Raw genomic sequence first — 57,671 nt, 5'->3', positions numbered from 1 at the left:
CGGCACCCAGCGCTGCGGCGATCGCCCGGTACGACGGCTCTTCGCGTTTCGGGCCGGCATTGGTCGTGTCGAAGTGCCGTCCCTCGAACAACCCGGTCAGGTCGCCATCGTTGGTGCGGGAGAACGCCGCAACCTGCCCGGTCGCCGATCCCGACGAGAACACCGCGAGCCGCAGGCCCGCCTCGCGCCAGGTCCGCAGCCTCGGCGCCACGTCGTCGAACAACGTCGTGGTCAGCTCCCCGGCCGCGTAGCCGTGCTCCCAGATCAGGCCCTGCAGCGTTTTGAGCGGCGGGACCTTCTGGTCGGCGTCCATCCAGCCGTGCAGCACCGACACGATCTCCTCGGTGGTGGCAGTGTGCGCGAGTCCAGCGCGGGCGCGGATGTCCTCGACCGCGCCGGTCACCACCGGGTCGTCCGGGTGCTCGTCGATCCACGGCCCCAGCCTCGGGCGCGCGTAGTCGTAGAGCACCACGTGCACCTGGCTGGTCGCGGTGAGCGTGCCCTCGATGTCGAGGACCACCCACTCGGCGGCGATCGGCTCGCCGGGGTTCGTCACAACTCCTCCTCGTACCTGTCCAGCTCGTGCGGCCCGAACGGGCCTCGGTCGGTGACCACCGTGGTCACGAATCGCGGTGGTGTCACGTCGAAAGCCGGGTACCAGCCGTGGATTCCCGGTTCGGACACCCCAGCTGCGGCCAGCACCTCGGCGCCGTCGCGGTACTCGATCGGCACGTCCTCCGCGCTGGGCGTCGAGGTGTCCGGGGCCTGCACCATCGCGTGGAACGGCACGTCGAAGGCGTGCGCGGCCACCGCGAGCCCGAGCGTGCCGACCTTGTTGATCACATGACCGTCCGCGGTGACCCGATCAGCGGCCGTCACCAAGGCGTCCACGTCGCCGGAGGCCAGCAGTGCGGCACCCATCGAGTCGGTGATCAGCGTCGTGTCGACGCCCATCTCCGCGAGGGTCACCGCGGTGAGCCGCGCCCCCTGCGCGTAGGGGCGGGTTTCGGTGCACGCGAACCGCACCCGCTTGTCCTGCTCCTGCAACGCGCGCACCAGCTCGACCAGGTACAGGTCCGGCCAGCAGTGCGTCAGCGCGCAACCCTGATCCGGCAGCAACGCCGCGGTGTGTTCCCCGAGGACCCGGCTGCTCCTGCGGTACACCGCCTCCCCGCAACGCGCACCTTCCGTCGCCGAGGCGACCAGGTCCCGCTCGTCGACTCGGGCCAGCACGCGATCCACCGCTTTGCGGAGGTGGTTGTTGGTCGGCCGGGTCGACACCAGGCGCGCACCCGCCTCCTCCAGCCGCGTGCGGGGACGCGGATCGCTCTCGGCCTCGCGCGCTGCGAGCACCATTGCCCACAGCGCCGCGAAGTAGGGCCCGGAGGACTGCGTGACCATGTCCTCGATCGCACGCGCGACGTCCTCCAGCGTCGCGCAGCACACCCATTCACGGCGCTGCGGGAACACGCGCCGGTCGAGGATGTGCACGCCGTCGTCGGCGATCCGCACGCTGTCGGCCAACACCGGCAGCGCCATCAGCTGTATCCCGAGGGGATCGGGTGCGCGCCGGTGAGGAAGTGCTCGCCGACCTCGCTCGCCTTGTGCGACATGGGATCGTGCAGCGTCAAGGTGCGCGCGTTGCGCCAGAACCGGTCGAGCCCGACTGAATTGGACGTCGAGCGCGCACCCGTGAACTCGAAGACCCCCGAGGCGATCTCGGTCGCGAGCCGGCTCGAGACCACCTTCGCCGACGCGATCGTCACGGCGGCCTCCCCTCGCTGCTCCGCACCGAGCTCCTCGCCCGCCTCGAACGCCGACCACAGCGCAGCGGCCGCCTCGTCGGCCAGCGCGCGTGCCGCCTTGGTCCGCGCGACCCACTCGCCGTAGCCGGCCAGCGCGTACGGGTCCTCGACCGCCGCGGAGATCCCGGCCGGTGCCCACCCGCGGCCGCGCGTGCGCGTGTAGTCGGCGGCCTCGGCCAGCGCCCCCTCAGCGATCCCCACCGCGACCTGCGCCAGCATCAGCTGGAAACCCAGCGAGGCCAAGGACCGGAGCACCGCACCCGCCGTGTCGTCATCGGAGTTTCCGAGGATCTCAGCGTCGGGCACGAAGGCTCCGTCGAAAGCGATGGCACCGCTGGCGGTGAGCCGCTGCCCGAGGTTGTCCCAGCCGCCCGGGTGTGAGATCCCCGCGGCGCGCGCATCGATCGTGAAGGTCACCTTCGCATCGGTGTCGGTTCGCACGCCGCTGACCACGAGTCGATCGGCGACGCTCGTGCCGGTCGCGAACGTCTTGGTCCCGTCCACGCGCAGCCCACCCGGAACAGCGGTGAGCCGCAGTGCGGCGTCCAAGGGATTGCTCACCCCGGCCCAGAACCAGTTCTCGGTGGTGGTGGCGCGCTGCAGCCGCTCAACTTCGTCGGGCCTGGCGAACAACCCCGTTCGCCACAGCTGCAGGTAGTGGTAGCCGAGCAGGTGGCCGACCGAGGCGTCAGCGGCGGCCACGATCCGCGTCGCCTCGTTGACCGCCGACCAGCCGGCTCCCCCACCGCCGCGTTCACTCGGAACGAGCAGCCTCAGCAGACCTGACTTGCGCAGCCGGTCGACCTCGCTGGCCGGCTCGGCGCCGCCCCGCTCCCGTTCCACCGCGTCGGCCCGCAATTCCGCCGCCAACTCCTCGGCAACGGCCTTCCAGTCCTCGCTCAACGACTCTCCCCACCTCGGTCACGTCAGCGCAGCCAGCGACTTCGATGCTAGCGACGGCCACCGCTGTTGGAAATCATGCTCAAAACGATTCCGCGTGCTGAGACACTGCGGCTGTCCGCTCGGAAAACGCCCTGCGAGGCCGGATTGGAATCCGCGAGCGGGCGGGCCCGACGTCGCGACATCGCCTTCAGCGACGGACCACGCCGGGTCCTTCCTCGTCAGCTTCCGGCCTCTTGTGCTGCGGTTTCCGGGAGCGCGGCCTGCACCAGCGCGCGGGTCGCCACGTGGTGCGGCGAGTCGAGCACCTCGCTGGTGCGGCCGTGCTCGACCACCCGCCCCTCGTCGAAGACGAGCACCCGGTGCGACAGGGTCGCCACCGCGAGCAGGTCGTGCGTGATCATCAGCAATGCGCAGCCCGTGTTGGTCTGCAGCTTGGCGAGGACGCCCAGCAGGTCCTCGCGGCGCCGCGCGTCCAGGCCTGAGGTGATTTCGTCGCAGATCAGCACCTCCGGCTCCGCCAGCATCGCACGCACCAGGGCGGCCCTCTGCAACTCGCCACCGGACAACCTCGAAGGCAGCCGCGTGGCGCTGGACTCCGGCAGACCGAGAGCCGCGAGTTCGTCGCTCGCGCGAGCACGTGCCTCGGCCTGGTCGAGCCCTCGCAGCCGCTCAGCCGTGCGCGCGACCTGGTGCAGCACCGGGGTGAACTCGCTGAACGACGCCTTGGCGTCCTGGAAGACGTACTGCACCCGCGCCAGCTGCTCGCTCGACCGGCGCCGCAGGACCGGCGACAGCGGCCGGCCGTCGAGCAGGATCTCTCCGCCGCGGTAGCGGTGCAGCCCGGCGATGCAGCGCGCCAAGGTCGTCTTGCCGCTGCCGGAACGTCCCAGCACCGCCACCCGTTCCCCGGACCCGACCTCGAGGTCGATGTCGTGCAGGACGTCGCCGTGGCGGTGTCCCGCGCGAAGCCCGCGCACCTGCAGCACCGGGTCACCGGACTGGCGCTCCTGGGGCACCACCGGATCCGGCCGAACCAGCGAGTCCACATCGGACTCTCCCAGACAACCTCCTTCGATGGACAGCACCCGGTCGGCGACCTCGCGCACCAGGTCGAGGTCGTGCGTGAGCAGCAGAATCGCGATGCCCTGCTCGGCCACCGCCCGCAGCTCGGCGGCCAGCTGAGCACGGATCACCGGATCCTGACCCGTGGTCGGCTCGTCGGCGATGAGCACCCTGGGCCGCCCGATCAGTGCCTGAGCGAGCACCACCCGCTGTTGCTGCCCGCCGGAGAGCTGGTGCGGGTAGCGCCGCAGGTACCGCTGTCCATCGGGCATCTGGGCCTGCCGCAACGCCTCCAGCACCCGCTCGCGCACCTGCGCCTTCGGCACGTGCAGCCGCGCGATCTCGGCGAGCACCGAGCCCACGCGGCGCACCGGGTTCAGCGCCGCCGAGGGCTGTTGCGGAATGTAGCCGACGGTTCCTGGCGCGAACGAGGAATCCCCAGCCGATCCCGCGATCTCCACGTTGCCCGAAACCGTCATCCCGGGTGAGGTTTCACCGAGCAGCATCCGGGCCAACGTGGTCTTCCCGCTGCCGGATTCACCGACCAGCGCGGTGATCTGCCCGGCGCGCAGGGTGAACGACGCTGCCGAGAGCAGCGTCCGATCCCCTGCGGTGATGGTCACATCGTGTGCGGCGACGACGGTCACCGAGCCTCCAAGAAGTTCACGTCGCGATTGCGCAACCAGCGGTCGAACAGCAGATTCACGCCGACCGACAGCACCACGATCAGCACAGCGGGAACGACCACGGCCCACGGCTGCAAGAACAGTCCGGTGCGGTTGCGGTCGACCATCGCCGCCCAGTCGCTGGCACCCGGGGCCACACCGACGCCGAGAAAACTCGCCGAGGCGGCCAGGTAGACCGCCCCGGTCAGCCTGGTTCCCAGGTCGGCGGCGAGGATGCGGCGCATCGCCCGCGCCACGTAGCTCACCGCGATCCGCGCGCGGTGCTCGCCTTGCAAGCGCATCGCCTCGACTGCGGGCCTGGTCGACAGCGACAGAGCGGCGGCGCGGCTGATGCGCACCACGTCCGGCAGGTTGATCAGCGCCACCACGGCGACCAGCACCCACATGTTGCCCGGCGCCAGCGCGGCCAGCAGCAGCAACATCAACATCGAGGGCAACGCCAGCAGCACGTCCAGCGGCCGCATCAGCACCTCGTCGAGCAGCCGACTGCGTGTCATGCCCGCGATCAGTCCCATCGGCACGGCCAGCAGGTACGTGCAGGCGGTGGCCGTCACAGCCGTGATGACCAGAGACCGTCCACCGAGCAGCACCTCGTTGGCCACGTCGCGGCCGAGGAAGTCGGTGCCGAACAGGTGACCGCCGCCGAGCAGGAACGCCACGTCCTTGGTGGTGTCCACGGAGGCGAACAGCGGCCCGAGCAGCGCCACCACGACCGGCACCACCACCAGGACACCCGGAAGCAGATACTTGCTCATCGCCCCACCTCCGACGTCGGCGACAGGGCGCGGGCAGCGATGTCCGCGCCGAGGTTGACCAGCACCGTGGTGCAGGCGAACACCAAGGCCAGGCCCTGCACCACGGGCAGGTCCCGGGCCGAGACCGCATCCAGCAACGCGGTGCCCAGGCCCGGCACCACGAAGATCGCTTCGACCACGATCACCCCGCCCAGCAGCCAGTCGGCGGTGCGCGCCAGCTGCTGCACCGCTGGAGCAGCCGCGTTGGGCAGCACGTGGAGGAAGCGGATGCGCGCCGGCGAGAGCCCGAGCCGCCGGACGTGCTGGACGTAAGGCGAGCGCTGGGCCTCGATCGTGCCGGCCCGGATGAGCCTGCTCAGCGAGCAGATCGGCCGCAGCAGCAGCACCAGCACCGGCAACACCAGCAGCGCCGGGTTGGCGATCAGCGAGCTGCCGATGGCCGTCGGCGGGAACCAGCCCAGCTGCACCGCGAACACGGTCACCAGCAGGATCGCCATCGCGAACTCCGGTGCGGCGTAGAGCCCCAACGTCGTGCTGGTGATCGCGCGGTCGACCCGGCCGCCCTCCCAGTGCGCGGCCAACATGCCCACACCCGTCGACAGCGGCACGAGCAAGGCCAGCGCCAGCCCGGCCAGCAGCAGGCTCGGCCCGATGGCGGAGCCGATCACCTCGGCCACCGACCGCGGACCCACCAGCGACGTACCGAGATCACCCTGCACTGCGGCGGCCAGCCACCCGGCGAAGCGTTCCCACACCGGCTGGTCCAGACCGAGCTGCTCGCGCAAGCTGGCGATGATGGCCGGGTCGGGGTTGTCCCCCGCTCGGGTCACCGCCGCATCACCCGGCAGCGCCTCGGTGAGCGCGAACACCCCGACCGCGACCAGCAACACCTGCAACACACCGAGCAGCAGTCGGCGCGCCACATAACCGATCACGCCAACCACACCTTGTCGAAGCGGGCCCAGTTGAGCGTGTTGGCCGGCGACTTGTCGTCGACACCGCCCACGTTGGGGGCCGAGCCGACGATCCAGTCCGAGACACCCCACCAGATGAAGCCGCCCTCCTCGAACAGCTGGCGTTGCATCCGGGTGTAGATCTCGGCACGTTCACGGTCATCCAAAGTGGACTGCGCCGAGTTGTAGAGCGAGTCGAACTCCGGGCGCCGCCACGCGGTGTTGTTCGTGGTGGAGGTGGTCAGCAGTCGCTGCGAGAAGTGGGAGTCCAGCGGCAACCCGCCCGAGCGGTAGCTGGCCAGAACGCTGTTCTTGGCGATGTCGGACCAGTAGGTGTCCTTGTTGCCCAGCCGCACGTTGAGGTTGAGCCCGATCTTGCGCGCCTGGTCGCTGATGGCCAGCGCGGCCTCCTTGAGCCCGGTGGAGGCATCCGAGGTGTCGAAGTCGATGGTCATGCCCTCGGCGCCCGCCTTGCGCAGCAGGTCGCGCGCCAGGTTCAAGTCCTGCTTGCGCTGGGGAAAACCGGCGTAGTAGCGGTAGCCCTGACCGTAGACGTCGTTGCCGACCTGGCCGGACCCCTGCAGCACCGAACGCACCAGCTCCTCGCGGTCGATGAGGTGGTACATCGCCTGTCGCACCTCGGGCTTGTCGAACGGCGGGCGGTCCACCTTCATCGCCAACCCGTGGAAGTTGCTCAGCGGCAGGCGCAACACCCGTATCTGACCACTTGCCTCGTAGGTGCGGGCGCTGGTGAGGGTGAGGTCGTTGGCGTACTCGACCTGCTTGCCCAGCAACGCGTTGACCCGCGCCGCCTCGTCGTTGGTGACCACGATCTCCAACTCGTCGAGCAGCGGTGCGCCGTCGAAGTAGCCGGGGTTGCGCTCACCGAGGAAGGCTCGTCCCGGCTCGAAGGACTTGTACTTGAACGGCCCCGAGCCGATCGGCTTGCTGAAGTCGGTGGTGCCCTCGGGGATGATGTAGGCCCCGAGCGTCGCCAGCGCGTTGGGGAACTCGGCGTAGGGCCGCTTGAGCCGGAACTCGACGGTGCGGTCGTCGATCGCGCGGCTGTTCGCCAGGTCGATCACCGAGAGGCTGGCCTTGGCCCGTCGGCTGCTGCCGGGCTCGGTGATGCGCGCGTAGCTGTAGAGCACGTCACCGGCCCGAACCGGACGTCCGTCGTGGAAGTTCGCTTGCCGCAACGTGACCCGCCAGGTGAGCAGGTCGGCGGAGGGTTCCCAGCGTTCGGCCAGCCGCGGCTGCGGGGACATGTCGTTTCCGTAGTCGGCGAGCTTGTCGAACAGTGCCTTGGCCCGGGCGATCTCGACGTAGAGGTCGCTGTCGTGCGGGTCGAGCACCTCGGCGGAACCACCACCTGCGAAGGCGGCACGTAACCGGCCGCCGCGCTTGGGCTCCCCCACCGCGGGCGCGCCACCCGGGGCGCAGCCCGCCAGCAGAGTTCCGGTGGAGACGGCACCCGCCGCGGCCAGGCCGAGGAAGCGTCGTCTGTCGAGGTTGAACATTGCGATCTCCTACCTTGTCGGGGTCGGTCAGTCGATGCGTCGGGCGATGAGGTGGAGCCGGTCACCGGACATCCGCTCGGACAGCTCGGCGTCGGCGGACCACGGGGTGTCGGTGCGCGGGCCCGGCTCGTCGAAGAGCGCGAGAACCTCGAAACCGGCGTGCTCGGTGAAGTAGCGCAGTTCCTGCGGGAACAGCAGACGCCAGGCCGAGCGCTGCACGAGCTCGTCGTCATCGGGCAGCCGCCAGCGGCGCTCCCGCCGCAGCAACTGAGCGGCGTGGTCGATCCACAGCCGAGTCCGCGAGCTGTACTGCTGGCCGTCGTAGCTCAGCGTGCGCTCCGCGATGCCGTCGAGCAGCTCGGTGTTGCCCAGGAAGAACGCCCCGTTGCGCGCTTCAGCGATGAGCAGTCCGCCGGGCCGCAGGTGGTCGTGGCAGCGGGCCAGGAACGCCTCGAGCTCCGAGTTCTCGTGGCAGTACAGCAACGCGCTGTCCAAGCAGGTGATGACGTCGAACTCGCGCCGGAGGTCGAACGAGCGCATGTCGCCCACGACGAACTCGGCCTCCCGGCAGTGCTCGATGGCGTGCGAGATCATCGCCGGCGAGCTGTCCAGCCCTGTGACCCGGTAACCGTGTTCGCACCACCACCGCGCGTCACGCCCGGTGCCGCAGCCCACGTCCAGCAGGTCCTTGCCGCCGTCGAATCGGCGCACCACGTCGTCGGTGAACCGGGCTGCCACGTGTTCGAGGTCGGGAAACCACGCTTCGTAGACGGCAGGGTTGTCGGTCAGGAAGTTGGTGTGGGCCACGAGGTCTCCTCATCCGTGGTGGGTCGGGGGCCGATCCCGCTGCGCCGGTGGATCGCCAGCACGGCCAGGGCCGAGGACACGCCGATGGCCACGCACAGCACCGAGGGCAGCCAGGGCAGGCTGGTTCCGGCCAGGTCGATTACCCAGCCGATCAGCGCATTTCCGCCGGCGGCGGTCACACCGGAAGCCAGGTAGAACACGCCGAAGTAGGTGCCGGAGAGGTTGTCGCGCCCGAAGGTGGGGATGAGCTCGTAGACGAAGGGTTGGGTCAGCATCACGCCGACCGACAGCGCGAATGCGGTGACCAGCACCGGTACCAGCCGCAACGCTGTCTCGGCCGGGGAGCTCGACGGCTGGTCCGGCATCGCGGTCGCGGCGATCGCGGTGACCGCGAAACCGCCGCCCATCACGGCCAGGCCGGTGGAGATCGCGCGCCCCCGGCTCCAGCGCCCATCGCACCAGCGGGTGATCCGCACCTGCAGAGCGAGACTGGCCACCGTGGTCACCAGGAAGATCACCGACACCGAGACCGCAGTTCCGGTGAAAGTCTCGGCGTGCATCGGCAGCACCAGGTACAGCTGGTTCTGCAGCGCGAACATCCCGGTCAACGCAGCGGTGAACAGGGCGAACCGGCGATCGGTGAGCACCTCGCGCCAGTCGGTGAGCACCGAGTTCTGCGGCCGCGGGACTTCCCGGGCCGGCAGCACGAGCACCTGTGCGACGGTGAGCACGGTGAAGATCAGCGCGGCCCCGATCGCCGAGGCCTGGAAGTCCACCAGCAGCAGCACGCTTCCCAGCAGCGGGCCGATCAGCATGCCGGTGTTGGCGAAGACGTTGAACAGCGAGAACATCTCCGCGCGCCGCTCACCCGCCTCGTGGCTGAGATAGGAGCGCACCGCGGGGTTGAACAGCGCCCCCGCCAGTCCGGACAGCACCGAGGCGGCCAGCAGCACCGGCAGCGAGGTTCCGAAGGCGAAGAGCCCGAACCCCACCGAGCGCAACGCACAACCGGCGATGATCACGCCACGTGCGCCGAGCCGATCGGAGGCCGAGCCGCCGAGCAGGAACAAGCCCTGCTGGCTGAGGTTGCGCACGCCGAGCACGATGCCGACCACAGCGGCCGACAGCCCCAGATCCTGCCCGAGGTAACCGGCGAGGTAGGGAATCAGCAGGTAGAATGCCGTGTTCACGCCGAGCTGGTTGACCAGCAGAACCTGCACGGCCAGCGGGTAGCTGCGGAAGAGCCGTACGGTGTTCACGCGGGCCGCACCCCGAGACCGATGAGCCCGGCGATGCGCAGCAGACCGTTCTCCCCACCGAGCCCGGTCCACGGGTCCCGGGCAAGCAGCAAGTGACCGTCGAGGTCCACCCAGCGAGCCATCCCGCACAGGTGCACGGCCGGTGCGATGCCCAGCGAACTCGCGACCTGGCAGCCCAGCATCACATCGACACCGAGTTCGTCCGCGGTGTCGATGATCTCGCGAGCGGCGCGGATGCCGCCGCATTCGGGAAGCTTGATGTTGATCCCGTGCACCCGGGAGCCCAACCGGCGCACGTCCTCCGGAGTGCGTGCGTCCTCGTCGGCGACCACCGGGATCGGCGAGTTCTCGGCCACCTCCGCGAGCAGGTCCGGAGTTCCCGGCGCGATGGGCTGTTCCACCGCGTCGATGTCGAACTCCGTCGCCGCGCAGAGCATCCGCTCGGCCTCCTCTGGATCCCAAGCACCGTTGGGGTCCAGAAGGATCCTGGCGTGCGGGGCGGCTTCGCGGATGGCGGCCACGCGAGCGAGCTCGTCGGCGCCCGATCCCAGCTTGACCTTGAGCACCTGGAAGCCCTGTCCGACCAGCCCGATGGCCTCGGCCGCCGCCCGCTCGGTCGAGGTGATCCCGATCGTGCGCGCGGTCGGCACCGAACCCGGCGGTTCGGCCTCGATGAGCTCGTGGACCGCGATGCCGCGCTTGCGGGCGAGGAGGTCGTGCAGCGCCGCGTCCAGTGCCGCGCGCACACCTGGGGAGGCCTGCGGCAGGTCGGTGCGCAGCGCCTCCTCCGGAGCGAGGTCGGCCAGTTCCGCCTGCGCCTCGGCCAGTTCGGCTTCGATGCGCGGAACGTCGAGCTCGTAGTAGACGCTGGTGACGACCTCGCCGTGGCCGAGGTCGCCGTGGTCGTCGAGAGTCAGGGTCACTGCGTCGCGCTCGGCCATCACCGAGCGCGAGATCCTCAGCGGCTCGTGCAACACCAAGCCGCTCGCCCGCCAGTCGAGCTTCACGCGGGCACCTCCATGTTCTTCAGGGGGTCGATGACCGTCCGGCAGCGCGTCCACCCGGTGGCCTCGACCTCCGGGTTCGCGACCTCCACCGGGCGGGTGGCGATCGGGGTGTCCAGCAGTCCGCGGGCTTGGCAGTAGTCGTCGTCGAAGACGGTGCCCAGGTAGCGCTGCGGGCCGTCGGGGAAGACGGTCACCACGTTGGCACCGGGATCGACGCGTGCCGCCCAGGCCGCGACCAGCGCCACCGCGCCGGTGCTCCAGCCGCCGGTGACGAACGCGTTTCGGGCCAGTGCCCGGCAGGTGGCCACCGCCTCGCCCGGGCCGATCCAGTGCACTTCGTCGAACTGCGGGTAGTCGACGTTGCGCGGGTGGATGCTGCTGCCCAGTCCGCGCATCACCCGAGGTCGGGCGGGTTGGCCGAAGATCGTCGATCCCACGGTGTCCACACCGATCAAGCGCACCTTCGGCCAGCGCTTGCGCACGGTGCGGACCATCCCGGCGCTGTGCCCGCCGGAACCGACGCTGCACACCAGCACGTCCACGCGGTCGAGCTGACGGCAGATCTCCGCACCCATCTCGGCATATCCCGCGGGGTTGTCCGGGTTGTTGTACTGGTCCGGCCAGTAGGCGCCCGGCAGCGAGCGGCAGATCTCGCGCACCCGGTCCAGCCGAGCCTGTTGCCAGCCGCCTTCGGGATGCGGCTTGTCGACGATCTCCAGTCGCGCACCGTGGGCGCGCAGCAGTGCCCGCATGCCGGGTTCGAGTTCCTTGTCGACGACCAGGACGATGGGATGGCCCAGCGCGTTGCCGGCGAAGGCCAACCCGATGCCCAGCGTTCCGCTGGTGGACTCCACCACCGGGGCTCCGGGCAGCAGGTCACCGCGCCGGTGTGCTCCGCGCAGCATCGACAACGCCGCGCGGGCCTTCATCCCGCCGGCGCTGAGGCATTCCAACTTCGCCCAGAAACCGGGATGGGGTTGCGGGAGTGGTGTCGAAACTCGGGCGAGTGGGGTGTCGCGGACCAGGTCGAGCAGGTCCGGGTTCATGCAGCATCCTCTCCGGGGTAGCGGTAGAGCGAACTCGGGCCGCCGTCGAGCCAGAAGAACGGGTACGGCTCGGCCGAGACGGCCGTGACTCCGGAGCCCAGGAAGCACGGCAGGATCCCGCTGCCGGTCTGGGCGAAGAACACCAGGGGTTTGCCGGTGGCGCGGGCGTGTTCCAGCAACGGTTGAAAAGTTCCGTTGCTCAGCACCATCCCGGAAGCCAGCACCGCGTCGCAGTCGGCCAGGACGGACAGGGCGTCGGTGTGCACCACTTCGCCCCACTCGGTCTGCCCGCCCTTGTAGTCGCACGCCAGGTAGTCGGCGCCGCGTTCACGCAGGTGGTGCAGCAGCGAGTTGACCACGCCGATCACCAGAACCCGCCGCACGGGCGGCAGCAGGTCTACGACTGATTTGGCCCGGTGCAAGGACTTCTGCAGCGAGGTACCGCGGCCGACGACAACCTCCTCTGCGTGCCTGTGGTGCGGCCGCACCGATTGCAGGTAACCGTCCAGCGCGGCGATGCGCACCGCCGTCGACGGGTGCCGCAGCAGTTCGGCGACCGGTACGCCGACGCAGTCCAGCACGACGTCCTCGGTGAGCTCACCGGGTTCCACGGCGCACGAACCCACGGCATCGGCGACCCGCAGGCTCAGCACGTGGTTGCGGTAGGAGGTGTTGCGCGAGGCGTGCCGCACGCCTTGCTGGGTCAGAAACCCCACGCTCACCACGGCATCCGCGATCTCCTCGCCGTGCTGTCCGATGCGGACTTGCTCGATCAGGTCCGCCAGCGACCCTGGCGCGCTCATCCGGTCTCCTCGGCGTAGCGCACGTCCAGCCGCTCGATCAGCGACTCGGCGTGCGCACGTGCGGCGCCCTTGCGGCCGCTGGTGACCATGACGTGACCCAGGTAGTTGTTGTTGCTGGTCGCCGCACCGGCGTGGTGCCCGGCGGGCTTGAGCCGGTAGTCGACCACCGCCGGGTCGCGCAGTTCCTCGACGCCGCGGATCTCCTCGATCGCGCCAGTCCTGGGCGGCAGCAGGAAGGAGATCGCCGCGCTGGCAGCGCCGGTGTCCACCGAGGTCAGGTCGGGCTTCTCCCCCAGTGCGACCTGCGCGTAGATCGCGGCCAGATCGATACCGGTGACCCGCCGGATGAGCTCGGTGATCTGGTTGCCCGCCGGACGCGGGTTGACCTCGACGATCTTCGGGCCGTCGGCCGTCAGCTTGATCTCGGTGTGGCAGACGGTGTTGTCCAGTCCCAGCGCCTCGATCGCGGCCACCGCAGCATCGGCCACCGCGCGCTCGGTGTCGGCTTCCAGCGCGGCCGGGAACATGTGGCCGGTTTCGACGAACCACGGTGCGCCGGCGACGCTCTTGTCGGTGACACCGACGACCGTGGTCCGCCCGCCGAAGGTGACGCTCTCCACGCTCACCTCGGCTCCGGTCAACAGCTCCTCCAGCAACACCACGGGACTGCGTTGCTGGCCACGAGCGTTGACCGGAAATCCTTGCAGTGCTTCGAAAGCTTCGCGCAGCTCACTGGCGTCGTTGACCTTGCGCACGAACATCCCGGCGCACAGGTCCACCGGCTTGACCACCAGGGGATAGCCCATCGCCGCGGCACCTTCCTCGAGTCCGCGCAACGTTTCGGCCAGGGCGAACGCCGGTCCGGGCACGCCAGTCTCACCGAGTAGCCGCCGGGTGCGGTCCTTGGAGCAGGCCGTCTCGACCGCCTCCGCCGGCGGGCCGGGAAGCCCCAGCCGCTCGGCCAACCGCGCAGCCGTGGCCAGGTAGTAGTCGCACGAGGTCGCCACCCCGTCGAAACCCAGCACCGGCTGCAGCCGCTCCAGGTGCGGCAGCAGCACGTCGGGATCGTTGGTCTCCACGGTCAGCACGTTGTCCGCGCCCAACAGCGGATGCGGGCCGGAAGCCGGAGCTGAACGCAGGTAGTGCTGCAAATCCCGCGTGACGAAGCTGAACCGGTGGCCGCCTTCGCGGATCGCTCTGGGCAGCAACGTGCTCATCGCGCCAACCCAGCTCTCCACCAACAACAGGTGACCCACCACGACTCCTATCCCGATCATTGTCGAACAACAGTCGGTAATGGTAATCGTTTCCAATTAGGTGGATCAACCTGCCATCTAGTGAAGGTGGATGTGACTCAACGTGGTGAATAGAAGGACGTCCGCTGCGGCGGCTTTGGCGCTCGCCGCTCCCCTGCTCAGCGCCGTGCCCGCAAGTGCGGAACCGCTGGTCTTCGAGCCGTGCCCGTTCGAGGGCGCCGAGTGCGCCGAGCTCGCCGTACCACTGGACGAGCGTGATTCCGACGCGGAGATCATGATTTCGGTCTCACGCGTTCGGGCCACTGGCACCCCTGAGGAGTACCGCGGGGCGCTGCTGGTCAATCCGGGCGGCCCGGGCGGTTCCGGGCTCGAGTACTCGGTGAGCAAGGGCAAGAAGCTGCCCGAGCAAGTCCGCCGGTCCTACGACATCATCGGCTTCGATCCGCGCGGGGTGGGGCGCAGTGCCCCGCTGGACTGCGGTGAGCTCGGCGGCCTGTTCAACCACCCTGCGCCGGAACCGGTTCCGGCGGACCGCGCACAAGAGCGCGCCCACTTGGACCGATTAGCCCACATGGCCGAGGACTGCCTGCGGCACAACCCGGACTCGGCAGCGATGAACACGATGAACACCGCGCGGGACATGGACCGCATCCGGGAAGCCCTCGGCGAGCCGAAGCTGAACTTCCTCGGAGTCTCCTACGGCACCTACCTGGGCGCGGCCTACGCCGCCGAGTTCCCCGAGCGGGTCGGCCGCATGGTGCTCGACAGCGTGGTCAGCCCGGACCGCTGGCACGACTTCGATGTGCAGCAGGCGTACGCGATGCTGCGGCAGCGCGATGTGCTCTTCGACTGGATCGCCGCCCGCCCGGAACTGGGCCTGGGCACCACCCGCGACGAGGTCCGCGACGCCTACACCCGGGCGCGCATCGGCCTGACTGAAACGCCGGCCCGCGGTACTTTCGGCGCCGCGGAGTTCGACAACCTCGTCTACAAGACCCTCTCGCGCACCGAACGCTGGCGGCCGTTCGCCGAGGCGTTGGGCGCCTACGTCAACTCCGGCAACGCCGATGGCCTGGGACCCGCGCTTCCCGAAACCGACACCGAATCACGCAACTACGAAGCCGCGCTGCGCACCGTGAAGTGCAACGACAGCACACGGCCGAGCCGCGCGGAGATCATCAGTGACATCCGCCAGCTGCGCGAGACCGACCCGCGGCCGATCCTCACAGGCCTGGAGTCGACCACCTGCGCCTTCTGGGACCGGCCGCGACAAAGCGCCCAACTGGGCAGCCCCGATATGCCCCCGATCCTGCTCACCCAAGCCGAACTCGATCCCACCACGCCTTACCACGGCGCCAAGCGCATGCAGGCCGAACTCCCGGGCTCCCGCATGATCACCGCTCAGGACAGCTACTCCCACGGCCTGTTCGCCAGTCAGCGGATCGCCTGCGTCGACGACGCGGCGGCCGCCTACCTGGTCGACGGCCACCTCCCAGAACGCGACCTGCACTGCCCGGGGCCGGGGCTGCCCGAATAGACCACCACCGGCCCACGAGGCGGGGGATGTCGGGCGGCTCCTCAGGAACAGGCGCCGGGCTGCACTCAGCTGCGGACCGGCCCTCTCGCCGGGCCCCTGATCGAGGACTGGAGCCGCCCGGCATCGACCGCAAACCCGTCGCCCGATGCACGAGCGCCCGCGAGCCTCATCTTCCGGGAATTTCTGGTGGTCCTGGCTCGTCGGCCTTCGTGCCTGGGTCAGTGTTCGTCGTAGTGATCGTCGTGCGCGGCGTGCCGGTGTCCATCATGGACGTAGTCGACGTGGTCGCCGTGCGGCACGGCGACATGCCCGCACCCCTCGCCGTGAGTGTGCTCGTGGCCATCATGGGCGGCGTGATCAGCTGGCTCGCATTCGTCGTAGTGGTCGTCGTGAGCGCGGTGCAGGTGACCGTCGTGGGCGTAATCGACGTGATCGCCGTGCGGCACGGCGACATGCCCGCAGCCCTCGCCATGGGCGTGCTCGTGTCCGGAGTGCTGCTGGTGTGCCGTGGTCATCAGAACTCCTCCAGGCGCAAATGGGCGCTCTTCGCTACTCCGAAAAGCGTACAACGCATTGTCGATTACGCATAAGTACCAGCACATCCAGACCTGGCTCGTCCGCAACACATGAACGACCCCTCAGATGAAAACGGTTTTCGTTCTCGTTTAGACTGGCCCGCGTCCTCGTCCACCACTGACGACTGCGAGATGGGATGAATGACGCGTTGAACCAGCTCCTGGGCAGGTCGAGCAGGCCCGAACCGGACCGGGCCGCTCGTTCCGAGGAGATCGCCGACCTGGTGCGGACAACCCTGAACCTGGGAAGGCAGGTGTCCATCACCGTGCAGCAGCTCGCCTGCGCCGAACCCGGGTGCCCACCGATCGAGACCAAGATCGTCGTGCTCGGCCTGGAGTCGAAGCGGTGGACGATCCACGCCCCGGTGTCCGAAGTGGACGACGACACCGTCCGCAACACCCTGACCACCCGACCCGAAGGGGACAGCGCATGAGCGATGACACCACCGATTCCCGCGTACCGGTCACCGTGCTCACCGGGTTCCTCGGATCCGGCAAGACCACGCTGCTCAACCGGATCCTCACCGAGAACCACGGCATGCGCATCGCCGTGATCGAGAACGAGTTCGGCGAGGTAGGCATCGACGACGGGCTCGTGCTCGACGCCGAAGAAGAGGTCTTCGAGATGAACAACGGCTGCATCTGCTGCACCGTGCGCGGCGACCTCATCCGCATCCTCGGCGCCCTGCTCAAGCGCAAGGACTCCTTCGACGCCATCCTGATCGAGACCACCGGCCTGGCCGATCCCGCACCGGTCGCGCAGACCTTCTTCGTCGACGACACCCTGCGCTCGCAGCTGCGGCTGGACGCGATCGTCACCGTCGTCGACGCCAAGCACATCATCCAGCACCTCGACGACGACAAGCCCGCCGACACCGAGAACGAAGCCGTCGAACAGCTCGCCTTCGCCGACCGGGTCGTGCTTAACAAGACCGACCTGGTCGACGAGGACGAGATCGGCGACGTGCGGCGCCGGATCCACGGCATCAACGCCGGCGTGCGGATCCTGCCCGCGCAGCACGCGAACGTCGACCTCGGTGACGTGCTCGGAGGGCACGCGTTCGACCTGGACCAGGTCCTCGCCGACGAGCCGGAGTTCCTCGACGACACCGATCACCAGCACGACCTGACGGTGACCAGCGTGGGCATCGAGGCCGACGGCGTGGTCGAGGTCGAGAAGCTCAACGAATGGCTCGGTGTGCTGCTCGGCGAACGCGGCACCGACCTGTTCCGCAGCAAGGGAATCCTCAACTTGGCCGACACCGACCAGCGCTACGTGTTCCAAGGCGTGCACATGCTCCACGACGGGGAGCTCGGCGCGCCCTGGCGCGAGGACGAGTCCCGGCGCAACCGGATGGTGTTCATCGGCCGCAACCTCGATCGCGACCAGCTCGAACGCGAGTTCCGCGCCTGCCTGCAACCCGCCACCGAGGGAGTTCCGGCATGACCGCGGCCGTGGACCGGACACCCTTGCGGCCGCGCTGGCAGGCCGAACTCGACGAACCCGCGATCGCCCTGGACGTCCTGCGCGGGGCGCGCGACGCACCCGCCTGCCTCGTGGCCGGCGGCTCGGAAGGCGATGTGCGGGTCTTCGACCCCGACGGCGCGCCCCGGTGGCGGCTGACCCTCGACGACGCGCTGCTGACCGTGTCCGCCAGCCCGGACGGCACCCGGATCGTCGCGCTGGGCATGGAAAGTCGGCGGTTGTGGAGCGCCACCGACGGCGCGGTCCTGCGCACCGAGGGGGCGGGCTGGTCGGCCTCGGCGTCGTGGGACGCACGCTCGCAGTCGCTCGCCGTCGCCGACGGCAAGCGGGTCCGGGTGCTCGACCGCTCCGGCGCCGTGCGCTGGACCTCCGAACCCCTGCCGAGCACGGTCACCAACGTCGTGTGGCCGCGCGGCCGGCTGCACGTGGCGGCCTCGGCCTACCAGGGCGTGACGATCTTCGAACCCGACACCGATCGCACCACCAACACCCTCGCCGCACCCGGCGCGATCTCCGGCCTGGCCGCGGCCCCGAACGGCCGGTGGATCGTCGGCGGCAGCCAGGACGCCACTCTGCACGGCTGGAAGGTCGACGACCGATCGGACTTCGAGATGTCGGGCTTCCCCGCCACCGTCTCCCACCTGGCCTTCGAAGACGGCGGCCGCTGGATGGCCTGCGAGTCCGCCGAAGTCCTCACCTGCTGGGACTTCTCCGGCCCTGGGCCCACCGGCCGCGCGGGCGTGGTCCTGACCGGCCACCAGGCCGCCGTCTCCGCGTTCAGCTGGATGCCCGGCGAAACCCGCATGCTGATCAGCGGCGACGCCGATGGCACCGTGCTCGTGTGGCAGATCGACACCAGCACCCGCCCCGGCGACGAACTCCGCCCGATCGGCGGAGCACGCGATGACGACCCCGTCACCGCCATCACCACCAGCAAGCGAACCGCCTACATCGCCCGACGATCCGGACGCATCGACGCCCTGACCGTCTCCTGACCGCGGGCCCCAGGCGGCACCCGGGTCCGCGTCCCGCGGCGGAGAGGACGCTCCACCCCTGGGTCCTCTCCGCCGCGCACCCACTTCATCTCGAGATGATCAGAATCGCGTGTCATGACAGCGAACGCGAACTCGCCCATCAGCAACGCGATGACTTCCCGACAGCACGCCGTTCTGCGGGCGCTGTCCCAAGCCCGCGGATTCACCAGCGCGCAGTCGTTGCATGTCGAGATCCGCTCGAGCGGTGAGCGGATTGGACTGGCCACCGTGTACCGGGCGCTGCACACCTTCGTCGCCTCGGAAATCGCCCACACCATGCACGACGCCGACGGCACGCAGCTGTTCAGCATCGCGCCGGCCAACGGACTCGGCTACCACCTCATCTGCCGTGAGTGCCGACGACACGTCCCGGTTTCAGTAGGCTTCGTCGAGGACTGGGCCGTGCATGTCGCCAGCGCACACGGATACACCGACATGGAACTTGTCATCGAGGTCTCCGGCCAATGCCACACCTGCGCGGCCAGCACTCCTCGTCAGCAGCGTTCGTCAAGCTGCTGATTGCCCCGAGCTCAGCTCGGGATCCTGGGAACCGCGTCGATCAACTTGCGGGTGCAGGAGCTTCGTGGCGCGTGGAACACCTCCTCGACTGGGCCCTGTTCGACTAGGTGACCGCTCTCGAGGATCGCCACCGCGTCGCACAGCCGCCGCACGACACCGAGGTCGTGCGAGACCAGCACCAGCGTCAACCCGTTCTCCCGGACCATCCGGGACAGCAGCTCCAGCATGCGAGCGCGGGTCGAGACGTCCAGCGCGCTCACCGGTTCATCGGCCACGAGGACCTCCGGCCCCGGAGCCATCGCGCGGGCGAGCGCGACGCGCTGGCGCTGGCCGCCGGAGAGTTCCGCCGGGCGCCGTTGCGCCACAGCGGGTTCGAGTTCCACGTCCCGGAGCACCTGGGTGACCCGTTGCTGGTGGTCGCCCTCGATTCCGAGGCACACCAGCGGTTCTGCGACGATGTCGCGCACGCTCCAGCGCGGATCGAGCGAGCTCATGGGGTCCTGGAAGACCATCTGCACCTCGCGTCGGAAGCGGTGCAGCGACCGCGGACGATCGGCCCGGAGCTCCTGCCCGCGGTAGTGGATCGACCCGCTGTGCGGCTGATCCAGGGCCGTGATCAGCCGCAGCAACGTCGACTTCCCGGCACCGGATTCGCCGATGATGCCGAGGTTCTCACCGCGCCGGACGGTCAGGTCGACCTCGTGCAGCGCCGCGATGTGCGGAGCTCTCCGGAGGAAGCCGCCGCGTGGAGCAGGGTAGGAACGCTCGATGTCGCGCAGGTCGAAGAGCACCTCACCAGCCGCGCTCATGACACCTCCTGGGGCATGCCGATCGAGCGGGTCGCCTCCAGCAGCTCCCGCGTGTAGCTGTGCTTCGGCGCGGCGATGATCTCCGAGACCGGCCCCCGTTCGACGACCCGCCCGGCGCGCAGCACCACGACGTGCGTGCACAGCTGAGCCACGACCGCGAGATCGTGACTGATGAACAGCAAGGACGGCGGTTGTGCCGCCGCGGGCTGTTCAGCGGTGGTGAGCGCGCGCAGCAGCGCCAGCACCTCGGCCTGCACGGTCGGGTCGAGGGCGGTGGTCGGTTCGTCGGCGAGCAACAGGCTGGGCTGGGTAGCGAGGGCCATGGCCAGCAGCACCCGTTGTCGCTGCCCGCCGGAGAGCTGACCGGGGTAGCCGCGCAGCAGCCGCTCGGCGTCGTCGAGGCCGACCGAGGCGAGCAGGTCCCGCTGCTCGGCGGCGCACCGACGGCGAGCGACGCCTCGTCGGCGCAGCGGGATCGCGAGCTGGTCCTCGACGCGCACCAAGGGGTTCAGGGCGGTCAGCGCGTCCTGGCTCACCAGCGCGATCCCGCCGCTGCGCAGCCGGTGCCGCGCGCGGTTGTGGAGACCGACCAGCTCGCGTCCCTCGTGGCGCACGCTGCCGGTGACCTCGGCTCCGGGCGGGGTGATGTCGGCGATGGCCGCGGCGGTCAGCGACTTGCCGGAACCGGACTCCCCGATCAAACCGACCCGTGCCCCGGCGTCGATGCGCAGGTCGACGCGATCGACCACCGCCTTGTTGTCGAAGGACACGCTCAGCTGATCCACTTCGAGCAGACTCGGTGCATTGCTCACGCCACGCTCTCCCGTCCCGTCCGTGGTGCCCGCGTTGCGGACACCGCGATGGCGAACCCGCCGAGCAAGGCCAGCGCCAGCGTGGGCGACAGGACGGCCCACGGCGCCCGTTCCACGTAAGGCATCGATTCCGACAGCAGCAGACCCCATTCCGGGGTCGGCGGTTGCGCGCCCAGACCGAGGAATCCCAGTGAGGACAGGTGCAGCGCCACACCGGGCAACCGCAGCAGCGCGTGTCGCGCCACCGGCGGGATCACCGCGGGCAGCACGTGCTTGCGCATGATCCACCCGCTGCCCGCACCAGAGGTCCGGCTCGCGCGGATGTAGGTAGTGGCGAGCTCTTCGCGCACCAGCGCGGCGGTGTGGGCCGCCAGCGGTGCCCACGCGACCGCGGCCACCGCCACGGCCGCACCGAGCACTCCCGGTCCCAGCAGCGCAGCGGTGAGCAGCCCGGCGACCACGGGAGGTACGGCGTTGATCACCTCGACCGGCCCGCTGATGCCCGGCAGCAACCCGAGGACCAGCCCCACCGCGAACGACACCGCCGTGATCGCGGCGGCCACCAGCACCGTGCGCACCGCCCCGTGCCCGAGCCGGGCGAGCACGTCGCGACCGAGCGCGTCGGCGCCGAAGGGGTGCGCCCACGACGGCGCGGCCAGCCGCAGCGAGGTGTCAACAGCGGTGGGGTCGCGCAGCAACCCGGCAACGGTGACGATCAGCAGCGCCCCGCCGAGCATCACCGGCAACGCCCGGCCCCAGCGCCCCGGTTCGGTCCGCACCTCGGCGGCTGCCGGGACCGACGCACCGCGCAACGCCGGACCGAGCAGCAGCACCTGAGCGAGACCGACCGCCGTTCCGGCCAGCACGCCCAGCACCAGCAGTGCCAGCAGGGCGGCCTGCAGCGTCGGCAGGTCCTGAGAGAGGGCCGCCCCCAGCGCCAGCCGACCCACACCGGGGATCGCGAAGAGCTCCTCCACCGCGACCGCCCCGCCGAGCAGCCCCACGACCACCAGCGCCAACTGCGGCAGCAGCGCCGGCAGAGCGCGGCGCAGCACGCCCATCGCGATCGTCGCGCGGCCTCCGCCCAGCACGAGCCAGGTCCGCGTCCACGGCTCGGCTGCAGCGCTCTGCAACCCATCGTGCAGCAACCGACCGAGAAGCCCACCGGCCGGAACGCCCATCGCGACCGCTGGCAGCACCAGGTTCTCCGGACCGGCCCAGCCGTAGGGCGGTGCCCACCGCAGCCAGACCGCGAAGACGACCATCAGCCCGGAGCCCAGCACGAACTCCGGGACCGCGGTGAACATCGCCGCGCTCGCGCCACTGCGGTGACGGACCTCGCCGTGCGAGGCGTCCGCGAGCACCCGCGCCGCCAGCATCGCGGCGACCACGAGCGCGACCGCGATCGCCCCACCCATCAGCGTCAGCGACACCCCCAGGCCGCCCAGGAGACCCGGCAGCACCGGCTTGCCCGACACCCAGGACGTCCCGGCGTCTCCGCTCACCAGCCCGGCCAGCCACTGCCCGAGCAGGCCGAGCGGGCCCGCGTCGAGCCCCAGCCGCTCCCGGACCGCAGCCAGCGCTTCCGGGGACACCTCCCCCTCCGCCGATTGCGCCCGCAGCACGCTCCACGCCGGATCACGCCCGGAAAGCCACGGCAGCAGCCCGACCAAGGCGATCATGGCAGCCAGAGCACCGGCCCGGGACACCATCGGGACCGCGAGCTTCGCAGTGCTCACTCGGCGCCCTTGCGGGTGTCGCGCTGCACCAGCATCCGCTCGCGGGGGTCGAAGGCCGCGCCCTGCACACCGGGTGCGTTGCCCTGGACGACCCGCTCGTGCAGCATCGGGATCGCCGCGTCGGTGCGCAGGATTTCCCGCTCTGCCTCGAGGATCTTCGCCCTGCGGGTGCGCATGTCGCCCTCGCCCTCGGCCTCGCGCAACGCGGCGTCGACGGCCGGGTCGCACAACCCGGAGAGGTTGAACCCGCCATCGCAGGCGAAGTCGCTGCGCAGGTAGGCGGCCGGGTCACCGGAGTCGAGCACCGTCGCGCGGGAGAGGATGAACGCGTCGAAACGCCCGTCCAGAGCGTCGGTTTCGATCTGGGAGTACTCCCGCACCACCAGCTCGACCTGGAAACCTGCACGTTCCAGCTGCTGCTCCAGGATCGCGGCGACCTCGGGCAGCTCGGCGCGGTCGCTGAAGGTCGCCAGCGTGATCCGCTCGCCCCGAGCGGCAGCGGGTGGCGTTGCACCGCTTCGCGGCGGGCGCTGAGCCGACCACGGGATCGCGGGCCCGAGGAGGCCTTGCGCGATGTCGGCGCGATTCTCGTAAGGACCGGACACGATGGGGGCGACGTCGATCGCCTCGCGCACCGCCGCGCGCAGCCCCGGGTCACCGAAGACCCCTCCCGGTCGGCTGTTCAGGTAGAGCGTGTTGGTGCGCGGCATCGGAACTTCGGTGAAGGTTCCCGGTTCCAGCAGTCCCGCCTGCGAGGCCGGGATCGCCTCGACGATGTCGCCGGTGCCGGTGCGCAACGCAGCAGCGCGTGCCGCGCCGTCCGGCACGAACGAGACGTCGAGCCCCGGGGCCCGCGCCGGGCCGTTCCAGTGCTCGTTGAACCTCTCCAGGCTCGCTCCCTGGGATCCGCGCAGCTCGGTGAGCACGAACGGTCCCGTGCCCGCACCCGCCGGGTTGACGGTTCCGTCCGGCTGGTAGGCGGCTGTGGCGAGCACGCTCAGCTGCGGGCTCGAAAGACGCTGCGGGAGCATCGGGTCCGGCGTGGCCGTGCGCACGACCACGCGGTCCGGCCCCGCCTCGGTCACCGTCAGCTCGACACCGTCCAGGATCCTCGGCTTCGGCTGCGCTTGCGCCGCGCGCTGCAGCGCGTTGACCGCCACGGCCGCGTTGAGGGAAGTCCCGTCGTGGAAGCGCACGCCCGGCCGCAGGCTGAACTCCCACTCCACCGGGCCGGCCTGCCGCCACGACGCAGCCAGGCCCGGCAGCGGGTTCCCATCAGCGTCGAGGTTCACCAGCGTTTCAGCGATGCCCAACCGGGACAGCTTGAACGCATCATCGCTGAACGGACTGAGGGCGGACCGCGGCGGCTGCATCATCACCACGTTCAACCGCCCGTTCCCGGCGTCCTGCTGCGGAGCGGCGAAGCACCCCGTCACCAGCAGCAGTGCCGCCAGCACCACCGCGAATAAGGCACTCGTCCGCCGAAATACACGCATACCGCAGCAACCCTCCACAACACCCGAAACGCCAGTTAACGACAACGATAATCGATAGCAATAAGTGACAACCCTGCGCACGTTCCGTGATCACGCGGCGACATTGCATGCACGAAGCGCAATAGGGCTGCGAGCCCGCAGCGCTATTGCCGAATTCCGGCACCGAGGGGCGCAGCAGCCTCGCCAATAGGCCCGCGTTCGAGACACGCTCACCGAAGCGGGCTTGAAGCCGTCCGCCGATCGAGCCCGCCGATGCAGCCATCTACTTGATCAAATCCAGCATTAGCGTCGTGGCACGATGCTGGGCACCCGGTGGAGGCCCCGATGGACCACGACAGCCGCAGCGCCGAGCAACAGACCCGAACCGGCTACACCGCCGTTCTGTGCGACAACTGCGAGTAGGACGACGGCCTCCCGATTCTCGACGCACTGGGCAACAGCATCCGCCGCAGCCCGCATGGAGTCCTCGTCCGCTCCCCCTGCCAACTCGGGCCGCTATGGTGCCATTCCAGAAAGAACTCGGAGCGCACCAACGGGCCGATGCTCTTGGTTCAACCCTGCGATACCCGCCGCAAGCCGCTCGGCCCGGTCATCACCGTCGGACCAATCCGGAGCCCGAACGACCTCGTCGCCGTCACGCGCTGGCTGGAGTCCACACCCACCTCAGCCACGGGTCTCCCAAGCCCAGAAAACCAACCAAGCCCCTGCGTGCATTTGCCAGACCTTTGGGGACATGGACTGCGAAGTCCCGGTCCGAACCTGTTCGTGGAGAGATAGTCGGCAAGGTACGCGTCAACCTGGCCAGTGACGTCGGGCAGGTGGGCACGCAGGCAGGCTAGAAGGCGCTCCTCCCGGACACTAGGTGCTATTCAGAACGGGTTGTTCGGTGCGGGCGCTGGTGCAGCCGTGACGGCAGCTGGGGCCCGCGTGATTGCGCACCCAATGCGAATCGAACCGCCGATCACACGCCCTACACACGACAATCCCGCAAGTAGATGCGCCCGGACATCACCGCCCTCGGATGTCCTCGCTGCCCGAAATGCCCTGAACAGGGCGAAACAGCGCCTCATCAACCAACGCCGCATGCCCCGGCGTCGAGCACACACACCGCGACATGCTCTCCGTTCGACGAACCATGCATGAACCCGGTCGTGTCATCACGGGCCGACCAGCAGCAGCTCCACGCCATCCGCATGCTGCTCGAACACCAAGACGGCGAGCTTGGCGAAACCGTTCACCCCGCTGTTCCCGTTCACCGCCCCGTCCGCCCGCCATCCCGAGTGCGCGGCGGCCGATGCTCTCCGCCGTACCGGCCGCGAATGCCTCGTCAGGTCATCTTCCGCAGGGCGTCGCGGAGCGCGGCGGTCCCTGATTCCGGCTCGTCCCAGAAGACCATGTGCCCGGCTCCGGGGACGCAGACCAGGTCCGCGGTCGGATTCGCGGCTGCGGCCTCTGCTACGCCGGCCGCCACGACCACGGGACTTCCACCGCCGTAGATGAGCGTCGTGGGACCGGAGACGGCGGGCCAGTGCGTGAAGAAGTCCTCGGTTTCGAAACCCGTGTGGGTGGCCGCGACCGCGGTGCGCGAGCACGATGCCAGCCATCGGGCGCGCTTTTCGAGCTCCGGGCGTGGCCACCGGGGCCAGAAACGGCTTACCGCGTCGGCATCGGTGCCGCCGCGGGCCTCGTCCAGCTGGGCGAGGAACGCTTCCACAGAGGTCGGGTACGGGTCGCGGCCGGGGCCGCTCATCGGCGGGTCGACTAGCACGGTGCCTCGCAACCGGTGGTTCGCCGCGGCAACGGCCGCGATCCGCGCGCCCATCGAATGCCCCACCAGGATGGGCCGTCGCAGGTCCAGTTCGGCGATGACCGCGTCGACGTCGGCGGCGTAACTCGCCAGGTCGTAACCGTGCAACGGGGCGGTGTCGGTGGCGTTGTCGGAAAGACCTCGGCCGCGGACGTCGAGCACCAGCGGCCGCACCAGGTCGGTCAGGCGCCGTGCGACGAAGTCCATCGTCACGGCGGGGCTGGTGATGCCCGGCAGGATGAGCACCGGCGTTCCGTCGGAGGGGCCGTAGTCGAGCAGGTGCAGGCGAAGCGCCCCGGCCCGGACCCAGCGGCTCCGCGCCGGGACTTCGGCGAGATCGGCCAGAGCCGGTTGGCTCACGATTCTGGATTCGGCGGCTTCGATCGGGATTGACGCGGTCACATGGGTCCTTTCTGCTTCAGGTAGTCGAGGGCGTCGGGCAGGTCCACCACGTCGGCGTACTTGGCGTGCAGGTCGAAAAGGGCTGCCTCGTGCGGACCTCCGGCCCGATCACCGCAGGCTTGGCGGACGACGAGGGTGTTGAAGCCGCACTGCACGGCGTCGACCGTTGTCGCCCGCACGCAACCGGAGGTCGTGGCACCGCACACGACGGCCGTGTCCGTACCCAGCGCGCTCAGCAGTGCGGGCAGTCCGGTTCCGTGGAACGCCGAAGCGCCCTTCTTGAGGACGAGGTGATCGTTGTCGAGTCGCTCCAGCCGGGGGTCCAGGGACACCGCAGCGCTCCCCTCCCGCAAGCTGCGCATGCCCGGCGCTTTGCGCAGCCAGGCGATGGCATCGCCGTCGGCTTCGCTGGGTGTGTAGCTGATCGCCGTGTAGATCACGGGGATGCCGTTCCACCTCGCGGTTCGGACCAGTTCGGCGGTGGCGGTCACCTCCGCGGTGAGGTCGGTTCCGGAGGGGAACCCCGGTTCGGTGAATCCACGGGTGAGGTCGACGACGATCAGCGCTGGGCGGGATCCGCGCGGGACCGTGGCTCCGAAGCCGGCCCGGTCGTAGGTGGCGTCGGTTTCGGCACCGTGGAGGCCGGGGTTGAGGTCATCGGCAGGCACGCTGCAGCTCCTTGATCAGCTTGTCCTGGGTGCGGATTCGTCCGAGCAGGTAGCCCTGGAACAACCCGGCGACGGCCACCGCCGCCAGGCTCGCGTACCGCTTCGTCTCGGGGCTGAGCAGCATCGCCCACCCGTCGAGGGCTTCGTCCGCCGATGCGGGTGGCGCGGGGTTGCGGTCCGTCGGCGTGCGGCCGCGCGCGGCGGCCGACGGCTCCTGCAACTGATCGGCGAGGTTGCCGGCGAACTGGCCGAGCAGCCGATTGGCCACCGACCCGATCGCGCCTTTGCCGAACTGGGCGAGTTTGCCGCGGATCGACAGGTCGGTGCGCAGGTCGAGGGTGGATCCTCCGGGAGCCGGCTGAACGGTCAGCACCACGTCGGCCTCGGCGTCGCCGTTGCCGTGGGTGTCGGCTCCTCTGGCCACCAGTCGCAACCTGCGGTCTTCGGCGACGACCTCGGTGAAGCGCACCTTGCCGGAGTAGGCCGCGTTGATCGGGCCGACCTTCAGCTTGACGTGCCCCAGGTAGGCGTCGCCCTCCCGTCCGTCGAGCGTGGCCCCGGGCAGGCAACCCGCCACGCGCTCGACATCGTTGAGCAGTGCGAAGACTTCGTCCGGGTCGGCCGGGATGTCCAGTCGGTTTTCCAAGATCACGATGTTGCCGCCTTGTCGGGATCGGACGGGGTGTCGGTGCCGGCGCGTTCGGCGGCGGTGGCCGCGATCGCGTCGACGATCGTCTGGTAGCCGGTGCAACGGCACAGGTTTGCCGAGACCGCTTCGCGGATCTGCTCGCGATCGGCATCCGGCTGCTGCGTCAAGAAGCCTTCGGCGAGCATCAGGAACCCCGGCGTGCAGAACCCGCACTGCAGCCCGTGGTGTTCGCTGAAAGACCGCTGCAGGTCGCAGAGCTCGCCGTCGCGGCTCAGCGACTCGACCGTGCGGATGTCAGAGTTCTCGGCCTGCACGGCGAACACCAGGCAGGCGCGCACCGGCTCGCCGTCGAGGAGGATCGTGCACGCCCCGCAGACCCCGTGCTCGCACCCGAGGTGGGTACCGGTCAGCCCGAGGTCCCCGCGCAGCACGTCGGCCAGGGTCTTCCTCGGTTCCACCAACGCCTCGTGCTCGGTGCCGTTGACGTTCAACTCGATCAGGTGCCGGTCGTTCATGAGGCGTTGCTCGCTTCCTGCGCGGCCGAGTCCAGCGCGGCGAGCACGGACTGCGGGTGCACGGGGGTGCTCTCCAAGGAGACGCCGGTGTGCCGGAGGGCGTCGTTGATCGCGTTGAGCACCGCCGCCGGGGCTCCGATGGTCCCGCCCTCGCCGACCCCCTTCGCGCCGTTCTCGGTGAGGGTGCTGGGTGTTTCGAGGTGCTCGACGCTGATGTCGGGGATCTCCGCGGCCGTCGGCACCAGGTAGTCGATGAAGCTCGCGGCGGAAGGCTCTCCGTTCTCGGCGTAGGTGATCTCCTCGAACAGAGCTCCGGCGATGCCCTGCGCGATTCCGCCACGGCATTGTCCGTCGACGACCTTCGGATTGATCACGACACCGCAGTCCTCCACGCAGGCGTAGCGCAGGATCCGGATCCGGCCGGTGCCCGGATCGGCTTCGACGACCACGGCGTGCGTGGCGTTGGAGAACGTGCCGTCACCGGCCACGTCGAAGCTCGCGGTCGCCGACAAGGCAGGCTCCGAACCTTTGGGCAGGAGATGGCTGCGCAGGTAGGCGACGTCGGCGATGTCCTCGAAGGACAGACGACGCGCCGGATCGTCGACCTGCTCCACTCCACCGGCACCGTCGAGACGAACGTTGTCGGGCCGGGTTTCCAGCAGGTACGCGCCGATCGTGCGCACCACCTCAGCGAGCCGGTCGGCCGCCACGGACACCGCCGATCCACCGATGGTGGCCGAGCGGGAGGCGAAAGTGCCCCAGCCGTAGGCGATTCGCTCGGTGTCGCCCTGACGCAGCTTTACCTTGCCCGGGTCCAGGCCGAGGCGGTCGGCCACGATCTGGGCCAACGTCGTCTCGTGGGACTGCCCGTGGTTCATCGTGCCGCTGGTGACGACCACCGATCCGCTGGTGTCCATCCGGATCTCGGAGATGTCGAAACCGGGAACGACCTGCATCTTTCGCTTGGCGAACGCCTCGGATCCGTAGCCGGTTCGTTCGGAGAAGCACGAGTAGCCGATGCCGATGTGCCGTCCCTGCTCCGTGGCGCCGTCGCGCAGGTGGCACCAGCCCTCGTCGCGGAGCACTCCTTCCGCGAGGTCGAGCGTCTCCCGGTAGGTGCCGGGATCGTAGGTGACGTTGTTGATCCCGGTGTAGGGGAACTCGGTGATCAAGTTGCGCCGCCGGATCTCGACAGGGTCGAGGCCGAGTTCGCGGGCCGCTCGGTCCATGACCCGCTCCATCGCCATGACGTACTGCGGGCGGCTGACCCCGCGGTAGGGCGCGGTCGGGGCCTTGTTCGTGGTCATGGCACGGGCGCGGACCCGGTAGGCGGGTACCTTGTAGACGCCGGGCATCTCAGCCGAGGCCATCAGCGGTTCGATGCCCGCCGTGAACGGGTAGCAGGAGTAAGCGCCCATGTCGCAGACGATGTCGGCGTCCACAGCGGTGATCCTGCCCTCGGCGTCGAACGCGGCCCGGGTGCGGTACCGCTGCTCGCGGGCGAGGAAAGCCGCGGTCAGCGCCTCTCGGCGGTCTTCGATCCACTTGACCGGCCGGTCGAGACGGCGTGCCGCCGCCGCGACCGCGATCTCCTCGCGACCGACCACGCACTTCTGGCCGAATCCACCGCCCATGTCCGGAACGGTCACCCGGACGCTGCGTTCCTGCATGCCCAGCGAGCGGGCGAGCAGCGTGCGCACCTGGTGCGGAACCTGCGAGCAGGTCTGCACCAGAAGCTGGTCGTCCCGGTCGTCCCAGGAGGCGATCACGCCCCGGGTTTCCAGTGGTAGCGCGTTCTGCCGTCCGCTGCGGCTGACCAGGTCGATCACGCAGCCGTCGCCGGCGGCGGCTCGGAACGCCTCGTCGACTCCCGGAGTGTCGAACATGGACACGTCCAGAAGCACGTTGCCGGGCGCCTCCTCGTGTACGAGCGGGGCCTGCTGCGCGAACGCGGTCTCTTCCGAGACGACCGCGTCGAGCGGCTCGTAGTCGACGACGGCCGCTTCGACGCCGTCCTCGACGACGTAGGGATCACAGCCGATGACAATGGCCACCGGTTCGCCGACGAAGCGCACCTTGTCCCGGGCGAGCACCGGCATGGCCGTCGGCACGAACTCCTCGGGCGGCCGGTCGAGCAGTGCGACGATGTCGCCGAGGTCCAGGTCGTCGGCGGTGTAGGCGGCGACGACACCGCCGATCTCGCGCACGGCCGAGAGGTCGACGCCGACCAGCCTGCCGTGCGCGACGGTGGCTCGGACGAAACCGGCGTGCAGCATGCCGTGCATCCGGATGTCGTCGACGAACCGGCCGCGGCCGGTGAGCAACCGAGGGTCCTCGCGCCGCGGTACCGACGCCCCGACCCAGCGCCCGCGAGGTCCGTCGACCCGAGGTCCGGTCATCGCCTGCCTCCCTTCTCCCATGCCTGCTGCAGCGCCTCGGTGATCAGCGTCCGGGCCAGCCGACGGCGGTAGGCGGCGCTTCCGGCGGCGTCCTCGGGCGGGTCGATGGCCTCGGCCGCCGCCGCACCGCACTCGGCGAACAGCTCCGGACCGGCGGGTCCGCCGGCCAGCACCGCCTCGGCTTCGGGAACCCGGATCGGAGCAGGCGCCACCCCGCCGAGAACCACCCGGTTGCCGTCGGCGTCCAACGAGACCGCAGCGTCGACCGTCGCGAAGTCACCGTGCCGCCGCGCGAACTCGGTGAGCGCCGCTCCCGACGCCCCGCGCGTGAAGCGCACCTGCGTGACGACCTCGTCGGACTCGACGGCGGTCGCGTAGTACCCGTGGAACATCTCCCCGGCGGGGATCTGCCGGCGCCCGCCGGGTCCTTCGGCGACGATCACCGCGTCGAGCAGCAACGCCAGCAGGCACCACTCGGCGGTCGCATCACCGTGCACGATGCTGCCTGCCACGGTGCCGCGTGAGCGGATCGGCAGGTGGCCGACCCACCGCATGGCCTGGGACACCACCTCGAACTCGGGGCCGAGGCAACGGGCCAGCTCGACCTCCCGGTGCGTGGCCAGGCCACCGATCACCAGCTCCGCGCCGTCGCGCCGGATCGAACGCATCCCGGGGTCACGCCGCAGCGTCCCGAGATCGATCAGCGCCGTGGGCCTGGCCAGCCGGAAGTTCATCATCGGCACCAGGCTCTGGCCGCCGGCGATGAGTTTCGGATCCTCGCCTGCGTCGGCGAACTCGCTGAGCAGCCCGATGGCGTCGGGGACGTCGTGGGCGCGGTGATAGCTGAAGGCTGCCGGCTTCACGGGTCTGCACCTCCTGGATCAGGGCTGGGGTGTGGGAACGGTTCCCGCGGGTGCCGGTTCGGCGATCCGGTCGAGTTCCCGGCCGGTGGTCTCCGGTGCGCCCAGCATCATGAACACGACCGCTGCCAGGACCATCACTCCGAGCACGGTGAAGGTCAGCGGGAGCCCGAGCACCGGCCACAGCACGCTACCGAACAGCAGCGGGGCGAACCCGGTGACGGCGCGGCTCGCCGACGACGCCCAGCCGAAACCCGACGCGCGCAGCTCGGTGGGGTACAGCTCGGAGACGTAGGCGTACATGACCGGAATGACTACCAGTGCGAACAGCCCGAAGGCACCGATGGCCACGACCGCTGCGCTCGGTGATCCCAGCAGCAACGAGAACGCCACCAGAGCCGCTGCCGCGAGGGGACCGGCGACCGCGATGACCCGCTTCCGCCCGACCTTGTCGACCACCAGCACCGCGATCAGGACGCCGACGATGCCGACGGCGTTCATCAACGTGGTCGAAGTGAAGGCGGCGACCTCGCCGAACCCTTCGGCCTTCAGGATCGAGGGCATCCAGCTCAGCGCGGCGTAGTAGACGAGCATGACGCTGACGAACAGCGACCACGCCACCGCGGTGATCCTGGGGCTTTCGGCCCACACCCGCCGCAGCTGATCGAAGGCGGCGGTGACCGCACGGCCCCTGGCGTCCTCGGCGACCGGCTTCGGGATCTCGTAGGGCTCCGGCGTCGCACCGGTGCGCCGGACCATGTCGTCGATCACCGCGCGGGCCTCGGCTTCCCGGCCCTTCCGGACCAGGTACAGCGGCGACTCCGGGACACCGCGCCGGACCCAGAACAGCAGCACGGCGGGCAGGATCATCAGCACCAACATCCAGCGCCAGTTGCCGGGCACCGCGACCAGCAGCGTCGCCGAGAGACCTGCCAGCGTTGTGCCGATCGGCCACCAGCCGTCCATCGCCGAGAGCACCCTGCCTCGCTGCCGTCGCGGCGAGAACTCGCTGACGATCGCGTAGTCGACCGGAATGCACCCGCCGAGGCCGATCCCGGCCAGGAACCGCAGCACGAGGAAGACCCCCAGGTTCGGCGACAGCGCCCCGAGAGCTGAGAACAGCGCGAACACCAGCAACGTGATGCTGAACGCCTTCTTCCGGCCGATGCGGTCGGCGACGGTTCCCCAGGCGACCGCGCCGACCGCCATGCCGATCAGGTTCGCCGTCGCGACCAGGCCTTTCTGACCCGGCGACAACCCGAAATCGGTGCCGACCAACGGTGTGAGGAATCCGTTGAGCGCCACGTCCCAGGCGTCGAACATGTAGCCGAGGCCGCCGATGAGGAAGATCTTGCCCTGCACGTTCCATCTCCAGGGCAGGTCCTGGACGATCTGGTCTCCGGTGCGCATGAGGGGCTCCGATGCGATGTCGTCAGCGTGCGAACTGGTAGTGGATGGATTCGGTGTCCGGGTCGTTGAGCGGGCTCCCGTTCCAGAGCCAGTCGTAGGAGACGTCGGACTCACCGTCGAAGCGACGCAGCTTCGCATCGCGGTCACGCTGCTCCGGGCCATCGGGCAGGTGATAGAAGTCCATGTTCTGCAGGGACGCGTCCTGCACCATCCCGGCGTGCTTGGCCCGCCGGTCGACGTAGCGGATGAGGGCCCCGTCGATGTCGTCTCGCGTGACCCTGCCGAGTTCCTCGGCCAGCACCGCACCGTCCTCCATCGCCTGCGAGGCACCCTGGGCTTGGTAGGGCAGCATCGCGTGGCACGCGTCGCCCAGCAGCGCGACCCGGCCGTCGATCCAGACGGGATCGCGCCGCCGCCGGTACATGGCCCACAGCGACACGTCTTCGTCCTTGGCCTTCGCCAGCACGGCCGGAACCCGCTCGTCCCAGTCGGCGTACTCGGCGGCGAGCTGCTCGGCGGTGGCGGGGCCGCTCCAGTCCCGGGCGATCTGCTCCGTGGAGGGCACGATCGCGACGACGTTGAGGTACTCGCCGCCGCGGATCACGTAGTGCACCAGGTGCTTGTCCGGGCCGTACCAGATCGTGGAGTGGTAGCGGTCGAGCAAGAAGCGGGTGGCCGGGTCCGAAGCGACCAGATCCCCGGGAATCAGCGCGCGGTAGGCCATTTCCCCGGAGAACACGAGGGTGTCGTCGAACCCGGCCAGGTCGCGGACCGCAGAACGGATGCCGTCGGCACCGATCACGAGATCTCCGCCGAACCGGCGTCCGTCGGCGGTGACCACTGCCGGACGCCGTGGTTCGGTCCGGTCGAGTTCGACCACGCGCGCCGAGGTCTCCACCCGCACCACCGGACCGTGCCCGTCCTCGGCCAGGCACGCGTCCAGCAGGACGCGGTGCAGATCCGCCCGGTGGTAGTGCCAGTAGGGCGCCCCGTAGCTGTTGATGACCCGCTGCCCGAGCGGAAGCTGGGCGATGATGCTTCCGTCGGCCCACCGCCGCCGGACCTGATCCTCGGGTTGCGTTCGCACCTGCTCGAGCTGGGTGCGCAACCCAAGTCCGATGAGGATCCTGCTCGCGTTCGGCGCGGTTTGAATGCCCGCACCGATCTCCCCCAACTCCGGCGCGGCCTCGACGACCGTGACGCGCAGACCCCGCTGCCGCAGCGACAACGCGGCGCACAGCCCGCCCAAACCGGCACCGACAACAACGATTTCGAACGACTGACTCGCCGTCACCCTGACCTCCCAGTCCTGTTCCCGACCGCACGAGCCCCTTCGGCTACGCCGCGGGCTCCTCGACACCGCTCAGCAGCCGCCCCACCCCCGGTACCCGAGGCGGCAGGCCGAGCTCGGTGAGGATCCGGAACGCCGTCGCGGTCGCCGCCGACAGCACCGGAATCCCCACCTCGTCCTCGACGGGCTGGATCGCCGGCAGCGACGGCATCTGCACGCAAGCCGACAACACCAGCGCGTCGGCGCGGGCAAGATCGAGCTTGCGGTGGTGCTCGCGAAGATCTGCGGGGTCCAGCCGCGCCACGGCAAGGTTGTCCGGAACCTCCAATGACACGGCGTCGACGACCTCGATCCCCGCGTCCTCGATGTAGTCGGCCACTGCCTTGGTCAGCGGTTTCATGTAGGGCGTGAGGATCGCGACCTTGCGGGCGCTGAGCGCGGCGATGCCGGACAGCAATGCGCCGGCGCTGGAAACCACCGGCGCAGAGCAGCCTTCGGCGCGCAACGCACCGGTGATGTCGTCCTCGGCGGTGCAGTGGTAACCGGGCCCCTGAGCCATGATCGCCACGAGACATGCGGTGGCAACCACGTCCGGGCGGCCATCGGCCAATTCGGCTGCCGCACGGGTGGCCTGCTGGTTCATCGCGAGCAACTGCTCCGGGGTCACGTGCTGCATCCGTGCCCGCGCGGAGTGGAAGACGAACCGGTCCCCCGGCTCGGCCTCCTCCCGCGCCCGCAGCATTCGCGGTAGCTCGGTCTCCATCGTGAGGTTCGAGCTGGGCACGATCATCCCGATGTGGTGATCGCGGAACACGGCGCTCACCGCCGGCCGGCCGGGCGCATCTCGGGCACGGTCAGCTCACCCGCGTCGACGATCAGCTCGTCGTCGAGGTAGAGCGAGTTGCCGCGCATCGGGATGTCGAAGTGGCACGGAGTGTCGTTCGGACCGCCCAACTCGTTGTTCGGGCCGATGGAGAACATCACGTTGCCGTAGAAGCTGCGCAGCTCCATGCCCATGCCGCCGGGGAATTGCGTGAGGCCGTGCCAGTGGGCGCGCTCGTCGAGTCCCCAGCCGACGTGGCTCATGCCGTATCCACGCGGGTCGTCGAAGCTCTCGATGTAGGAGCGCAGCAGGTCGGCGTCCAGACCCGATGATCCCGCACCCCCGCGGATGTCCCGGATGAAGCCTTCCTCGATGGTGATCTCCACCGGAGTCTGCACGTAGGTGTTGAAGGGCAGCAGCACGTCGCCGGGCGAGAGCACGATCTTGCCGTCGACACCGTCATCGGAACCGCCGGTGAACACGAATGCAGCAGGCCAGTGGTCCCAGCGTCCGGGAGTGTCGGTGTAGCCGTACTCCGACATCGTCGGGTACATGCCCAGCTTGTAGGTGACATCGGTGCCCGACGGGCTGGTGATGCGCATCGTGCTCGCCTTGGCCAGCAGCTCGGCGCCTGTCTCCACGCGTTCGCGAAGTTCCTCGGTCGGCATCAGCCTGGCCAGCAGCTCCGGCGGCTCGACCGCCGTGAGAATCCGGGTGCCCGCGTCCTGGATGGCGAACTGCTCCTTGCTGAACAGCAGGAACGTGCAGTCCACGACCATGTCGACGCTCTTGAGGCTTTCCACGGCCAGCGGAATGTCGCCGAGGCCGGAATCGCCGACCGCCCACGCGCCCGACGCGCTCGCCGGGGAAGGCAGGCGCATGTGGAAGGTCGCGGCACCGAGTTGTTGGGCGGCCCACAGGAACGCGTCGGCGTACTCGGCCCGTTCGCCACCGCGCGTGAGCACGACAACGGTTTCGTCTTCGTGCACGCCGGAGAGGCGCAGTTGCTGCAGACAGATGTCGTTGAACAGGTTCTGGTCCATCGTCGACCACCTCCGGATATCATCCGAGCACGTACTATCCGAATACGCAATACCCGGGAAGTACATTCCGAGTTTCGACGACGTAACCAGGCCGCCGCCCTACGGCCACCCAACGCACCAATCATCCGGACACGTAGGATTCAGAGACGTGGGTGCCAGGCGTGGAGCGACCGAGAGGAACGACATGGGCGAGTCAGCGCAGACGGATCGACGTGTTGGAGACACGCCGCCCGGCACCGCGTTGCCGCCCTCGGACCTGCTGGCCGCCCCAGGCTACGGCGCCCGCCGCCTCTACCAGGCCTACCTCGCCGCTTGGAACCGCCACGTCGACCCGGTGCTGACCGGCCCGCAGTTCGCGGTGCTCTCCGCGATACGCGCCTACCCCGACAGCGATCAGAGCTCGCTTGCCGGAGCAGCCGCCCTGGACACCTCGACGATGGCCGACCTGTGCCGCAGGCTCGAACGCCGCGGCCTGATCCGGCGCGTCGAATCCCCCCGCGACGGGAGGCGAAAGCTCCTCTCGCTCACCGACGAAGGCGATAAGGAGCTGGCTCGGGTCAACCGCAATGCGCGCCGCTTGGACAAGGCATTGCTGGACGGCGCGGAAATCACCCGCGACGATGACATCGCCACCCTGCTCAACACTCTCGGAACCCACTGGGAGTCCGTCGCGGAGATCGACGAGCTGAGCTGAATCGGGGTGTACCAGGAATCTTGGACAGGGCCTCTCGTTCGAGAGGATGTGCATGCCCGAGCAGCGCCGGAGGGTCAGTGCCCAGTTCGAGGTGAGGCCGTGCAGATGGCAATTGGGACCGGGGCGACCGGTCGCCGAGGTCGCCGGCGATCTCGGGATCAACGCGGGCACGCTGGCCAACTGGGTCAACGCCTGGCGGCGCGGAGTCTGAACAGCGACCGACTCTTGAGCCTCGGCTCAGATGGGCGTCATGGGGAGTGGTGACGGCGAGCGTCAGCGCGAATACGGTGACCAGCCACGGCGCTGGCCTGATGAGTGCTCCGGCAGGAACGTGCCCAAGAACCGAACCGTCCCGAGCTGCACAGCCATACCCAGCATGTGGTGCTCGCCGATTGCCCACCACGGTGCGGTCGGCGTCACAAGGAAGAAGCGCCGCTCCCACTCGGCACGGGTCGGATCACCCACGAACCGACCCGTGCCCGGCCGCACGATCATCGCTGAGGAACTCGACAGGCACGTCACGATCCAACCGGAAGATCAACCCAACGCCGCACCTGGGCAGCTACCGCCACATCCTGTTCCGGTCTTCCCCAAGCCCCGGATCCCGGTCACGCTGACGCATGGCCCTCATTCGTCCGCCATGCCAGCCGTCCTGAACCGGACGAGGGCATCCCGTTCGACCTCGTCCAGGCACGCTGCTTGCGGCCGCGCATCCAACACGGGGGCCTGCTCCAGGTTTCAGCAGCTCAGAAGGCTCACGTCATTGACTTTTGCCCTCAACGGGCGTGTACTAAGGGTGCGGTGAATCGATTGAGAGGGTCGGTGAACCGAAGGGGCGATGGCGCGACAGCCCCGAAGGAACGCATGGTCCAACTCAAGGACGTTCGTAGTCCTGAGCCCTGCCGGAAGTTCTGGAGCAGGCGGAGTTCAGCAGTGCGAAAGACGCTCGTCAAACCCGAGCTAGCGTTCCGGCAAGGGCCTCCGCAGCTGCGGAGGCCCTTATTCGTGACCAGCGCACCAGCGAGGCCAACCAGCACGTCCGGCTCCCAGCTCTGACGCACGCACGGACGCTCACGCGACCACCGGCAACATGATCGGGCGATCACCCTCTACTTCGCGGCTGGCGGGAGCCTCGGGAGAACTGGGCCTTCACCGAGGTAAGGAAGTGCCGACAGTGAACACGCAAGCGCCCCGCGTCACCAGAGTAAGGCGACGCGGGCGCTTCGTTGTCCGATCGACCATGACGCCTTCAGCCGGCTCCACGTTGCCCAGCGGTACGCGTCTGCCGGCTTGGTCGAGACTGACCCGCAGTGCCTCTTCGAGGTCCGCGGCTTCGGTCATCACGACCATCCGGCCATCCGGCAACTCGTAGCCCTTGGCGATCTCCTCCCACGACACCCGGCGGTCCTCCGCGGTGCAGACCCGCTCGTGCCGCACCCGGACCCCGTGTCTCTGAAGAAAGCGCCACAACGCCTGCGGTCTCGCTGGCATGCGCGGGGTCGCCTAACGACACGTCCTGGGGCACAGCGGTGTAACCGGATTCGACGTCGGTTTGCGCCACCCTCGGACACCAGAACCCGCATCTCGGGCCGCGGTGCACCGGCATCCGATACCGTCTCCGCTGCCACTGCTTCAAGACAGTCGTCGGCACTCAGGCCTCTCGATAAACAGCCTGCCCTTCGACCAGGGTCAACAACGGGCGTGCGGCGCTCACTCGTTCGCCGGACAGGATTGGTCTGTCCAGGAGCACCAGGTCGGCGAACATGCCCGGCGCGATTCGCCCGATCTCACTCTCGGCGTGGTTTGCGTAGGCTGATCCTGCGGTGTATGCCTCGAGTGCGACCCGCTGGTCGATCGCCTGTGTTTCTTCCAGCGGTACCGTCAAGGCCTCCGCGCCGGTTGCGTGTGGGTCCTCCGGTGGGCCGAGCCGGTTCGCGGCGGTGTAGATCGCCCACAGTGGGTTGGGGTCAGTGACGGGCCAGTCGCTGCCCATTGCCAGACGGGCGCCCTTCCGGTGGAGGTCCCCGAAGGGAAAGTGGTGCGGTTCCCGCTCGGGCCCAAGAAGTGGCAACTTGCGTTCCACGATCTCGCTGTCCCGACGTGCCCAGAGAGCCTGGATGTTGGCGATGACGCCGAGTTCGGCGAACCGCGGGACGTCGTCGGGCGACACCACGTCGAGGTGCGCGATCTGGTGCCGGTTGTCGTGGCCAGAATGGACTTTGCTCGCGGCCTCGAGCGCGTCGAGGCACTCGCGCACCGCGCGATCCCCCACGGCGTGCAGGTGAATCTGGAACCGGCGGCGGTCGAGCTCTTGGCAGATCAGCTGCAGCTGCTCGGGATCGATGAATGACAGGCCGCAAACCGCGCCGCGGTGGAAGTTTCCAGCGTAGGGTTTGAGCATCGCACCGGTGCAGTTCTCGCAGACGCCGTCCTGCATGATCTTCACCGACGTAGCACGAAACCGGCCGACGGCGCTAACAGACCGCTTCTCTACCAGGGAGGGGATCTGCTCAAGTCCCTTCTCGGCCGACCACCACAACGCGCCGATGACGCGGGCAGTGAGGCGGCCCTCTTCCGCGAGCTTCTGGTAGGCCTGAAGCGGGTCGGGTAGACCCCACAGCGAACCAACACACGCGTCCTGCCAACCGGTGATCCCCATGGAGTGGAGGTGTGCCTGTGCCGCCAGCAACGCCGATTCGACGAACTCGTCGGTGACCGGTGGCAGGAGAGACGTGACGAGGTCACCCGCGCGTTCCACCAGGATGCCGGTTGCACGGCCGTCGTGGTCGCGGTCAATCCGGCCGTTGTGCGGATCTGGGGTGGCGTCGTCGATCCCAGCCAGTGCGAGGGCCCTGCTGTTCGCCCACACGCCATGGGCATCGTGGCTGACAAACACGGCAGGGCGATCCGGCAGAATCTCGTCGAGGAAGTCCCGGTGGGGCAGACCGCCCGGGAAGGTGTCTCCGTACCAGCCGTTGCCGCTGATCCAGCCGAGATCGGGATGCTCGGCTGCGTAGGAACAGATCGCATCCCGATACCGGTCCGGCGAGTGGGGCAGGCCCGACAAGTCGCAGGTCAGAATTTGGACGCCAGCGGCAAGCGGGTGGACGTGTGCGTCGGTGAACCCCGGGAGGAGCGTGGCGCCCCGGGCATCGATCACTTCCGTCCGGGGGCCGGCAAGACCGTCGAGAGACTCCCGGTCGACTGCATGCACGCGTCCACCGGTCACTGCGACCGATGTCGCTCCGGGCACCGCCGAGGAGACCTCAGCATTGACGATAACGATTTCCGGCTCGGTGTTGCGGGTCACGACGCATCCTCTCGCAGGACCGGGGTTTGTCATCGTTGGGCGGACTAGCAGCGGGGAGCGGAGGCGCGGTTTCAAGGCGCGGTCGGCCAATTTCCTGCACACCGACGGGACCTCGACACCATGTGGACCGAGATCATCACTCTTCGGCTGTGACAGCTTCATTCAAGATCAGGTCGCCTACACAGAAGCCGCCTTCGAAGAAGCGGAACGGTCCTCTTGCTGAATCAGGTCGGCCGCCCGCTCGGCGATGACCATCACGGTGCCGACGGGATTTACCGACGTGATGGATGGGAACACCGAGGCGTCGACGACCCGAAGACCGTCCACGCCACGCACGCGGAGCTTGGCGTCCAGCACCGCCATCGGATCGTCTTCTGCCCCCATCCGACACGTGCCACAGGGATGATAGACGGTTTGGTGAGTCGCCCGGGCGATCTCGGAAAGCTCCGCGTCGGACTGCACGGTCGGCCCGGGGAAGACCTCTCGCGTCAGCCAGGAGGCGAACGGCTCGAACTTGGCGATCTCACGGGCTGCGCGCACCCCAGCGAGCAGCATCCGCTCGTCGTGCCCGTCCGCATCGGTGAAGTAGCGGGGGTCGATCGCCGGCGGCTGATCCGGGTCTGCCGAGACGACCCAGATCCGGCCGCGGCTCGTCGGCTTGGCCACGTTGGGAGTCAGGGAAACGATCTGCTCAGGTAGTTCGGCACCGTACGCTTCGGCATGAACAGTCCATGGTTCGGTCGGTATGTGCATCAGAACATCCGGCTGCGCTGGATTCCCCTCACAAGACAGAAGTGCTCCCGCGTCCCACCCACTCGCGCAGGTCATGGACGGGCGTCGTCTCGCTTCCCACACCACCAGCCCTTCGGCATGGTCCTGGAGGTTCTCCCCCACACCGGGTAGGTCCACGCGCACATCGATCCCGGCACGCTCCAGAACCTCGCGCGGGCCAATCCCAGACAACTGGAGCAGCCGTGGGCTGTCCACGGCGCCACAGCACAGCACCACCTCACGGTTGGCGCGAATCTCGCGTGTGGTGCCGCGCCCGTCCCGTACGAGTACCCCCTCAGCCCGCTCGTGTTGCAGCAGCACCTGCTCCGCCCGCAGCCCGGTCAGCACGTGGAGGTTGTCGCGCACCTCCATGACCGGGTGGAGGTAGTCGAGGGACGTGGCACCCCGCTGATTGGTTTCGGGGATGTAGCCAACCTCGAAAAACCCGACTCCTTCAGCTCGCGAGTCCAGACGCCCATCGTTCCAGCGGTCCTGAACAGGAACGCCGAGCGCCTCCGCGGCCGCGGCGACCACATCGGCGACATAAGGATTGCGGTCGTCCTCCGCGACCGGGACGATCCGAGTCTGTAAATGATCGTAGTACGGGAGGACGTTCTCCGGCTCCCAACCGGCCGCCCCGACGGTAACCCACTCATGCAAGTCTGCTGGCAGTGGGCGCCATGTAATCATCGTGTTGGCGTTGGAACACCCGCCCAGCAGCCGCATCCGCGCCAGCCTGATGCCCGCATTTCCCCGTTGCTGTGGCTCGAGCCGGTAGTCGAGGTCGAACTCGCCCTCAAGCATCTCCGGCCAACGACGCAACATGCGCGCTCGCTCTTCGCCGCGATCGTCCGGCCCCCATTCCACCAGCGCCACCGAGGTGTCGGGGTCCTCGGACAAGCGGGTGGCCAGCAGAGAACCAGCCGTGCCTCCGCCCACTACTACGACGTCGTACGTCATAGGCACCTCCTAGTTCGTGAGCAATTCGGGTACGCCGTCTCTCGTGAGGTGCACCTGGTCACGGTCCGGAGGGAGGCGCGAGCAGATACGCCGGTGTTCGACAAGAACGCGGTCACGCCTGCGTGTCTCCTCCCTCCTTGAACGCCACGACTTCGGGGTCAAGGACTTCTACAGCAATCGGCTTCACTCCCCCGTTCACGCGCATGAGGATGTAGTAGAGCGGGATGATGGCGAGAAGGCCGACGATCCAGGAGATATCGACACCGTGCATCAACGTCGCCACCGGGCCCGTATACATCGGCGTGCTCAAGAACGGAACCTGGACGGCGATTCCCAAGCAGTAGCAGACGACAGCCACCCAGTTGAAGACTCCATAGATACCGCCGTCGCGCCGAAAGAGTGCGTCAATGTCATACACGCCGTGTTTGATGGCGTAATAGTCGACTAGGTTGATCGCAGTCCACGGAATCAGAACACACAGCAGCAGGAGCATGAAATTGGTGAAGTTCACCAGGAAATTGTCTTTGCCAACCAAAGCCATCACCAGGGAGCTGGCGAACAGCACAGAGGCGACGACCGCTCGTGCGCCCGCCTGCGGAGACCAACGAGGAAAGAGGGTCTGACCGACCGTGAGCACAGACAGCGCACCGCAGTACAGGTTCATCGCGTTCGTGCAGGCGATCCCGACCCCGAAAACGGCGATGACCGCCGCATCGATGCCATCCACGAGGCCGGCGAGCCCGGTGACGGTGTCGGCCTCCGGTATTGCAGCCCCGACAATCGCTCCGAGCAACATCGGAAGCAGGGAACCCAGCACCGCCCCTGCATAGGTCGCCCAGAACGCCGGCCGAACACCCGTGTCCTTCGGCATGTACCGGGTGTAGTCCGAGACATACGGTGCATAGGCGATTTGCCACAGTGCCGCCAGGGAAAGCGTGCCCATGAAGCCCAGCCAGGTCGATCCGGCGGTATCGAAGGTTCCACTCGGGACGCCGTTGACCACCAGCATCCAGACAAAGGCGAGCACAAGAGTGACGCCGGCGACGACGGACATCACCCCGGTGAGCGCATGGATGAGCCGGTAACCGACCACAGCACCTGCCACGCTGATAAGACCGATCAAAATGACCGAGATCGAGACGTCGAGACCAGCCAGGTGCGATAAAGCCTGTCCGCCGAGCACCATATTCGAGGCGAAGAATCCGACGTACATCACGATCACGAGCACGACAACGAGCAGGCTGCCGAAGGATCCGAACTGGGCGCGTGTCTGAAGCATCTGAGGTACGCCCATTTGCGGGCCTTGAGCGGCGTGCATCGCCATCACGACGCCGCCGGCCAGATTGCCGAACGCCAGCGCTAGAAGCGCGCTCCAGATCGGCAGATCATAGACCGTGGTCGCAACCACGCCCGTGGCGACGGTGAGCAGCATGATGTTGGAGCCGAACCAGACCGTGAAGAGATTGCGCGCACGACCGTGCCGCTCGTCCTCCGGAATGTGATCGATCGTGCGTATTTCCATTTCCAAGGACTCAGTAGGTTCGGACGCAGCCATCTGCCAACCTTTCGACGGGTGCCAAATAGTTGAATTTAAAGACGACGAACCTATGGCCTGCCAGGCGCTGAAGGAGTGGTGAATTCTACAACTGCAATAAAGCCCTGAACGGCTCCTTCTTATAGTCGCCGATGTCTTTGGAAGCCGATACAGGCGCAGTGGGATCCTGCTTCTTTAAGCCTTACGATCTCGGCCACTACTCTTGCTTACAACATCTTGGTGGTGCAGCAATGGCTTTCCAGCGGTTTCGCGGAGGCTGAAGGCGGCGATGAGCCCGATCGCGGCGGCGACCATGAGGTACGGACCGGGGACGAGGGTGCTGCCGGTGGCGGAGATCAGCACGGTCATCAAGTAGGGCACGGTGCCGGCGAACAGGGCGGCGGTGACGTTGTACGCGATGGACAGCCCTCCCTGGCGGGTTCGGGTCGGGAAGATCTCGGCGGACCACACCGCGTAGGTCCCCAGGATGGCCGAGAGCACGACACCGAGCGCAAGCCCGCCGATCCAGGTTCCGGCGAGACCGGTGCGCATCAGCAGGTAGCTGGGCGTTGCGAGGACGAACAGGGCGATTCCCGCGCCGATCAGGACCGGTCGCCTGCCGACGCGGTCGGAAAATCGGCCGAACGCGGGAACCAGAACCAGGCCGACGAGGGAGATGACGGTGGACAGGAAGGCGGCACTGCCGGCGGAGTGGCCGAGGTAGTCGGTCTCGTAGGTGACGAGGTAGGTGAGCACGGCGTAGAACGGGACGTGCATCATCGTCATCAGACCAGCGGCTTGGAGAAGCTGCTTCTTGTTGTTGCGGAAGAGTTCCCGGACCGGGCTGCGCGGCACGCTGTCGGTCTGCTCGAGCGCGCGGTACTCAGGCGTGTCTTCGATCTTGTTGCGGATGATGAACCCGATGACGCCCAGCGGGGCGGCGATGAGGAACGGGATGCGCCAGCCCCACGAGGTGAGCTGCTCGTCGGAGAGGCCGACCGACAGGAGGAGGAACACGAACGATCCGGCCAGGAACCCGAGCAGGGAGCCCACTTCGAGCCAGCTGACGCCGAAGCCGCGGTTCCGGCGCGGGGCGTACTCGGCGAGGAAGCTCGCAGCGCTGCCGAACTCCCCGCCTGCCGCGAATCCTTGCAGCAGCCGGAGCAGGACGAGCAGCAGCGGTGCGGCGATCCCGATCGTCGAGTAGCCCGGGAGGAGCCCGATGGCGAGCGTGGCACCGGACATCATGAAGATGACGAGGGACAGCGTGCGCTTGCGGCCGATCCGGTCGCCGAGCGGCCCGAAGACCAGCGCGCCTATGGGGCGGATGCCGAACGACACCGCGAAGACGCCGAAGACGGCGAGGAGTCCGGCGGTGGCATCACCGTCGGGAAAGAAGACCGTTGCGATCGTGCTCGCCAGGTAGGCGTACGCCGCCCAGTCGAACCAGTGCACGAACACGCCGACCGCACCGGCGGCGACGCTGCGGCGCAGCACCGCGGGATCGGCGACCACGTCGGTGATTTCTCTGGTGGGAGTGGATTCGGGTGCGGTCATCGGTGGCCTCCTAGGACCGGGGTTGACGTGGACGCTAGGAGTGGTCCGCGGCATCCAACAAGAAGAAATAAGCGCAGCAGTGCATCGAAAAGATCTATGCAGGGTCGCGGCGGGCGGGTCGAAACATCCGTCTGACCGCGCGAAACGAAAACGTAACGGCGGAAATTAGCCCGCGGGGCCGCCGGTGAGGGCCTGCGGGGTCGTCAGCGCTCCGATCCGCTCGTCGGTGAGCAGCTGCCGCTCCCGGACGAGGTCGAGCGCGGGACGACCGGTTCGGTGGGCCTCCAGCGCGAGAGCGCATGCGGTTTCGTAACCCAGCGCCGGGCTCAGGGCGGTCACCAGGCCTGTGGATGTGCAGACCAGGTCGGCCAGCCGCTCTTGGCGGGCGGTGATGCCGCGCACGCAGTTCTCGGTGAGAACGCCGATCCCCGCGGTGAGGTGGGCGAGTCCGGAGGTCAGGGCTCGTGCGATGATCGGCTCGAAGGCGTTGAGCTGGAGCTGTCCGCCTTCGGCGGCGAGGGTGATCGTGACGTCGTTGCCGATCACCTCGAACGCGATCTGGTTGACGACCTCGGGGACGACCGGGTTGACCTTGCCGGGCATGATCGACGACCCGGCCTGCCGTGCGGGCAGCACGATCTCGCCGAACCCGGTCTGCGGCCCGGAGGAGAGCAGCCTGAGGTCGTTGCAGATCTTCGACAGCTTGACGGCGACACGTTTGAGCACTCCGGACAGCTGGACGAACACTCCGACGTCCTGGGTGGCCTCGATGAGGTCGGGTGCGGAGGTCAGCGTGGGAATGCCGGTGAGCTCGCGCAGGTGCGCCACGGCGCGCTCGCGGTAGCCGGGTCGGGCGTTGAGCCCGGTGCCGATCGCCGTGCCGCCGAGGTTGAGTTCGTGCAGCAGGGGGCGGACTTCGGCGAGGCGTTGCTCGTCCTCGGCGAGCGTGGCGGCGAATGCGCCGAATTCCTGCCCCAGAGTGATCGGGACCGCGTCCTGCAACTGCGTCCGACCCATTTTGAGGACGTCGGAGAACTCGGTCGCCTTGTCGGAGAAGGCTTCTCGAAGAAGCCCGAGGGCTCCGAGCAGCTCGGCGAGGTGGCTGTCGAGCGCGATCTTGACCGCGGTGGGATAGACGTCGTTGGTGCTCTGCCCGAGGTTGACGTGATCGAGCGGGTGGAGCGCGGAGTGCTCCCCGCGGTGGTGGCCGAGCAGTTCGAGGGCGCGGTTGGCGATGACCTCGTTGGCGTTCATGTTGGTCGAGGTTCCTGCGCCGCCTTGGATGAGGTCGACGACGAACTGGTCGTGCAGCCGTCCGCTCCTGATCTCGGTGCACGCCTTCGCGATGGCCTCGGCCCTGGTGCGATCGAGGGCGCCGACCTCCGCGTTCGCGGTGGCGGCCGCCTGCTTGACCGTCGCCAGCGCCACGACCAGGTGCGGACGATCGCCGAGTGTTTCCCGCGTGATGGGGAAGTTGGACACGGCGCGCGCGGTGTGGGCGCCGTAGTAGGCGTCCGCGGGCACGCTCACCTGGCCGAGCATGTCGTGGTCGGTGCGGGACATCGTTGTCCTTCCCAAGTTGTCGGCTCAGAACGTCGGTGTACGGGTTGCTGCGGCAAGCGGATCGAACGTCACGGCACTGCCGCTCGGTCCACCCCGGTCCAGGCCAGCGCCGTCGCGCCGTCGAGCAGTGCGCGTTCCGCGGTGCCCCCGATGCAGTGGTCGGCGAACTCCCGCTGATGGTTGATCGCCGGCAGCGAGCCGACGCCGATGTAGGGGTGGATGGCGGGCACCACCTGCGAGACGTTGCCCATGTCGGTGGACGCCCGGTTCATTCGGGACGCCGCGCCGTCCTGGGCGAACTCGCGCCCGAGCTCGACGGCGTTGGCGCGGTAGGCCGCCAGTGCCGCCTCGTCTGCGCGGAACTCGGCGTAGGGCTTGCTCTCCGGTTCCACGGTGAGCTCGCAGCCGGTGGCCAGCGCCCCGGCCTCGAAAGCGCGCAGCACGCGTGGCTCCAACTCGGCCAGCTCCGCGAGCGTCTCGGCGCGCACGTACCAACGGCCGGTGGCGTGCTCGGGGATCGCGTTCGGTGCGTCCCCGGCGTGCGTCACCACGCCGTGCACGCGCGCCGAGGAGGGCATGTGCTGGCGGAGCAGACCGATGGCGACCTGGGCCACGGTGAAGGCATCAGCCGCGTTGATCCCGGATTCGGGGTAGGCGGCGGCGTGCGCGGACTTGCCCGCGTAGGAGACCTTCGCATGGCTCACGGCGAACGGCCGGGCCTCGGCGACGTCGACGGGTGCGGGGTGCACCATCATCGCGAGATCCACTCCCGCGAAGGCACCGCGGTCGAGGAGCTCGATCTTGCCGCCGCCGCCTTCTTCAGCGGGGGTGCCGTAGACCTCGACCGTCAGCCCGGCGTCGTCAGCGACCGCGGCGAGCCCGAGTGCCGCGCCGATCGAACTCGCCGCGATGAGGTTGTGCCCGCAGGCGTGACCGAGGCCCGGCAGAGCGTCGTACTCAGCGCACAGCGCGATCCGCGTGGGGCCCGTGCCGAAGCTCGCGTGGAACGCGGTGTCCAGCCCGAGATAGGCGGAGGTGACCGCGAACCCGGCCCGTTCCAGCAGTTCCGGCACCGCGGCGGCGGCGCGGTGCTCCTCCCACGCCGTCTCCGGGTCGGCGTGCAGACGCGCCGACAGGCCGATCAGCTCGTCGGCGTGCCGGGTGATCGCGGCGCGGGCGGCGGACTTCAGGCCGGTCATGACTCGTCTCCCGGAACGCCGTAGGACGGTGCGGAGGCGGGGTGGAGCCCCCGGGTGACGTAGTCGTCGCGTTGGGGCAGCCACACCTCGAGCAGGTCCGCGAGCCGGTCGACGGGATCGTCCGCCCAGTCCACCCGGAGGTCGGTGATCGGCCAATCCACATCAGACACCACGACGACGCCAGCTGAGTGGACTGGGCCTTCCTCGCCACCGGCCGACAACCCGGCCCGCAGAGCGGTGACGAGCCGCTGCTCCAGTTCTCCCGCGGCCTCGGTGAACGCGTCGACGATCGCCTGCGGGATGTGGTCACCGGCCAGCATGTTGCCCGCGGCGACGACACCGTCGGCGGTTGCCGATCCGTGCGTGCCCAGCGTCCGCGCACCGCTGTAACCGAATCCCGGCCCGGTCGTGCCGAGCACGGTGAGCTGGCGGTACTCGATGTTGTCGGCACCGGAGGTCACGGCCTGGAGCGCTCGCTCGGCATCGCCGTGCTCGGCGAGACCGTCGAGCAGGCGGCCGCCGAGCCGGGGATCGGTGACGTTCTGCGAGGCCGCTGCGCCGATCCCGGGGCGCAGGTGCGCGACGCGGGCGGCCACCGCGGGGCTGGAGGAGCTGGCCGCGACGCCGAATCGCGTAATACCGCCGGAGGTGTCGCGGGCCACGATCGAAAAGGTCACTTCTCCTCCTGCGGGATCACGGCGATGGCATCGATCTCGCACAGCCATTCCGGCCGTGCCAGGGCGGACACCACGATGCCGGTCGAGATCGGGTGCACACCCCGGGTCCAGCGGCCGACGGTGCGGTAGACGTCCTCGCGGTAGCGCGGATCGATGAGATAGATGGTCAGCTTGACCAGGTGTTCCATCCGGCTGCCGGCTTCTTCGAGCAGCAACTTGATGTTGGACATCGCTCGATCGGCTTGCGCACCGGCATCGCCGATACCGACGGATTCGCTGGTGTCGAGGTCCTGCCCGATCTGGCCGCGGACGTAGACGGTGTCGTTGGCGACCACGGCCTGGCAGAGGTCGTTGTCGAGGTTCTGCTCGGGATAGGTGTCGCGCGTGTTGAACGGTCGGATGCGACGGTGAGCTGTCACTTCGTGGCCTTTCCCTGGAGACTTCCTCGTGCCCGTCGGCAGCGTCGTGGCCTCAGCCTGACCGCGACCCCAGGTTCTGTCCAGTAGATGTTTCCGTACCAATGGATCGGAAATTCTGATGCAAAACCCGACGGCTCTGCATCTCCAAATCCGATCCAGATGAACGAAAACATCTGTTGGACACGGGATTCGGCCGACGGCGAGGATCCGCTTGAGACGCAGCGGCGTGGAGGTGAGCCGGGACGGTTCACCCGCCGGTCCGGAGTGGAGGTCTGTGGATGTCAAGTCAAGAGGTCGAGGCCGTCGTCGTGGGCGGAGGGCAGGCCGGCCTGGCGATGAGCGAGCACCTGAGCGACTGCGGCGTACCGCATCTCGTCCTGGAGCGAAACCGGATCGCCGAGCGGTGGCGTTCGGAGCGGTGGGACTCGCTGGTGGCCAACGGGCCCGCGTGGCACGACCGCTTCCCCGGGCTGGATTTCGTCGATCTCGCACCCGACGCGTTCGCCACGAAGGAGCAGATCGCCGAGTACTTCGAGGCCTACGCGGAGAAGATCGCCGCACCCGTGCGCACCGGGGTCGAGGTGACGTCGGTGCGGAAGAAGGCCGGAAAGCCGGGTTTTCGGGTGGAAACGTCGGAGGGGGTTATCAATGCCCGCTACGTGGTGGCTGCAACCGGGCCGTTCCAGCGACCGGTGATCCCGCCCATCGTGCCGCGCGAATCGGGCCCCATGCAGATCCACTCCAGTGATTACCGCAATCCGGGGCAGCTGCCCGACGGTGCCGTGCTGGTCGTGGGGGCCGGTTCGTCGGGTGTGCAGATCGCCGAGGAGTTGCGGCGGTCGGGGCGCAGCGTGTACCTCTCCGTCGGTCCGCACGACCGCCCCCCGCGCCGCTACCGCGGGCGTGACTTCTGCTGGTGGCTCGGCGTTCTCGGCAAGTGGGACGCCGAAACCCCGCCGTCGGGCGCAGAGCACGTCACCATCGCGGTGAGCGGCGCGCGCGGAGGGCACACGGTCGACTTCCGCGCCCTCGCCGCGCTCGGGATCGACCTCGTCGGCATGACCAGCAAGTTCGACGACGGCAACCTGCGCTTCGCCCCGGACCTCGGGACCAACATCGCCAACGGAGACGCCAACTACCTGGCGCTGCTCGACGAAGCCGACGCCCACGTCGCACGCAACGGCTTGGACCTCCCGGAAGAACCCCAGGCCCGCGAGCTGGGGCCGGACCCCGCGTGCGTGACCGATCCGATCCTCGAGCTCGACCTCGTCGCGGCTGAGGTCAACTCGATCGTCTGGGCCACCGGATTCGCCGTCGACTACGGCTGGTTGCAGGTCGACGCGTTCGACGAGCACGGCAAGCCGAAGCACCGTCGCGGCGTGTCCTCCGAAGCCGGCGTGTACTTCCTCGGCCTGCCCTGGCTGGCGCGCCGTGGTTCGAGCTTCATCTGGGGTGTGTGGCACGACGCCAAGTTCGTGGCCGACCACATCGCGACGCAACGCCGCTACCTGAGCCGGTGAGACCGCGTTCCAGGGCGGGATGGATCGTCTCCCGGCCCTGGAACGCTCTCGCGCGTCACGAGAAGTGCCCGTGCTGCACACCGTCAGCGGTGTAGCGGGTACGGCAGAGGGTCCGGAACTCCTGGGCCCGCCTGGTGAGACGGGCCCCGCGCATCGAGGCGACGACGATCTCCAGCGGGGGAACGTCGTCGGTGAGCGTGAGGGCCACGGCGCGAGGGCCGGCGTAGGTGGTCTCAGCGGGCGGGCGTTGGTTGAGCAGCGCGAAGCCGTGGCCGTGCGCGACGAGGGAGCGGACGGTCTCGTAGCCGGTGGTGCGGTGCCGCACGTGGGGCTGCACACCGGCGTCGCGCAGTATCGACTGCAGGTATTCGCGGCTGTGCGGCAGGTCGAGCAGCACCATGGGTTCGTCGGCCAGCTCGTGGAGCGACACCGTGCGGCCCGTCCGGCGCGCGAAGCGGTGGTTCTCGGCGACCAGGGCGTACGGGGGCACGGTCCCGACGACCTCGCGGTCGATGTCGTCGTCCAGGTCGTAGCTGTACAGCAGCGCGAGCTCGGTCTCGCCCGCGCGCAGGGCGGACTTGAGCGCGTGGTGCTCGCCCTCGCGAAGGGACACGTGGACCTGCGGATGCTGCGCCTCGAACTCCGCCAGCAGGGCGGGCAGTCGGAACGGTGCGAGCGTGGCGAAGCATCCGACCGTCAGCGTCCCGATCAGCGCGGTGCCCGACTGGCGAGCGGTCTCGACCAACTCGGCGCCGTGGGCGAGGAAGTCCAGCACCCTCTTGTAGAACGCCTCGCCGGCCGTGGTGAGGCTCAGTCCCCGTGCGTGGTGGCGCAGCAGGAACTGCACGCCCATCTCCTTCTCCAGCTGCGCGATCGCGGTCGACACGGCCGACTGCGACACCATCAGCTCGTTCGACGCGGCCGTCATGCTGAGGTGCCGGGCCGCTGCCTCGAAGTAGCGCAACTGCACGAGGGTGAAGGAGGGCTCGCTCATGGCGACATCCTGCCTTTCATGACGAGGTGATCGCGCAGCCGGTGGCGTGCCGCGCGTACTCGGTGAGCAGGTGCTTGGCGGCGCTGTGCTCGAGCGAGGTGTTGTTGCTGATCAGGTGCAGCCCGAGGCCGTCCTCCAGCGCGACCAGGGACTCGGCGATCTCGCGCACCGGCTGCGACAGCGTGAACCTGCCCGTCGCGCGGCCGACCTCCAGCACCGAGCTGTACAGCGCGACCTCGCGGTCGTACAGGCTGGTCATCAGCGAGGCGTGCGCGGAGCTGCGATCGGCGAGGCCGTGCATCTCGTAGAGCACGCAGGCGACCTCGTCGTCCCGTCCTGAGGGGAGGCCTGTCTCGATGGCTGCTTCGAGCTTGCTCTCGGCGCTTCCCGCCGCCTCAACGGTGTCCGCGCGGAGCCGGTAGAACCGGTCGGCGACCGTGCGGTGCACGTCGAACATGAGCTCCGTCAGCTCCGGGTAGTGGTAGAGCACCGAGCCCGGGGACACTCCCGCCTCGGTGGCGATGTCGCGGATGCGGACGTTGTCGCGTCCGCGTTCCCTGATCGCCCGAAGCGCGGCGTCGATGAACTGTTCCCGGCGTGCTTGCTGCGTCCTGGTCCGTGCCACGTCCACCATTATTGATGCTCTGATTAGATTTTTCCAATCCAGGTTCAATCTATTGACATGCACCTTTCCCGAGGCTTTGAATCTGCGTTCAAGTTTTGAGGTTGGTTATGAGGAGGGTCATGTCAGCGTTCACCCGCGAGCAGTGGCACGAGGCCGCCGCGAATCTCATCCCGCGCACCGAGGCGTTCATCGGCGGCCGGTTCACCGCAGCGCTCGACGGCCGCACGTTCCCGTCCGTCAACCCCGCCACCGGCCGGACCCTCGCCAACGTCGCCGAATGCGGCCATGCCGACGTCGATGCCGCGGTATCCGCCGCCCGCACGTGCTTCGAATCAGGTGCCTGGTCGTCAGCCGAGCCGGCCGTGCGCAAGAAGGTGCTCCTGCGTCTCGCCGATCTGATCGACGAACACCGCACCGAGCTCGCCCTGCTCGATTCGATGGACATGGGCAAGCTCGTCACCGACGCCCACGACATCGACGTTCCCGGTGCTGCGGGTCTGTTCCGCTGGTACGCCGAGGCGATCGACAAGGAATCCGGAGAGGTCGCACCGACGGCCGCGGGGGATCTCGCTCTCGTGCGCCGTGTTCCCCTCGGTGTCGTGGGCGCGGTGGTTCCCTGGAACTTCCCGCTGGACATGGCCACCTGGAAGCTCGCGCCCGCCCTGGCCGCCGGCAACTCGGTCGTGCTCAAGCCCGCCGAGCAGTCGCCCCTGTCGGCGCTCCGGCTCGCGGAGCTCGCCTCCGAAGCCGGATTGCCCGACGGGGCGCTCAACGTCGTTCCGGGGCATGGTGAGAACACCGGCCGGGCGCTCGGCCTGCACCCGGACGTCGACTGCATCGCGTTCACCGGGTCGACACCCGTGGGGAAGCTGTTCCTGCGCTACGCGGCCGAGTCCAACCTGAAGCAGGTGTGGCCGGAGTGCGGCGGCAAGAGCCCGAACCTCGTGTTCGCCGACTGCGCCGATCTGGACGCGGCGGCCGAAGCCGCGTGCACGGGAATCTTCTTCAACCAGGGCGAGGTGTGCTCGGCCAATTCGCGGCTGCTCGTCGCTCGTGAGATCAAGGACGACCTGGTCGCCAGGATCGCGAAGCGGGCAGCCGAGTACGCCCCCGGGGACCCGCTCGATCCCGCGAGCCGGATGGGCCCGCTGGTCGACACCGCCCACGCCGAACGCGTGGCCGACTTCATCGCTGACGGCAAGAGCGAAGCCGACCTCGTCACCGGCGGAGGCAGGCGCGACTGCTTCGTCGAACCCACGGTCTTCGCCGACGTGCCGCCGGGTTCACGCATCGAGCGCGAGGAGATCTTCGGGCCCGTGCTCTGCGTGACCGCCTTCGACGACGAGACAGACGCGATCCGGCTGGCCAACGACAGTCGATACGGCCTGGCCGCATCGGTCTGGACGGCGGATCTGTCCCGCGCGCTGCGGGTCTCCGACGCACTGCACGCGGGGACCGTGTCGGTCAACACCGTCGACGCGCTGAGCCCGCTCACACCGTTCGGCGGCTTCGGCCAGTCCGGGTACGGCCGCGACCTGTCCGCGCACGCGATCGAGAAGTTCACCGGCCTGAAGACCACGTGGATCAAGTACTGAGATCCCCAGCGGATCTTCCAGACCACCGCACGGGATTGATCTCCGAACACCGACGAACCAAGGGAGCAGCATGTCCGAGAAGAACAACACCGTTGAAGGACTGGCGAAGCGCCACCTGGTCATGAACTTCACGCCCTCGGCGAAGTACCGCGACGCGAACCTGCCGATCTTCGTCCGCGGCGAGGGCTGCCACGTCCACGACGAGTCAGGCAAGCGCTACTTCGACGGGCTGGCCGGGCTCTTCTGCACGCAGCTGGGCTACTCGCACGGCGCCGAAGTCGGCGCGGCCGTCGCCCGGCAGATGGCGGAGCTCCCGTTCCAGACGACCTGGAGCGTCGCGCACCCGCCCGCGGCGAGGTTGGCCGCCGAACTGGCGGACATGGCACCCGGAGACCTCAACAGGGTGTTCTTCACCTCCAGCGGCTCGGAATCCAACGAGGCCGCGATCAAACTCGCCCGGCAGTACCACATCAGCCGAGGCGAGCCCGAACGCCGGAAGTTCATCGCCCGCCGGGTCGCCTACCACGGCACCAGTTTCGGCGCGATGTCCCTCAACGGCATGGTGCAAGTGCGCAAGATGTTCGAGCCGCTCATGTCCGGCGTCCGGCACGTGTCCAACACCAAGCGGTACCGCCGGGACGAGCAGGAGACCGAGAAGGAGTTCACCGCATTCCTGCTGGCCGAGCTCGAATCGCTGATCCTGCAGGAGGGCGCGGACACCATCGCGGCCCTCATCATGGAGCCGCTGCAGAACGCAGGTGGGAGCCTCACCCCTCCCGAGGGCTACTTCCAAGGCGTGCGCGAGATCTGCGACCGGCACGGGATTCTGCTCATCGCCGACGAGGTCATCACCGGTTTCGGCAGACTCGGCGAATGGTTCGGCTCGATCCACTACGGATTCCAGCCCGACATCATCACCTTCGCCAAGGGCATCGCCTCGGCCTACGTGCCGCTCGGTGGTCTGATCGCCGCCGACCGGATCATCGAGACCGTCCTGGACGGGCCAGCAGGCATGTACAACCACGCGCTCACCTACGGCGGCCACCCGGTCGCCTGCGCTGCCGCCCTGGCGAACCTCGAGATCATGCGCCGACTCGACGTGCCGGGCCACGTCCGCGCCACCCGTTCGACCTTCGCCGCCGCACTTGAACCGCTCCGCGACAACCCGCTCGTGGGCGACATCCGCGGCGACGGCTACCACCGCAGTCTGGAACTGGTCACCGACCACGCGACCAAGTCGTGGTCCTCAGAACGGATTTCCGCTCCTGAATTCGTCGGGCAGCACCTCGCTCCTGCCGCGGAGAAGGCCGGGGTGCTGTGCCGGCTCGCCGTGGACTCCGAGGGCAACCCGCTGCTGCAGCTGTCCCCGCCGCTGATCGCCGATGCCGCGGCGATCGGTGAGCTGGTGCAGCTCGTTGACGACACCCTGACCACCGCCGTCGCCTCGGGTGGGTTCCGGTGAGCGCGCACGAGGGAAGAGCTGAAGCCTCCAGAACCGAGATGAGCAGATCCATGACGACGACTGCGCCGGGCGAACGCGGGCTCAACCGCGTTCTCGGACTGCCCTCGCTGTTCCTGTTCGGGCTCGCGTACATGGTCCCGCTCGCGGCATTCACCACCTACGGGATCGCGACGGACGTGACCAGAGGTCACCTGCCCACCGCGTTCATCGTCACCTTGGTGGCGATGACGTTCACCGCCCTGGCCTACGCGAACATGGTGCGGGCCTACCCCGTGGCCGGGTCCGCATACACCTACACCCAGCAAACCTTCGGCCCTGCAACGGGTTTCCTCACCGGCTGGGCACTCCTGCTGGACTACCTGTTCCTGCCCACGATCAGCTACATCGTCATCGGGCTCTACCTGGGCATCGCGATCCCGACAGTGCCCGCATGGATCTGGGTCGTGCTGGCGATCGCACTCGTCACAGGACTGAACATCCTCGGCATCAAGCTCGTGACCGGCATGAACATGATCCTGGTCGGAGCGCAGGGGGCCTTCATCGCGACGTTCCTGGTCATGAGCTACCTGACCGTGTCAGGACGCTCGACTGCGGCGGACCTGGTCGCGCCGTTCTACAACGCCGACTTCTCGCTCACCGCTGTCACGGCTGGAGCGGCGATCCTCTGCCTGTCCTTCCTCGGCTTCGACGCGATTTCCACGCTCTCCGAGGAAGCCCGAGAACCGCAGAAGACGATTCCGAGGGCGATCGTCCTCTGCACGGTCTTCTGCGGACTGCTGTTCGTGTTCATGTCCTGGGTCGGCCACCTGGTCCACCCGGACTGGCGCTCCTTCTCCGATCCCGACTCGGCCTCGGTCGAGGTCATGGTCAGCGCGGGCGGCGACTTCCTGGCAGCCTTCTTCACCGCCGCCTACGTAGCGGCATGTTTCGCCTCGGCCATGGCCGCGCAGAGCGCAGTGTCGAGAATCCTGTTCTCCATGGGGCGCGACGGGACCCTGCCCAAGCGCGTCTTCGCCCGAGTCCACCCGAAGTTTCGCACCCCACACCTAGCCACCCTCGTGGTGGGCGTGGTGTCGCTGCTGGCCTGCGTCATGTCGCTGGACCAGGCCGCGGCCCTCGTGAGCTTCGGCGCACTGATCGCCTTCACCTTCGTCAACCTGTGCGTCATCAAGCACTACGCGATCGGCCGGGGCAGGCACCGAGGCGCGGACTTCCTCCGATACGTGCTCACCCCCGGCATCGGGGTGGCGCTGACCGTGTGGCTGTGGACGTCGCTGTCGCACTTGACCTTCATCATCGGCCTGAGCTGGGTCGCGGTCGGCCTAGTTCAACTATTCCGCATTACTCGCGGGTTCAACGAACCAGCTCCGACTACGACCTCCGATCTCTAAATGCTGCCCCTTACTCTCTCCGCCCGAATCGCGACCGCGAAACACCCGAGGTTTCGCCCCCAGGCCCCTGGTTAAGGAGACGTCTTCTTCGCGGGGAGGGCGTTTGTGCAGTGCGAACTCGGGTGGCGACCCGTCCCGTCGAGCCGGGTCAACTCATGCTACTGAGGCCGGCCCCCTCCGACGACCTTCTTTCGACTGAGTCTCCCTAAGGACCGACAAATCGGGTTCCTACACTGAGATGAAGGCTGATTCCGGCCAAGCCACAACACTGTTCCGGCGGCCTGACCCACACCTTGCGAATCAATCGTGAGAGCAGCTCCCCCGTCGGGATGTGACGTGCCGGGCGCCTGACCGTTCCGCAACGAGTCGTCGAGCCGTGCCCGCCTACGGCACATAGCGTGCTCAGCCCTGGCCTGCGCTCACCAGAACGCGGGTCAGGGCTGCAACCTTCATTGCTCGCACCGTCGTGGTCATCACCGACTCGACCGGCTTCCCACTCTGGTCCCCTCATGACCCACCTACGCGAGTAAGCGAGGACCACGTGTCGTCGACGATGTCGTTGGTCCTGCGGGAAAGTGAGATCTCGGAGGCGGGGATGCGCGGCCCGGCAATCGCGCTGCGGTTGCGGAAGTCGGCACCCGTGTCGCCGGGATCGACGATCGTGCAGCCGATCCCGAACGCCGCTGAGGTCGCGGAGTGTGCCGGCGACGCGGTCACCTGCCGCGAGCAGCTTTTCCGCCATCACGCGGCCAAAGCCGTTGCTGATGCCGGTAATGAAGCGGTGATGGACGAATTCCTCCGTGGCTAGCGCTTGTAGACGACGATCTCGCCGTTGAGGATCGTCATGCTGAGTTCGCGGAGGTTGCCGCGACCATCAGCTCGGCCTCGTCCACCGTGTTCGCCCCGAACAGGCCCCGGCCGCTGAAGGTGTCGCTGCCCAGGGCGATGTGCACGCCGGCATCGGCGACCTTCTTGACGTTGCCCCGGGTGTCCGGATGGATCGCGTCGTGAATCCAGAGCGTCGGTGTGTAGGTGATGTCGCGCTCGAGCATCAATATAACTGTGCTTAATATAGTTACAGTTAGATGAGCGATCAACATCCTCGAGGCCTCGATCAACTTAGGCGCGCCGGACCAGCATTGCGACCTCTACAGCATCTCCCGATCCCACTGAAGCCGACGCTCCTAGTCTGCTTGCTCTGTCCACGGTGTTGCTGTGAGGTGCGGGTACGTGCGGGCGGTACCCGCCACGGCGTGGGCGCGTGTCCCTTAGTCCCTGCAACGCTCATGCACCGGAACGGATGGAGACTTTCGCCCGCATGAGTTGCGAACTTGACAAAGATCAAGTGACGCCCACCGAATTCACCTTTTCGACTTACGAGGTCTCGGCATGTCCGGAAAGCGCGGATCGCGGCTCAGCACGAGACTGGCGGCACAACTCCGATCAGGGAGGCGCATTGCCTGCAGAAACAGCACCGCTGCGGCGCAAGCCCGTGCAGCAGCGGAGTGCCCAACGAGTGGAGAAGATGCTCGCCGCCACCGCCAGCCTCATCGACGAGGTGGGCTACGACGGATTAACAACCACCCTCATCGCGGAACGGGCCGGAGTGGCGGTCGGGTCGCTGTACCAGTTCTTCCCGGACAAGCGCGCCGTCGTGCAGGAGC

General features: G+C 68.4%; 53 protein-coding genes (1 of these 53 running past the window's edge). 13 read left to right on the top strand and 40 right to left on the bottom strand.

Features of this window, described 5'->3' with window-relative positions:
• The 13 genes from mtnC to R4I43_RS26430 form a co-directional block, all read right to left on the bottom strand.
• A protein-coding gene (gene mtnC / locus R4I43_RS26490; protein ID WP_324268427.1) for an acireductone synthase crosses the window boundary here: on the bottom strand, positions 1 to 556 show its 5' portion. It extends 176 nt beyond the left edge of the window; 556 of the gene's 732 nt are visible here — the first part of the coding sequence; it begins with the start codon at positions 554 to 556; its stop codon lies off the left edge, out of view.
• Positions 553 to 1,539, bottom strand: coding sequence for a translation initiation factor eIF-2B alpha/beta/delta subunit family protein (locus tag R4I43_RS26485; protein WP_324268426.1), 987 nt, complete (start codon positions 1,537 to 1,539; stop codon positions 553 to 555). Before R4I43_RS26485 ends, mtnC begins: the two co-directional genes overlap by 4 nt.
• A complete protein-coding gene (locus R4I43_RS26480; protein ID WP_324268425.1) occupies positions 1,539 to 2,708 on the bottom strand; it encodes an acyl-CoA dehydrogenase family protein in 1,170 nt (389 codons plus the stop codon). Before R4I43_RS26480 ends, R4I43_RS26485 begins: the two co-directional genes overlap by 1 nt.
• A 218-nt stretch (positions 2,709 to 2,926) precedes the next feature.
• Entirely contained in the window at positions 2,927 to 4,417 is a 1,491-nt protein-coding gene (locus R4I43_RS26475; RefSeq protein ID WP_324268424.1) for an ABC transporter ATP-binding protein, read from the bottom strand.
• Positions 4,414 to 5,211, bottom strand: a complete 798-nt coding sequence (locus R4I43_RS26470; protein WP_324268423.1) for an ABC transporter permease — start codon at positions 5,209 to 5,211, stop codon at positions 4,414 to 4,416. The genes R4I43_RS26475 and R4I43_RS26470 overlap by 4 nt, the downstream gene beginning before the upstream one ends.
• Positions 5,208 to 6,146, bottom strand: a complete 939-nt coding sequence (locus R4I43_RS26465; protein ID WP_324268422.1) for an ABC transporter permease — start codon at positions 6,144 to 6,146, stop codon at positions 5,208 to 5,210. The genes R4I43_RS26470 and R4I43_RS26465 overlap by 4 nt, the downstream gene beginning before the upstream one ends.
• Entirely contained in the window at positions 6,143 to 7,684 is a 1,542-nt protein-coding gene (locus R4I43_RS26460; RefSeq protein WP_324268421.1) for an ABC transporter substrate-binding protein, read from the bottom strand. Before R4I43_RS26460 ends, R4I43_RS26465 begins: the two co-directional genes overlap by 4 nt.
• Positions 7,685 to 7,711: 27 nt before the next feature.
• A complete protein-coding gene (locus R4I43_RS26455; RefSeq protein WP_324268420.1) occupies positions 7,712 to 8,491 on the bottom strand; it encodes a class I SAM-dependent methyltransferase in 780 nt (259 codons plus the stop codon).
• Positions 8,470 to 9,750, bottom strand: a complete 1,281-nt coding sequence (locus tag R4I43_RS26450; RefSeq protein ID WP_324268419.1) for an MFS transporter — start codon at positions 9,748 to 9,750, stop codon at positions 8,470 to 8,472. The genes R4I43_RS26455 and R4I43_RS26450 overlap by 22 nt, the downstream gene beginning before the upstream one ends.
• A complete protein-coding gene (locus R4I43_RS26445) occupies positions 9,747 to 10,757 on the bottom strand; it encodes a dipeptide epimerase (RefSeq protein WP_324268418.1) in 1,011 nt (336 codons plus the stop codon). Before R4I43_RS26445 ends, R4I43_RS26450 begins: the two co-directional genes overlap by 4 nt.
• Positions 10,754 to 11,803: a PLP-dependent cysteine synthase family protein gene (locus R4I43_RS26440; protein WP_324268417.1), complete on the bottom strand. Its 1,050-nt coding sequence runs from the start codon at positions 11,801 to 11,803 to the stop codon at positions 10,754 to 10,756. Before R4I43_RS26440 ends, R4I43_RS26445 begins: the two co-directional genes overlap by 4 nt.
• Complete coding sequence (locus tag R4I43_RS26435; RefSeq protein WP_324268416.1) at positions 11,800 to 12,606, bottom strand: Rossmann-like domain-containing protein; 807 nt, start codon at positions 12,604 to 12,606, stop codon at positions 11,800 to 11,802. Before R4I43_RS26435 ends, R4I43_RS26440 begins: the two co-directional genes overlap by 4 nt.
• On the bottom strand, positions 12,603 to 13,862 hold the full coding sequence (locus R4I43_RS26430; RefSeq protein ID WP_324268415.1) for an ATP-grasp domain-containing protein: 1,260 nt from the start codon (positions 13,860 to 13,862) through the stop codon (positions 12,603 to 12,605). Before R4I43_RS26430 ends, R4I43_RS26435 begins: the two co-directional genes overlap by 4 nt.
• Positions 13,863 to 14,028: 166 nt before the next feature.
• Between R4I43_RS26430 and R4I43_RS26425 the strand changes: the two genes are divergently transcribed.
• Positions 14,029 to 15,399: an alpha/beta hydrolase gene (locus tag R4I43_RS26425; RefSeq protein WP_324268414.1), complete on the top strand. Its 1,371-nt coding sequence runs from the start codon at positions 14,029 to 14,031 to the stop codon at positions 15,397 to 15,399.
• A gap of 218 nt (positions 15,400 to 15,617) precedes the next feature.
• On the opposite strand, the gene R4I43_RS26420 is transcribed toward R4I43_RS26425, so the two are convergent.
• Positions 15,618 to 15,914, bottom strand: coding sequence for a hypothetical protein (locus R4I43_RS26420; protein WP_324268413.1), 297 nt, complete (start codon positions 15,912 to 15,914; stop codon positions 15,618 to 15,620).
• A gap of 197 nt (positions 15,915 to 16,111) precedes the next feature.
• Here R4I43_RS26420 and R4I43_RS26415 point away from each other — a divergent pair, with 197 nt between their 5' ends.
• The 4 genes from R4I43_RS26415 to R4I43_RS26400 all read left to right on the top strand — a co-directional run bounded on the left by R4I43_RS26415 (position 16,112) and on the right by R4I43_RS26400 (position 19,013).
• On the top strand, positions 16,112 to 16,408 hold the full coding sequence (locus R4I43_RS26415) for a hypothetical protein (protein WP_324268412.1): 297 nt from the start codon (positions 16,112 to 16,114) through the stop codon (positions 16,406 to 16,408).
• The gene (locus tag R4I43_RS26410; protein WP_324268411.1) at positions 16,405 to 17,421 is read left to right on the top strand and encodes a CobW family GTP-binding protein; all 1,017 of its coding nucleotides are present in this window, start codon (positions 16,405 to 16,407) and stop codon (positions 17,419 to 17,421) included. Before R4I43_RS26415 ends, R4I43_RS26410 begins: the two co-directional genes overlap by 4 nt.
• Positions 17,418 to 18,455, top strand: a complete 1,038-nt coding sequence (locus tag R4I43_RS26405) for a WD40 repeat domain-containing protein (protein WP_324268410.1) — start codon at positions 17,418 to 17,420, stop codon at positions 18,453 to 18,455. Before R4I43_RS26410 ends, R4I43_RS26405 begins: the two co-directional genes overlap by 4 nt.
• Before the next feature lie 114 nt (positions 18,456 to 18,569).
• Entirely contained in the window at positions 18,570 to 19,013 is a 444-nt protein-coding gene (locus R4I43_RS26400) for a Fur family transcriptional regulator (RefSeq protein WP_324268409.1), read from the top strand.
• A gap of 11 nt (positions 19,014 to 19,024) precedes the next feature.
• On the opposite strand, the gene R4I43_RS26395 is transcribed toward R4I43_RS26400, so the two are convergent.
• The 14 genes from R4I43_RS26395 to R4I43_RS26330 all read right to left on the bottom strand — a co-directional run bounded on the left by R4I43_RS26395 (position 19,025) and on the right by R4I43_RS26330 (position 35,736).
• On the bottom strand, positions 19,025 to 19,822 hold the full coding sequence (locus R4I43_RS26395; protein WP_324268408.1) for an ABC transporter ATP-binding protein: 798 nt from the start codon (positions 19,820 to 19,822) through the stop codon (positions 19,025 to 19,027).
• On the bottom strand, positions 19,819 to 20,634 hold the full coding sequence (locus tag R4I43_RS26390; RefSeq protein WP_324268407.1) for an ABC transporter ATP-binding protein: 816 nt from the start codon (positions 20,632 to 20,634) through the stop codon (positions 19,819 to 19,821). Before R4I43_RS26390 ends, R4I43_RS26395 begins: the two co-directional genes overlap by 4 nt.
• A complete protein-coding gene (locus R4I43_RS26385; protein ID WP_324268406.1) occupies positions 20,631 to 22,373 on the bottom strand; it encodes an ABC transporter permease subunit in 1,743 nt (580 codons plus the stop codon). Before R4I43_RS26385 ends, R4I43_RS26390 begins: the two co-directional genes overlap by 4 nt.
• Positions 22,370 to 23,833, bottom strand: a complete 1,464-nt coding sequence (locus R4I43_RS26380) for an ABC transporter substrate-binding protein (RefSeq protein ID WP_324268405.1) — start codon at positions 23,831 to 23,833, stop codon at positions 22,370 to 22,372. The genes R4I43_RS26385 and R4I43_RS26380 overlap by 4 nt, the downstream gene beginning before the upstream one ends.
• Positions 23,834 to 25,196: 1,363 nt before the next feature.
• The gene (locus tag R4I43_RS26375; protein ID WP_324268404.1) at positions 25,197 to 26,036 is read right to left on the bottom strand and encodes an alpha/beta fold hydrolase; all 840 of its coding nucleotides are present in this window, start codon (positions 26,034 to 26,036) and stop codon (positions 25,197 to 25,199) included.
• 38 nt (positions 26,037 to 26,074) lie between these two features.
• On the bottom strand, positions 26,075 to 26,746 hold the full coding sequence (locus R4I43_RS26370) for an isochorismatase family protein (protein WP_324268403.1): 672 nt from the start codon (positions 26,744 to 26,746) through the stop codon (positions 26,075 to 26,077).
• A complete protein-coding gene (locus R4I43_RS26365; protein ID WP_324268402.1) occupies positions 26,733 to 27,398 on the bottom strand; it encodes an SRPBCC family protein in 666 nt (221 codons plus the stop codon). The genes R4I43_RS26370 and R4I43_RS26365 overlap by 14 nt, the downstream gene beginning before the upstream one ends.
• Positions 27,395 to 27,910, bottom strand: a complete 516-nt coding sequence (locus R4I43_RS26360; protein ID WP_324268401.1) for a (2Fe-2S)-binding protein — start codon at positions 27,908 to 27,910, stop codon at positions 27,395 to 27,397. Before R4I43_RS26360 ends, R4I43_RS26365 begins: the two co-directional genes overlap by 4 nt.
• Positions 27,907 to 30,309, bottom strand: coding sequence for a xanthine dehydrogenase family protein molybdopterin-binding subunit (locus R4I43_RS26355; RefSeq protein WP_324268400.1), 2,403 nt, complete (start codon positions 30,307 to 30,309; stop codon positions 27,907 to 27,909). The genes R4I43_RS26360 and R4I43_RS26355 overlap by 4 nt, the downstream gene beginning before the upstream one ends.
• A complete protein-coding gene (locus tag R4I43_RS26350; protein WP_324268399.1) occupies positions 30,306 to 31,172 on the bottom strand; it encodes an FAD binding domain-containing protein in 867 nt (288 codons plus the stop codon). Before R4I43_RS26350 ends, R4I43_RS26355 begins: the two co-directional genes overlap by 4 nt.
• Before the next feature lie 18 nt (positions 31,173 to 31,190).
• Positions 31,191 to 32,579, bottom strand: a complete 1,389-nt coding sequence (locus tag R4I43_RS26345; RefSeq protein WP_324268398.1) for an MFS transporter — start codon at positions 32,577 to 32,579, stop codon at positions 31,191 to 31,193.
• A 22-nt stretch (positions 32,580 to 32,601) separates the two neighbouring features.
• The gene (locus R4I43_RS26340) at positions 32,602 to 33,873 is read right to left on the bottom strand and encodes an FAD-dependent monooxygenase (RefSeq protein WP_324268397.1); all 1,272 of its coding nucleotides are present in this window, start codon (positions 33,871 to 33,873) and stop codon (positions 32,602 to 32,604) included.
• Positions 33,874 to 33,916: 43 nt separating this feature from the next.
• The gene (locus R4I43_RS26335) at positions 33,917 to 34,660 is read right to left on the bottom strand and encodes a maleate cis-trans isomerase family protein (protein ID WP_324268472.1); all 744 of its coding nucleotides are present in this window, start codon (positions 34,658 to 34,660) and stop codon (positions 33,917 to 33,919) included.
• A 29-nt stretch (positions 34,661 to 34,689) separates the two neighbouring features.
• Positions 34,690 to 35,736 (bottom strand): M29 family metallopeptidase, encoded by a 1,047-nt coding sequence (locus R4I43_RS26330; RefSeq protein WP_324268396.1) that lies wholly within the window; start codon positions 35,734 to 35,736, stop codon positions 34,690 to 34,692.
• A gap of 184 nt (positions 35,737 to 35,920) precedes the next feature.
• Here R4I43_RS26330 and R4I43_RS26325 point away from each other — a divergent pair, with 184 nt between their 5' ends.
• Together R4I43_RS26325 and R4I43_RS26320 are read left to right on the top strand one after the other, a co-directional pair.
• Positions 35,921 to 36,430, top strand: a complete 510-nt coding sequence (locus R4I43_RS26325) for a MarR family winged helix-turn-helix transcriptional regulator (protein ID WP_324268395.1) — start codon at positions 35,921 to 35,923, stop codon at positions 36,428 to 36,430.
• A 46-nt stretch (positions 36,431 to 36,476) separates the two neighbouring features.
• Positions 36,477 to 36,641: a transposase gene (locus R4I43_RS26320; RefSeq protein ID WP_324268394.1), complete on the top strand. Its 165-nt coding sequence runs from the start codon at positions 36,477 to 36,479 to the stop codon at positions 36,639 to 36,641.
• A 938-nt stretch (positions 36,642 to 37,579) separates the two neighbouring features.
• On the opposite strand, the gene R4I43_RS26315 is transcribed toward R4I43_RS26320, so the two are convergent.
• The 9 genes from R4I43_RS26315 to R4I43_RS26275 all read right to left on the bottom strand — a co-directional run bounded on the left by R4I43_RS26315 (position 37,580) and on the right by R4I43_RS26275 (position 48,420).
• Entirely contained in the window at positions 37,580 to 37,921 is a 342-nt protein-coding gene (locus R4I43_RS26315; protein ID WP_324268393.1) for a Ku protein, read from the bottom strand.
• A 160-nt stretch (positions 37,922 to 38,081) separates the two neighbouring features.
• Positions 38,082 to 39,740: an amidohydrolase gene (locus tag R4I43_RS26310; RefSeq protein ID WP_324268392.1), complete on the bottom strand. Its 1,659-nt coding sequence runs from the start codon at positions 39,738 to 39,740 to the stop codon at positions 38,082 to 38,084.
• A gap of 177 nt (positions 39,741 to 39,917) precedes the next feature.
• On the bottom strand, positions 39,918 to 41,471 hold the full coding sequence (locus R4I43_RS26305) for a GMC family oxidoreductase (RefSeq protein WP_324268391.1): 1,554 nt from the start codon (positions 41,469 to 41,471) through the stop codon (positions 39,918 to 39,920).
• Between the two features lie 112 nt (positions 41,472 to 41,583).
• Complete coding sequence (locus R4I43_RS26300; RefSeq protein WP_324268390.1) at positions 41,584 to 43,026, bottom strand: purine-cytosine permease family protein; 1,443 nt, start codon at positions 43,024 to 43,026, stop codon at positions 41,584 to 41,586.
• A gap of 174 nt (positions 43,027 to 43,200) precedes the next feature.
• The gene (locus R4I43_RS26295; RefSeq protein WP_324268389.1) at positions 43,201 to 44,562 is read right to left on the bottom strand and encodes an MFS transporter; all 1,362 of its coding nucleotides are present in this window, start codon (positions 44,560 to 44,562) and stop codon (positions 43,201 to 43,203) included.
• Between the two features lie 165 nt (positions 44,563 to 44,727).
• Positions 44,728 to 46,125 carry an aspartate ammonia-lyase gene (locus tag R4I43_RS26290; RefSeq protein ID WP_324268388.1) on the bottom strand — a complete coding sequence of 466 codons (1,398 nt, stop codon included), beginning with the start codon at positions 46,123 to 46,125 and terminating at the stop codon, positions 44,728 to 44,730.
• 68 nt (positions 46,126 to 46,193) lie between these two features.
• Complete coding sequence (locus tag R4I43_RS26285) at positions 46,194 to 47,324, bottom strand: M20 family metallopeptidase (RefSeq protein WP_324268387.1); 1,131 nt, start codon at positions 47,322 to 47,324, stop codon at positions 46,194 to 46,196.
• The gene (locus R4I43_RS26280) at positions 47,321 to 48,001 is read right to left on the bottom strand and encodes a DUF1028 domain-containing protein (protein WP_324268386.1); all 681 of its coding nucleotides are present in this window, start codon (positions 47,999 to 48,001) and stop codon (positions 47,321 to 47,323) included. Before R4I43_RS26280 ends, R4I43_RS26285 begins: the two co-directional genes overlap by 4 nt.
• Positions 47,998 to 48,420 carry a RidA family protein gene (locus R4I43_RS26275; protein WP_324268385.1) on the bottom strand — a complete coding sequence of 141 codons (423 nt, stop codon included), beginning with the start codon at positions 48,418 to 48,420 and terminating at the stop codon, positions 47,998 to 48,000. The genes R4I43_RS26280 and R4I43_RS26275 overlap by 4 nt, the downstream gene beginning before the upstream one ends.
• Positions 48,421 to 48,698: 278 nt before the next feature.
• Between R4I43_RS26275 and R4I43_RS26270 the strand changes: the two genes are divergently transcribed.
• Positions 48,699 to 49,940 (top strand): flavin-containing monooxygenase, encoded by a 1,242-nt coding sequence (locus R4I43_RS26270; protein ID WP_324268384.1) that lies wholly within the window; start codon positions 48,699 to 48,701, stop codon positions 49,938 to 49,940.
• Positions 49,941 to 49,995: 55 nt separating this feature from the next.
• Here the strand turns inward: R4I43_RS26270 and R4I43_RS26265 are convergent, their stop codons facing one another.
• Entirely contained in the window at positions 49,996 to 50,934 is a 939-nt protein-coding gene (locus R4I43_RS26265; RefSeq protein WP_324268383.1) for a LysR substrate-binding domain-containing protein, read from the bottom strand.
• Between the two features lie 16 nt (positions 50,935 to 50,950).
• The gene (locus R4I43_RS26260) at positions 50,951 to 51,559 is read right to left on the bottom strand and encodes a TetR/AcrR family transcriptional regulator (RefSeq protein WP_324268382.1); all 609 of its coding nucleotides are present in this window, start codon (positions 51,557 to 51,559) and stop codon (positions 50,951 to 50,953) included.
• Positions 51,560 to 51,678: 119 nt separating this feature from the next.
• Here R4I43_RS26260 and R4I43_RS26255 point away from each other — a divergent pair, with 119 nt between their 5' ends.
• The 4 genes from R4I43_RS26255 (at position 51,679) to R4I43_RS26240 (ending at position 56,815) form a co-directional block, all read left to right on the top strand.
• Positions 51,679 to 53,154, top strand: a complete 1,476-nt coding sequence (locus R4I43_RS26255) for an aldehyde dehydrogenase (RefSeq protein ID WP_324268381.1) — start codon at positions 51,679 to 51,681, stop codon at positions 53,152 to 53,154.
• A gap of 70 nt (positions 53,155 to 53,224) precedes the next feature.
• A complete protein-coding gene (locus R4I43_RS26250; RefSeq protein ID WP_324268380.1) occupies positions 53,225 to 54,616 on the top strand; it encodes an aspartate aminotransferase family protein in 1,392 nt (463 codons plus the stop codon).
• A 50-nt stretch (positions 54,617 to 54,666) separates the two neighbouring features.
• The gene (locus R4I43_RS26245; RefSeq protein WP_324268379.1) at positions 54,667 to 56,007 is read left to right on the top strand and encodes an APC family permease; all 1,341 of its coding nucleotides are present in this window, start codon (positions 54,667 to 54,669) and stop codon (positions 56,005 to 56,007) included.
• A 541-nt stretch (positions 56,008 to 56,548) separates the two neighbouring features.
• On the top strand, positions 56,549 to 56,815 hold the full coding sequence (locus tag R4I43_RS26240; protein ID WP_324268378.1) for a hypothetical protein: 267 nt from the start codon (positions 56,549 to 56,551) through the stop codon (positions 56,813 to 56,815).
• Between the two features lie 34 nt (positions 56,816 to 56,849).
• Here the strand turns inward: R4I43_RS26240 and R4I43_RS26235 are convergent, their stop codons facing one another.
• Positions 56,850 to 57,059, bottom strand: coding sequence for a hypothetical protein (locus tag R4I43_RS26235; RefSeq protein WP_324268377.1), 210 nt, complete (start codon positions 57,057 to 57,059; stop codon positions 56,850 to 56,852).
• Between the two features lie 248 nt (positions 57,060 to 57,307).
• Here R4I43_RS26235 and R4I43_RS26230 point away from each other — a divergent pair.
• On the top strand, positions 57,308 to 57,671 hold a 364-nt coding region (locus R4I43_RS26230; RefSeq protein WP_324268376.1), incomplete at its 3' end, for a TetR/AcrR family transcriptional regulator.

The organism is Saccharopolyspora mangrovi (assembly GCF_035320975.1).
GTDB lineage: Bacteria > Actinomycetota > Actinomycetes > Mycobacteriales > Pseudonocardiaceae > Saccharopolyspora > Saccharopolyspora mangrovi.
The sequence above is the reverse complement of the archived record's forward strand: the minus strand, read 5'-3'. Positions and strand labels throughout refer to the sequence as shown.

Bases quoted from the DNA above. Each gene is read 5' to 3' on its own strand.
- R4I43_RS26485 (WP_324268426.1), bottom strand. From the start codon at position 1,539: ATGGCGCTGCCGGTGTTGGCCGACAGCGTGCGGATCGCCGACGACGGC.
- R4I43_RS26470 (WP_324268423.1), bottom strand. From the start codon at position 5,211: ATGAGCAAGTATCTGCTTCCGGGTGTCCTGGTGGTGGTGCCGGTCGTG.
- R4I43_RS26460 (WP_324268421.1), bottom strand. From the start codon at position 7,684: ATGTTCAACCTCGACAGACGACGCTTCCTCGGCCTGGCCGCGGCGGGT.
- R4I43_RS26440 (WP_324268417.1), bottom strand. From the start codon at position 11,803: ATGAACCCGGACCTGCTCGACCTGGTCCGCGACACCCCACTCGCCCGA.
- R4I43_RS26435 (WP_324268416.1), bottom strand. From the start codon at position 12,606: ATGAGCGCGCCAGGGTCGCTGGCGGACCTGATCGAGCAAGTCCGCATC.
- R4I43_RS26420 (WP_324268413.1), bottom strand. From the start codon at position 15,914: ATGACCACGGCACACCAGCAGCACTCCGGACACGAGCACGCCCATGGC.
- R4I43_RS26415 (WP_324268412.1), top strand. From the start codon at position 16,112: ATGAATGACGCGTTGAACCAGCTCCTGGGCAGGTCGAGCAGGCCCGAA.
- R4I43_RS26410 (WP_324268411.1), top strand. From the start codon at position 16,405: ATGAGCGATGACACCACCGATTCCCGCGTACCGGTCACCGTGCTCACC.
- R4I43_RS26405 (WP_324268410.1), top strand. From the start codon at position 17,418: ATGACCGCGGCCGTGGACCGGACACCCTTGCGGCCGCGCTGGCAGGCC.
- R4I43_RS26400 (WP_324268409.1), top strand. From the start codon at position 18,570: ATGACAGCGAACGCGAACTCGCCCATCAGCAACGCGATGACTTCCCGA.
- R4I43_RS26395 (WP_324268408.1), bottom strand. From the start codon at position 19,822: ATGAGCGCGGCTGGTGAGGTGCTCTTCGACCTGCGCGACATCGAGCGT.
- R4I43_RS26360 (WP_324268401.1), bottom strand. From the start codon at position 27,910: ATGAACGACCGGCACCTGATCGAGTTGAACGTCAACGGCACCGAGCAC.
- R4I43_RS26355 (WP_324268400.1), bottom strand. From the start codon at position 30,309: ATGACCGGACCTCGGGTCGACGGACCTCGCGGGCGCTGGGTCGGGGCG.
- R4I43_RS26345 (WP_324268398.1), bottom strand. From the start codon at position 32,579: ATGCGCACCGGAGACCAGATCGTCCAGGACCTGCCCTGGAGATGGAAC.
- R4I43_RS26335 (WP_324268472.1), bottom strand. From the start codon at position 34,660: ATGATCGTGCCCAGCTCGAACCTCACGATGGAGACCGAGCTACCGCGA.
- R4I43_RS26330 (WP_324268396.1), bottom strand. From the start codon at position 35,736: ATGGACCAGAACCTGTTCAACGACATCTGTCTGCAGCAACTGCGCCTC.
- R4I43_RS26325 (WP_324268395.1), top strand. From the start codon at position 35,921: ATGGGCGAGTCAGCGCAGACGGATCGACGTGTTGGAGACACGCCGCCC.
- R4I43_RS26320 (WP_324268394.1), top strand. From the start codon at position 36,477: ATGTGCATGCCCGAGCAGCGCCGGAGGGTCAGTGCCCAGTTCGAGGTG.
- R4I43_RS26315 (WP_324268393.1), bottom strand. From the start codon at position 37,921: ATGCCAGCGAGACCGCAGGCGTTGTGGCGCTTTCTTCAGAGACACGGG.
- R4I43_RS26305 (WP_324268391.1), bottom strand. From the start codon at position 41,471: ATGACGTACGACGTCGTAGTAGTGGGCGGAGGCACGGCTGGTTCTCTG.
- R4I43_RS26300 (WP_324268390.1), bottom strand. From the start codon at position 43,026: ATGGCTGCGTCCGAACCTACTGAGTCCTTGGAAATGGAAATACGCACG.
- R4I43_RS26295 (WP_324268389.1), bottom strand. From the start codon at position 44,562: ATGACCGCACCCGAATCCACTCCCACCAGAGAAATCACCGACGTGGTC.
- R4I43_RS26290 (WP_324268388.1), bottom strand. From the start codon at position 46,125: ATGTCCCGCACCGACCACGACATGCTCGGCCAGGTGAGCGTGCCCGCG.
- R4I43_RS26285 (WP_324268387.1), bottom strand. From the start codon at position 47,324: ATGACCGGCCTGAAGTCCGCCGCCCGCGCCGCGATCACCCGGCACGCC.
- R4I43_RS26270 (WP_324268384.1), top strand. From the start codon at position 48,699: ATGTCAAGTCAAGAGGTCGAGGCCGTCGTCGTGGGCGGAGGGCAGGCC.
- R4I43_RS26265 (WP_324268383.1), bottom strand. From the start codon at position 50,934: ATGAGCGAGCCCTCCTTCACCCTCGTGCAGTTGCGCTACTTCGAGGCA.
- R4I43_RS26255 (WP_324268381.1), top strand. From the start codon at position 51,679: ATGTCAGCGTTCACCCGCGAGCAGTGGCACGAGGCCGCCGCGAATCTC.
- R4I43_RS26250 (WP_324268380.1), top strand. From the start codon at position 53,225: ATGTCCGAGAAGAACAACACCGTTGAAGGACTGGCGAAGCGCCACCTG.
- R4I43_RS26245 (WP_324268379.1), top strand. From the start codon at position 54,667: ATGACGACGACTGCGCCGGGCGAACGCGGGCTCAACCGCGTTCTCGGA.
- R4I43_RS26235 (WP_324268377.1), bottom strand. From the start codon at position 57,059: ATGCTCGAGCGCGACATCACCTACACACCGACGCTCTGGATTCACGAC.